The organism is Wenzhouxiangella sp. XN201 (genome assembly GCF_011008905.1).
Taxonomy (GTDB): domain Bacteria; phylum Pseudomonadota; class Gammaproteobacteria; order Xanthomonadales; family Wenzhouxiangellaceae; genus Wenzhouxiangella.
The window spans coordinates 1148576-1205581 of the sequence record NZ_JAAIVI010000017.1 but is presented as its reverse complement, the minus strand read 5'-3'; the positions used below and the strand labels follow the sequence as shown (position 1 = coordinate 1205581).

54 protein-coding genes (2 of these 54 only partly in view) are annotated in these 57006 nt (G+C 62.7%); 26 read left to right on the top strand and 28 right to left on the bottom strand.

Annotated features, from left to right (window positions below; translation table 11 throughout):
• The 7 genes from G4Y73_RS05865 to G4Y73_RS05835 form a co-directional block, all read left to right on the top strand.
• Positions 1-920, top strand: the 3' portion of a protein-coding gene (locus G4Y73_RS05865) for a dihydrolipoamide acetyltransferase family protein (RefSeq protein WP_164230391.1). It extends 412 nt beyond the left edge of the window; the window shows 920 of its 1332 coding nt (coding positions 413-1332); the start codon falls outside the window, past its left edge; it ends in the stop codon at positions 918-920.
• 223 nt (positions 921-1143) lie between these two features.
• Positions 1144-1593: a RimK/LysX family protein gene (locus G4Y73_RS05860; RefSeq protein ID WP_205596490.1), complete on the top strand. Its 450-nt coding sequence runs from the start codon at positions 1144-1146 to the stop codon at positions 1591-1593.
• 45 nt (positions 1594-1638) lie between these two features.
• Positions 1639-2544: a 30S ribosomal protein S6--L-glutamate ligase gene (gene rimK, locus G4Y73_RS05855; protein WP_164230389.1), complete on the top strand. Its 906-nt coding sequence runs from the start codon at positions 1639-1641 to the stop codon at positions 2542-2544.
• A gap of 105 nt (positions 2545-2649) precedes the next feature.
• The gene (locus tag G4Y73_RS05850) at positions 2650-4944 is read left to right on the top strand and encodes a tetratricopeptide repeat protein (RefSeq protein ID WP_164230387.1); all 2295 of its coding nucleotides are present in this window, start codon (positions 2650-2652) and stop codon (positions 4942-4944) included.
• 93 nt (positions 4945-5037) lie between these two features.
• Positions 5038-6429: a hypothetical protein gene (locus tag G4Y73_RS05845; protein WP_164230384.1), complete on the top strand. Its 1392-nt coding sequence runs from the start codon at positions 5038-5040 to the stop codon at positions 6427-6429.
• A gap of 223 nt (positions 6430-6652) precedes the next feature.
• A complete protein-coding gene (locus G4Y73_RS05840) occupies positions 6653-8179 on the top strand; it encodes a hypothetical protein (RefSeq protein ID WP_164230382.1) in 1527 nt (508 codons plus the stop codon).
• A 112-nt stretch (positions 8180-8291) separates the two neighbouring features.
• A complete protein-coding gene (locus G4Y73_RS05835; RefSeq protein WP_164230381.1) occupies positions 8292-8837 on the top strand; it encodes an Hsp20/alpha crystallin family protein in 546 nt (181 codons plus the stop codon).
• Positions 8838-8919: 82 nt separating this feature from the next.
• Here G4Y73_RS05835 and G4Y73_RS05830 read toward each other — a convergent pair whose 3' ends face one another.
• From G4Y73_RS05830 to G4Y73_RS05810, 5 genes are read right to left on the bottom strand one after another with little or no spacing between them, the layout of a single operon-like run.
• Positions 8920-9510: a hypothetical protein gene (locus tag G4Y73_RS05830; RefSeq protein WP_164230379.1), complete on the bottom strand. Its 591-nt coding sequence runs from the start codon at positions 9508-9510 to the stop codon at positions 8920-8922.
• The gene (locus tag G4Y73_RS05825; RefSeq protein ID WP_164230377.1) at positions 9507-10067 is read right to left on the bottom strand and encodes a hypothetical protein; all 561 of its coding nucleotides are present in this window, start codon (positions 10065-10067) and stop codon (positions 9507-9509) included. Before G4Y73_RS05825 ends, G4Y73_RS05830 begins: the two co-directional genes overlap by 4 nt.
• 45 nt (positions 10068-10112) lie before the next feature.
• Positions 10113-10394: a hypothetical protein gene (locus G4Y73_RS05820; protein WP_164230375.1), complete on the bottom strand. Its 282-nt coding sequence runs from the start codon at positions 10392-10394 to the stop codon at positions 10113-10115.
• 49 nt (positions 10395-10443) lie between these two features.
• Positions 10444-11130: a fumarylacetoacetate hydrolase family protein gene (locus G4Y73_RS05815; protein WP_164230373.1), complete on the bottom strand. Its 687-nt coding sequence runs from the start codon at positions 11128-11130 to the stop codon at positions 10444-10446.
• Positions 11127-12137 (bottom strand): tryptophan--tRNA ligase, encoded by a 1011-nt coding sequence (locus G4Y73_RS05810; protein WP_164230370.1) that lies wholly within the window; start codon positions 12135-12137, stop codon positions 11127-11129. Before G4Y73_RS05810 ends, G4Y73_RS05815 begins: the two co-directional genes overlap by 4 nt.
• A 141-nt stretch (positions 12138-12278) precedes the next feature.
• On the opposite strand from G4Y73_RS05810, the gene G4Y73_RS05805 reads away from it, so the two are divergent.
• Positions 12279-13379 (top strand): RuBisCO large subunit C-terminal-like domain-containing protein, encoded by a 1101-nt coding sequence (locus G4Y73_RS05805; protein ID WP_164230368.1) that lies wholly within the window; start codon positions 12279-12281, stop codon positions 13377-13379.
• 20 nt (positions 13380-13399) lie between these two features.
• On the top strand, positions 13400-13795 hold the full coding sequence (locus G4Y73_RS05800) for an acyl-CoA thioesterase (protein ID WP_164230366.1): 396 nt from the start codon (positions 13400-13402) through the stop codon (positions 13793-13795).
• A gap of 92 nt (positions 13796-13887) precedes the next feature.
• Here G4Y73_RS05800 and G4Y73_RS05795 read toward each other — a convergent pair whose 3' ends face one another.
• Both G4Y73_RS05795 and G4Y73_RS05790 read right to left on the bottom strand, forming a co-directional pair.
• Positions 13888-14445 carry a carboxymuconolactone decarboxylase family protein gene (locus G4Y73_RS05795; RefSeq protein WP_164230364.1) on the bottom strand — a complete coding sequence of 186 codons (558 nt, stop codon included), beginning with the start codon at positions 14443-14445 and terminating at the stop codon, positions 13888-13890.
• 103 nt (positions 14446-14548) lie between these two features.
• Entirely contained in the window at positions 14549-15088 is a 540-nt protein-coding gene (locus G4Y73_RS05790; RefSeq protein ID WP_164230362.1) for a peroxiredoxin, read from the bottom strand.
• 149 nt (positions 15089-15237) lie between these two features.
• On the opposite strand from G4Y73_RS05790, the gene G4Y73_RS05785 reads away from it, so the two are divergent.
• A complete protein-coding gene (locus G4Y73_RS05785; protein ID WP_164230360.1) occupies positions 15238-16173 on the top strand; it encodes a LysR substrate-binding domain-containing protein in 936 nt (311 codons plus the stop codon).
• On the opposite strand, the gene G4Y73_RS05780 is transcribed toward G4Y73_RS05785, so the two are convergent.
• From G4Y73_RS05780 to G4Y73_RS05765, 4 genes are read right to left on the bottom strand one after another with little or no spacing between them, the layout of a single operon-like run.
• Positions 16174-17244, bottom strand: coding sequence for a DUF4340 domain-containing protein (locus G4Y73_RS05780; RefSeq protein ID WP_164230358.1), 1071 nt, complete (start codon positions 17242-17244; stop codon positions 16174-16176).
• On the bottom strand, positions 17241-19091 hold the full coding sequence (locus G4Y73_RS05775; protein ID WP_164230356.1) for a Gldg family protein: 1851 nt from the start codon (positions 19089-19091) through the stop codon (positions 17241-17243). Before G4Y73_RS05775 ends, G4Y73_RS05780 begins: the two co-directional genes overlap by 4 nt.
• 3 nt (positions 19092-19094) lie before the next feature.
• Entirely contained in the window at positions 19095-19835 is a 741-nt protein-coding gene (locus G4Y73_RS05770) for an ABC transporter permease subunit (RefSeq protein ID WP_164230354.1), read from the bottom strand.
• Positions 19832-20752, bottom strand: a complete 921-nt coding sequence (locus tag G4Y73_RS05765) for an ABC transporter ATP-binding protein (protein ID WP_164230352.1) — start codon at positions 20750-20752, stop codon at positions 19832-19834. Before G4Y73_RS05765 ends, G4Y73_RS05770 begins: the two co-directional genes overlap by 4 nt.
• A gap of 169 nt (positions 20753-20921) precedes the next feature.
• Between G4Y73_RS05765 and G4Y73_RS05760 the strand changes: the two genes are divergently transcribed.
• The 3 genes from G4Y73_RS05760 to G4Y73_RS05750 are packed head-to-tail and all read left to right on the top strand — an operon-like array spanning position 20922 to position 22821.
• Positions 20922-21986 (top strand): M14 family metallopeptidase, encoded by a 1065-nt coding sequence (locus G4Y73_RS05760; protein ID WP_240451134.1) that lies wholly within the window; start codon positions 20922-20924, stop codon positions 21984-21986.
• An 18-nt stretch (positions 21987-22004) separates the two neighbouring features.
• Positions 22005-22214 (top strand): hypothetical protein, encoded by a 210-nt coding sequence (locus G4Y73_RS05755; RefSeq protein WP_164228390.1) that lies wholly within the window; start codon positions 22005-22007, stop codon positions 22212-22214.
• Positions 22204-22821 carry a DUF502 domain-containing protein gene (locus tag G4Y73_RS05750; protein WP_164230350.1) on the top strand — a complete coding sequence of 206 codons (618 nt, stop codon included), beginning with the start codon at positions 22204-22206 and terminating at the stop codon, positions 22819-22821. Before G4Y73_RS05755 ends, G4Y73_RS05750 begins: the two co-directional genes overlap by 11 nt.
• A 215-nt stretch (positions 22822-23036) precedes the next feature.
• Here G4Y73_RS05750 and prpC read toward each other — a convergent pair whose 3' ends face one another.
• The 7 genes from prpC to typA all read right to left on the bottom strand — a co-directional run bounded on the left by prpC (position 23037) and on the right by typA (position 31470).
• On the bottom strand, positions 23037-24158 hold the full coding sequence (gene prpC, locus G4Y73_RS05745; protein WP_164230348.1) for a 2-methylcitrate synthase: 1122 nt from the start codon (positions 24156-24158) through the stop codon (positions 23037-23039).
• Positions 24155-25039 (bottom strand): methylisocitrate lyase, encoded by an 885-nt coding sequence (prpB, locus tag G4Y73_RS05740; RefSeq protein WP_164230346.1) that lies wholly within the window; start codon positions 25037-25039, stop codon positions 24155-24157. The genes prpC and prpB overlap by 4 nt, the downstream gene beginning before the upstream one ends.
• Positions 25040-25132: 93 nt before the next feature.
• Positions 25133-26644, bottom strand: coding sequence for a PH domain-containing protein (locus G4Y73_RS05735; protein ID WP_164230344.1), 1512 nt, complete (start codon positions 26642-26644; stop codon positions 25133-25135).
• Positions 26631-27230, bottom strand: coding sequence for a PH domain-containing protein (locus tag G4Y73_RS05730; protein ID WP_164230341.1), 600 nt, complete (start codon positions 27228-27230; stop codon positions 26631-26633). Before G4Y73_RS05730 ends, G4Y73_RS05735 begins: the two co-directional genes overlap by 14 nt.
• Positions 27231-27312: 82 nt before the next feature.
• On the bottom strand, positions 27313-28389 hold the full coding sequence (locus tag G4Y73_RS05725) for a phosphotransferase family protein (protein WP_164230339.1): 1077 nt from the start codon (positions 28387-28389) through the stop codon (positions 27313-27315).
• A complete protein-coding gene (locus G4Y73_RS05720; RefSeq protein WP_164230337.1) occupies positions 28382-29599 on the bottom strand; it encodes an acyl-CoA dehydrogenase family protein in 1218 nt (405 codons plus the stop codon). The genes G4Y73_RS05725 and G4Y73_RS05720 overlap by 8 nt, the downstream gene beginning before the upstream one ends.
• A 62-nt stretch (positions 29600-29661) precedes the next feature.
• A complete protein-coding gene (gene typA, locus G4Y73_RS05715; protein WP_240451216.1) occupies positions 29662-31470 on the bottom strand; it encodes a translational GTPase TypA in 1809 nt (602 codons plus the stop codon).
• A gap of 105 nt (positions 31471-31575) precedes the next feature.
• Here typA and G4Y73_RS05710 point away from each other — a divergent pair, with 105 nt between their 5' ends.
• The 3 genes from G4Y73_RS05710 (at position 31576) to G4Y73_RS05700 (ending at position 34258) form a co-directional block, all read left to right on the top strand.
• The gene (locus G4Y73_RS05710; protein WP_164230335.1) at positions 31576-32844 is read left to right on the top strand and encodes an MgtC/SapB family protein; all 1269 of its coding nucleotides are present in this window, start codon (positions 31576-31578) and stop codon (positions 32842-32844) included.
• Between the two features lie 12 nt (positions 32845-32856).
• Positions 32857-33900 (top strand): succinylglutamate desuccinylase/aspartoacylase family protein, encoded by a 1044-nt coding sequence (locus tag G4Y73_RS05705; RefSeq protein ID WP_164230333.1) that lies wholly within the window; start codon positions 32857-32859, stop codon positions 33898-33900.
• Positions 33901-33979: 79 nt separating this feature from the next.
• Complete coding sequence (locus tag G4Y73_RS05700; protein ID WP_164230331.1) at positions 33980-34258, top strand: hypothetical protein; 279 nt, start codon at positions 33980-33982, stop codon at positions 34256-34258.
• A gap of 41 nt (positions 34259-34299) precedes the next feature.
• Here G4Y73_RS05700 and G4Y73_RS05695 read toward each other — a convergent pair whose 3' ends face one another.
• Positions 34300-35181, bottom strand: a complete 882-nt coding sequence (locus G4Y73_RS05695; RefSeq protein WP_164230329.1) for an acyl-CoA thioesterase II — start codon at positions 35179-35181, stop codon at positions 34300-34302.
• Between the two features lie 7 nt (positions 35182-35188).
• Positions 35189-35752: a hypothetical protein gene (locus G4Y73_RS05690; RefSeq protein ID WP_164230326.1), complete on the bottom strand. Its 564-nt coding sequence runs from the start codon at positions 35750-35752 to the stop codon at positions 35189-35191.
• A gap of 105 nt (positions 35753-35857) precedes the next feature.
• Between G4Y73_RS05690 and G4Y73_RS05685 the strand changes: the two genes are divergently transcribed.
• The 5 genes from G4Y73_RS05685 (at position 35858) to G4Y73_RS05665 (ending at position 41856) form a co-directional block, all read left to right on the top strand.
• Entirely contained in the window at positions 35858-38266 is a 2409-nt protein-coding gene (locus tag G4Y73_RS05685; protein WP_164230324.1) for an SUMF1/EgtB/PvdO family nonheme iron enzyme, read from the top strand.
• Between the two features lie 75 nt (positions 38267-38341).
• A complete protein-coding gene (locus tag G4Y73_RS05680) occupies positions 38342-39265 on the top strand; it encodes a hypothetical protein (protein ID WP_164230322.1) in 924 nt (307 codons plus the stop codon).
• 176 nt (positions 39266-39441) lie between these two features.
• Positions 39442-40251, top strand: coding sequence for a plastocyanin/azurin family copper-binding protein (locus G4Y73_RS05675; RefSeq protein ID WP_164230320.1), 810 nt, complete (start codon positions 39442-39444; stop codon positions 40249-40251).
• Positions 40252-40423: 172 nt separating this feature from the next.
• Positions 40424-41401, top strand: a complete 978-nt coding sequence (locus G4Y73_RS05670; RefSeq protein WP_164230318.1) for a malate dehydrogenase — start codon at positions 40424-40426, stop codon at positions 41399-41401.
• A 20-nt stretch (positions 41402-41421) separates the two neighbouring features.
• Positions 41422-41856 (top strand): DUF4399 domain-containing protein, encoded by a 435-nt coding sequence (locus G4Y73_RS05665; RefSeq protein WP_164230316.1) that lies wholly within the window; start codon positions 41422-41424, stop codon positions 41854-41856.
• A 10-nt stretch (positions 41857-41866) separates the two neighbouring features.
• Here the strand turns inward: G4Y73_RS05665 and G4Y73_RS05660 are convergent, their stop codons facing one another.
• The 3 genes from G4Y73_RS05660 to G4Y73_RS05650 form a co-directional block, all read right to left on the bottom strand.
• A complete protein-coding gene (locus tag G4Y73_RS05660) occupies positions 41867-43237 on the bottom strand; it encodes a 3-deoxy-7-phosphoheptulonate synthase class II (protein WP_164230315.1) in 1371 nt (456 codons plus the stop codon).
• Positions 43234-43746: a disulfide bond formation protein B gene (locus G4Y73_RS05655; protein ID WP_205596556.1), complete on the bottom strand. Its 513-nt coding sequence runs from the start codon at positions 43744-43746 to the stop codon at positions 43234-43236. The genes G4Y73_RS05660 and G4Y73_RS05655 overlap by 4 nt, the downstream gene beginning before the upstream one ends.
• Before the next feature lie 102 nt (positions 43747-43848).
• Positions 43849-45198, bottom strand: coding sequence for an alpha/beta hydrolase (locus G4Y73_RS05650; RefSeq protein ID WP_164230310.1), 1350 nt, complete (start codon positions 45196-45198; stop codon positions 43849-43851).
• A 140-nt stretch (positions 45199-45338) separates the two neighbouring features.
• Here G4Y73_RS05650 and hutU point away from each other — a divergent pair, with 140 nt between their 5' ends.
• The 3 genes from hutU (at position 45339) to hutI (ending at position 49933) form a co-directional block, all read left to right on the top strand.
• The gene (gene hutU / locus G4Y73_RS05645; RefSeq protein WP_164230308.1) at positions 45339-47018 is read left to right on the top strand and encodes a urocanate hydratase; all 1680 of its coding nucleotides are present in this window, start codon (positions 45339-45341) and stop codon (positions 47016-47018) included.
• Positions 47018-48523: a histidine ammonia-lyase gene (gene hutH / locus G4Y73_RS05640; RefSeq protein ID WP_164230306.1), complete on the top strand. Its 1506-nt coding sequence runs from the start codon at positions 47018-47020 to the stop codon at positions 48521-48523. Before hutU ends, hutH begins: the two co-directional genes overlap by 1 nt.
• Before the next feature lie 186 nt (positions 48524-48709).
• A complete protein-coding gene (hutI, locus tag G4Y73_RS05635) occupies positions 48710-49933 on the top strand; it encodes an imidazolonepropionase (protein WP_164230305.1) in 1224 nt (407 codons plus the stop codon).
• A 172-nt stretch (positions 49934-50105) separates the two neighbouring features.
• Here hutI and G4Y73_RS14250 read toward each other — a convergent pair whose 3' ends face one another.
• Positions 50106-50957: a hypothetical protein gene (locus G4Y73_RS14250; protein WP_164230303.1), complete on the bottom strand. Its 852-nt coding sequence runs from the start codon at positions 50955-50957 to the stop codon at positions 50106-50108.
• Between G4Y73_RS14250 and G4Y73_RS05625 the strand changes: the two genes are divergently transcribed.
• Positions 50841-52457, top strand: a complete 1617-nt coding sequence (locus G4Y73_RS05625) for an EAL domain-containing protein (RefSeq protein ID WP_346426843.1) — start codon at positions 50841-50843, stop codon at positions 52455-52457. The two genes, G4Y73_RS14250 and G4Y73_RS05625, sit on opposite strands and share 117 nt — an antisense overlap.
• Before the next feature lie 39 nt (positions 52458-52496).
• On the opposite strand, the gene G4Y73_RS05620 is transcribed toward G4Y73_RS05625, so the two are convergent.
• Entirely contained in the window at positions 52497-53057 is a 561-nt protein-coding gene (locus tag G4Y73_RS05620) for a hypothetical protein (protein WP_164230299.1), read from the bottom strand.
• Between the two features lie 135 nt (positions 53058-53192).
• On the opposite strand from G4Y73_RS05620, the gene G4Y73_RS05615 reads away from it, so the two are divergent.
• The gene (locus G4Y73_RS05615; RefSeq protein WP_164230297.1) at positions 53193-53765 is read left to right on the top strand and encodes an ECF-type sigma factor; all 573 of its coding nucleotides are present in this window, start codon (positions 53193-53195) and stop codon (positions 53763-53765) included.
• A gap of 1 nt (position 53766) precedes the next feature.
• On the opposite strand, the gene G4Y73_RS05610 is transcribed toward G4Y73_RS05615, so the two are convergent.
• The 3 genes from G4Y73_RS05610 to secF form a co-directional block, all read right to left on the bottom strand.
• Entirely contained in the window at positions 53767-56211 is a 2445-nt protein-coding gene (locus tag G4Y73_RS05610) for a serine/threonine-protein kinase (RefSeq protein ID WP_164230295.1), read from the bottom strand.
• Between the two features lie 76 nt (positions 56212-56287).
• Positions 56288-56746, bottom strand: a complete 459-nt coding sequence (locus G4Y73_RS05605; RefSeq protein ID WP_164230293.1) for a hypothetical protein — start codon at positions 56744-56746, stop codon at positions 56288-56290.
• On the bottom strand, positions 56736-57006 hold the 3' end of the coding sequence (gene secF, locus G4Y73_RS05600; protein ID WP_164230292.1) for a protein translocase subunit SecF. It continues 701 nt past the right edge of the window; the window shows 271 of its 972 coding nt (coding positions 702-972); its start codon lies off the right edge, out of view; the stop codon is at positions 56736-56738. Before secF ends, G4Y73_RS05605 begins: the two co-directional genes overlap by 11 nt.

The window sequence follows — 57006 nt, the reverse complement described above, 5'->3', positions numbered from 1 at the left end:
AAGTCCTGAAGGAACGTACTTCGACCGTCGGCGGCGTCAAGGTCACTCCGGCGGTACGCGCCCTGGCACGCAAGCACAAGGTTGACCTCTCGCAGGTCGAGCCGACCGGCGCCGATGGCGTCGTGACCGCCGGCGACGTGCGCAAGGCCGCCGAAGAAGGCACCGCCCAGGCCAGGCCGCGCAGCGAGCGCGCCGAACCACGCCGCGAAGAGCGCGAAGAAAGCCGGCCGCAACGTCCGGCCGAAAGCGGGCCGCGACCACAGCCCTCGCCCGAACAGGCCAGCGGAGAATGGGAACCCTTGCGCGGCACGCGACGAACCATGGCGCGCGCCATGAGCGAGTCGCACAAGCGCGTGGTGCCGACCACTCTGATGGACGATGCCGACATCCATGCCTGGCGCCACGGCGAAGACGTTACCTTCCGTTTGCTGCGTGCCCTGGCCGCCGGCGCGAAGGCCGTGCCGGGCCTCAACGCCTGGTACGACGACGAGCAGAACATGCGCATGGTCCACAAGGGCATGGATGTGGGCATGGCAGTCGACACCGAAGACGGCCTGTTCGTCGCCCGCCTCAAGGACGTACACAAGGGCTCACGCGAGGATATCCGCGGCGAGATCAACCGCCTGAAGGAAAACGTCAAGAATCGCAGCATTCCGCCCGAAGACCTCAAGGACTACACCATCATGCTGTCCAATTTCGGGGTTTTCGCCGGGCGCTACGCCACGCCGATCATCAACCCGCCCTGCGTGTCGATCGTAGCCGCCGGCGTACTGCGTCACGAGGTCGTGCCGGTACTCGGCGGAATCGAAGTGCATCGCATGATCCCGCTGTCACTGACCTTCGACCACCGCGCCTGCACCGGCGGCGAGGCAGCACGCTTCCTCAAGGCCATGATCGCCGACTTGTCGAAAGCGGAATAGTCGATCGATGGGTGCCGCTCTTTGACGCCCGACGGTCTCACGCCAAGGCGCAAAGGCGCAAAGGACGCCAAGTGAAGAAAGGAACAAAGTCCACTGCCGCAAGTGCCAGTACAGTGATATCAAGCTGCACTGTCCAAGTTGCTTTAGAATTTGCTTTTCTTGGCGAACTTGGCGCCTTTGCGCCTTGGCGTGAAACTTTTCTGGTATGCCGGGAAGCAGGCTCGTGAAAGGTCAGAGCCCTCCCAACATGATCATCGGCGCCTGCGAGTGGGTCGCGCTGCCGGATCTGGGGATCAGTCAGTTGCGGGCGCGGGTCGATACCGGCGCAAAATCGTGCGCAATGCATGCCAGCGATATCGAGCAAGTCGAACGCGATGGCGTTTCTTTTGCCATCTTCCACGTTCCCATCGGCCGCCACGAGGCCACTCGCTGGCAGCGCTGTGAAGCCGAAGTCAGACGGATTCGACGGGTCCGGAACACTTCCGGTGAACTGGAAGAACGCCTGACCATCCGCACGCCGGTGGTCATCGGGCATTCGCGCTGGGACGTGGACATCACCCTGACCAATCGTGAGAAAATGCGCTATCGTATGTTGTTGGGACGAACAGCCATGGAAAATCATGCGCTGGTTTACCCGGCACGCACGTTTCTGCAGGGCAAGCCGCGCCTGTAAGCTTCATTCGAATAATTCATTCGCATATTCAGGGGTTCGTCGACCATGCGTATCGCCATCCTCTCCCGCAGCCGCCGCATCTACTCCACTCGCCGTCTGGTCGAGGCCGCCAAGGAGCGCGGTCACGATGTCCAGGTGGTCGACACCCTGCGCTGCTACATGAACATCGCCTCACACCGGCCGACAATCCACTTCCGGGGCGATCCGATCGATCCCTTCGACGCCGTCATCCCGCGAATCGGTGCATCAGTCACCTTTTACGGCACGGCGGTGCTGCGCCAGTTCGAGATGATGGGCACCTTTCCACTCAACGAGTCGGTGGCGGTCACCCGCTCACGTGACAAGCTGCGCTCGCTCCAATTGCTCGCCCGCAAGGGCATCGGCCTTCCGGTAACGGGATTCGCCTACGCCACCAAGGACATCGGGGACCTGATCCAGATGGTCGGCGGCGCGCCCCTGGTGGTCAAGCTGCTCGAAGGCACCCAGGGCATAGGCGTCGTGCTGTGCGAGACGAAAAAGGCGGCCGAGTCGGTGCTTGAAGCCTTCATGGGCCTCAACGTCTCGATCATGGTGCAGGAATACATCAAGGAAGCCGGCGGTGCCGACATCCGCTGCTTCGTGGTCGGCGGCAAGGTTGTGGCTGCCATCAAACGCCAGGCCCAGCCCGGCGAATTCCGTTCCAACCTGCACCGGGGCGGCTCGGCCAGCTTGATAAAGATTACCCCCGAGGAACGCTCCACGGCCGTGCGTGCGGCCAAGATCATGGGCCTGAACGTGGCCGGCGTGGACCTGCTGAGGTCCAATCACGGCCCGCTGGTGATGGAGGTCAACTCCTCGCCCGGCCTGGAAGGCATCGAGACGGCAACCGGCAAGGACGTCGCCGGCCTGATCATCAGCTTCATGGAAAAAAACGCCGAGAAGAACAAGACGCGTACTCGCGGCAAGGGCTGAATCCTGCCCGACCATTCGCCGAATTCGCGTGAATCAACCGCCATGCAGCGATGGGCTGTCTTCAGTATGATTTGAAGCTGTCCGCTAAATGGTGGGGTCAGAAACGTGATCGGCTGCAGCCAATTCTCGATCGGCCGCCTGGAGGTCGATGCCGCTGCCCGGCGCATTCGTGCCGGCGATACCGATTTGCGGGTCGAGCCCAAGGTATTCGACCTGCTCCTCTACATGGTCCGTTACCAGGGACGCGCCATTGCTCAGGACGAATTGCTCGAACAGGTCTGGGGCCGGACGGTGGCCAGCGATGCCGTCGTATCCCAGGCCATTCACAAGCTCAGATCACTGCTGCGTGATCCGGGTGACCTGCCCGATGCGTTGACCACACTTCGCGGTGTCGGCTATCGACTGGATGCCCCGGTTACACCGACGCATGATCCGGGCCATCCGCTCGCACGGTTCCCGATTGCCAATTGGCGCATCGCCCTCCCAATGCTGCTCCTGGTCGCCGGACTGGTCGTCTGGTGGCAGGTCTGGCAGACCGCCTCGAGTCTCCCGCCCCGCATTGCCCTGTTGCCGTTTGAAAATGCCACCGGAAGGGCCGAGCTGGACTGGATTGGCGCCGGTGGGGCCGCTGTCATGAGCGAACAGCTGAGGCGGCGGGGAATCGACGTGGTTTCACCCGGACAACTGGACCAGGTCGAGCAGGCAGCGGGCGAAGCAGTCGATACCGTCACGGCAGCTGCCAGAAGGGCTGGAATCGAGCAGGTCTACGCACCTCGCCTGGTGTCCGACCCGGACGGCCTGCGCCTGGTGCTGGTCAACCTGACCGACCAGTCAACGCCGCCGCTCGAACTGGCCGGGACCGGCCCGGCCTCCATGTCGCTGGCGATGGCCGGCATGCTGGCCGAACGGCTGGACGCCCCACTGCGGTCCCCCGCCGGGGCCCTGGGACTTGGCAACCCGTTTCTCGACGAGGCCTATGCCCGTGCCTATTACCATCGCCAGAAGGGCGAACTGGACGAGGCACAGGAGCTGTACGAATACATCCTGCGCGAAGCACCCGATGCACACTGGGCTCGCTATCACCTAAGCATTACCCTGCGCTATGCCGGCGACATGGAGGCTTCCCGGGAACAGCTGCAGACGCTGTTCGAGGTTGCGCTGGACGATCCCTGGCTGGCCGCCGCCATCCGCTCGACCCTGGGCAATATGGAGTGGTACGCAGGGAATCTGAACCGCGCCGAAAGCCTCTACAACGAAGCCCGGGAACGATTCGAATCACACGGCATGATTGGCGGTGTCGCTTCAGCACTGGGCAATCTCGGGATGGTGGCCTTCTCTCGGGCCGATTTCGACCGCGGCCGGGATTACGCCCTGCAGGCACTGGCCATCTATCGCCGCCAGGGCAATCGCATTCAGGAAGCGCGCGTGATGCACAACATCGGCAATTCGCATTTCGACCAGGGCAATCACGAAGTAGCGCTGGACTATCTCGAAGGCGCCCATGGCATTCGTCTGGAACTGGGCCTGCCCGACCAGGCTGCCAATACGCGCACCATCATGGCCCAGATCGCTCTGGACCAGGGGCGCCTCGGAGAGGGCGAGCGGATGCTGGAGCAGATCCTGGCGGCATTCCGGGAAACCGGCAACGAACGCGGAATCGGGCGCACGCTGGCCCATCTGGCTCAGGTCGCCAGCTACCGCGGCCGCTACGACCGTTCCCGCGAGCTGGCGCTGGAGGCGCTGACGCTGGCGCGTTCACGCAATGAGGCGGCCAGCACGGCCCGGGCGGCTCTGCTTCTCGGCCGCGCCCTGCATGCCCGCGGTGACTTTCAGGGTGCTGCAAATCATTACGAACAGGCAGAGAAGACCTGGGCCCGGCTGGAGAACGCACCCGGCCGGATTACCTGCCTGGTCGAGCGCATTCGTCTGGCGCTGGACCGTGGCGAGCCGGAACACGCCCGGGCCCTGCTGCGCCAACTCGAACCGCTGGCCGCCGACCATGGTGACCGTGGCTACCTCGAAAGCCTGCAGGCCCTTCACTTGCGGGTGCGGATCTCCAGCAACGAACTTGACGACATCACGCCGGTCATTGGCGAACTGACGGATGCGCTCGATCCCGGCCTGCTCGAACATGCCGAACTGATCATCGAGGTCGCCGAGGCATTGCATCTTGCCGACGGCGCCCACCCCGCCCTCGCCCGCCTTGCCCCGGCCGCCGAACGATGGGCCATGCGGTATTTCCCCGCCGCCCGGCATCTTTACCGAACCGCCACCGACCCCGAGGATTGTCGCCGGGCCACCCGCGCCCTACAGCAGCTGCGTGGGCCAAACTGGCGTCAGTCCCTGCCCCCTTCACCCGCCTGCGAAACCACCCAAACGCCGCCGACTCGGCAATCTTGAAGAAAAAATAAGGTTGCCGAAAAGCAAGCGGCTCCGCCCCTCGTCAGTCTGAAGCCACCCTCGTCTGAAGCGAGTGATATGGGAGGCTCAGACATGAAGCTGAATCCTTGCAGAACGATCCAGTGGTTGCTGAGGCTACTGCTGGCACTGACGGCGCTCGGATCCATTCCGTTGTTGGCCGAACCCGTGGTCTGGAACGGCAGTACCGACGGCGACTGGAACAACGGCGATAACTGGGACGGCGGTACGCCGCCCGGCGACGCCGATCTGGCAATCTTTTACGCCACCGGGGCTGGAAACCTTTCGCCATCACTCTCGGCAGACAGCACGGTAGACGGACTGGAATTCAACGCCAATGCCACCGACCCGGTCACCATCACACTCGACGCCACCCATCCGCTGCGGCTCGACGGCGGCGCGCCCGTCGACATTCTGGTCGCGACCGGTTCCCAAGTGATCGACGGCGCCGGCGGCGTAAGCGGCGACCCACCCGAGATGATCATCTTCGGCGGCGATCAGGTGTGGCAGATCGCCGAGAATGCAACGCTGACGATCAACGCCCGGCTCAACCCCGCCCCCTGGCCGAACAACAATACGGTCCATCGCAAACAAGGCCAGGGCAAACTCGTGCTCGGCGGCTACAACGGTGGCACCGGGGGCTGGAACTTTACCGGGTACGGCGGTCTGTTCAGAATCGAGCAGGGCGTTCTCGAACTTACCGACTCGGCCGCCTGCGGCAACAGCAACAATCCCTATACGGTGCTTGCCGGCGCGACGATGAAGTGGACGGAGTCGCACGCATCTTATGTTTGCCGTGCCGGACTGCTGCGCCTCAACGGCGACGGTGTCAACGGCGGGGGTGCATTGCTGATCGACCGCCCCGGCGAAGCAACGAACTTCCACGACGGCTCGTCATCGCTGTCCCTGGACACGGACGCTGCCATCGGCGTGACGGCAGGCAGCACCCTGGTAATCAGCCAGAACATCACCGGCACGGGCCTGGGTTCTTCGCTGGACAAGGTCGGAGCCGGCGAGCTGATCCTGGCCAGTGCCGACAACACCTACGGCGGCTACGGCAGCAACGAGCGCACCCGGGTCAGCGAGGGCACGCTCACACTGGAAGCCGGCGCCGAACTTCGACTGCGGCTGCTCGATAGCGGCTCCGGACACTGCATCACCGGAGCCGGCACATTGAACCTCGATGGCCTGCTGCGCCTGAGTGACTCCAGCGTTACCGATTCCGAGGGCCTGTGGCACCTGGTCAACGTCGACACGCTTGATGTCACCTGGGGCGGGAGCTTCGGTTTGGCCTTTCTGAATGACACCGAGCCGTTTATCGATGAAGGCGGCGGCATCTACACTCGCAACGAGTGGCGCTTCAACCAGGCCACCGGCAACTTAACCCGAGGTGACCAGACGCTCGACGGAGCGATCTTCTCCGATCGGTTCGAACCTGACGACAGCCCGCCTTCAGGCTGTCTGTGATCGGTGCCAGGACAGCGGCATAGAAGATCTCGACCTGATTGCCGAGTGAGTCGCCGAGATCGACGCACGACTAGTGACTGTCGATTGTGAAACCAATCGGTGAATGGCCGTGATTGAAACTCTGATCTATCTCTCTTCGCTGGCCGGAACTGCGGTGGTGGCAGCCCTTGGTCTGGCCGTAGTGCTGCGAGATCCCGAACATCGTGACCGATAGGAGAACACCATGAATCCCAAGTGCAAAGTCGTACCGTTGCCTCTTCTCGCTCTAGCGGGCTTGCTGTGCATCACTCTCGACGCAGTTAGTCAGGCTTCCGGCAATTGTGACTGGGTCGGCGGTACCGACAACAGCTGGCACACCGCTGCCAATTGGAATTGCGACCAGCACAACAACACTCCCGGTGCTACGGATGCAGTCGTCATCGCGCCTGGCGGCACGGTCGAAGTGCAAGTCGCCGCCGCTGCCGATGCCTGGTCGCTGGAACTGGGCATCGACGATGGCAGCTCACCACACCCCGAGGATCATCAGCTGGTCACCACCGTCGATGACGTGACGCTGACGATCGGCGAAGGTGGAGTGACTGTCCGACAGACCGGCTACATGCTACTGGGACAGGGCGAAGTGTCCGGTGGCATCGGCAGTCAACCAGCACTGCGCGCCAATCTGGCATCGGCCGGCACCGTCCTGGTGCACGGCCGTCTGTTTCCACGCAATGCCACTATCACGGCCAACGTCGTGCTGGATGAGCCGGCCATCGGCGGTGCTCGGGGCGCCCTCCAAGCGCGCGGCTGGAATGTGATTCATGGCCAACTGCACGTCGTCTCCGGCTTTCTGCAGCCGGTCGTTCCCGCTGGCTTCTACGGCTCCGGCGCACCCCATTTGCTGGTGGTAGACAACGATCTGATTGTCGAGAACGGATCAAGTGTCCAGCTTTTTGCCGACCCCGGCCCCATCACCGAGGCCGCAATCGCCGTGGACGGCGGCGTCTTCGATCTTCGCGGCGGTCTGACCACTTCCTCGTTCTCCAGCGCTTACGCTATGCCCTTCGAAATCGATGCCGTTCTCGTCAATACCGGCGTCATGCGATCACGCCTGTCCCGGCCACCGGGATTGCGCTTCAGCGGACCAGAAGGTGCCGTCCACCAGAATAGCGGGACCATCGAAGTGGGCGCACTACTGAGCTCGGATACCGAGAACGATGCCGTCGATGGCTTCGGACTTGTGGTGGAGCCCGGCCGCAGTCTGCACAACACCGGACAGATCACCATTCACCGCCTGCGTTCGGCCGAGGGTGCGGTTGCCAATACCGATGGCGGCGTGATCGTGGACGCCTCCGAGGTCGCCGGCCCGGATACGTTTACACTCGGCTTCGCCGGCCCACAGGCCGTCGAGATCGAAGTCACCAATGCCGGCACCATCGAGCGCCTTCACATGACCTGGCACGGCGAAGACCATGCCGACGCGGCCCTCGAGACCAGTATCGCCGGCACCAACTACTGGTGGGAACTGGCTGCCACAACCGCGGACGATAATCCGGCCTCGGGGGAATTGGCACTGAGTCTGCCACGGCTCAACCCCAACGTGCCGCGCGTATGCCGTCACCAGGAATCCCCTCCGGCCTGGGACTGCCTGCCCACGACCTTCGATGCCGGACACGCCACGGTCACCGGTCTGACCACGCTGTCGGCCTGGGCCGTGGCCGATCTGCTCGACGCCGTCTTTCACGATCGATTCGAAGCAACAACCCCTTGAAATCGATCGTGGCGTCCCTATTTTGGCCAATGCAGGCACGGGTGTGCCCGCCGACGAAAGTCGTTGTTGTTCGTTTTACTTTCTTTATCAATAGTTTGAGGAGGTGATTCGTATGGCAATGACCCATCTAACCACGCCAACCCGCTGGTTCCGCCGTTCCGGTTCGGAACCGGTCAGCCGCATGCCGACCCGCTCGATGGCGCGGGAGAACGATCCAATCACCCGCATGCACGAGCAGATGAATCAGCTGTTCGACAGCTTCTTCGGTGACGTCGGCTGGTCGATGGACCGTCCGCTGGTTGACGGTTCCAGTGCGCTGATGCAGCCCCAGCTCGATATTTTCGAATCCGACAAGGAATATCGACTGTCGGTCGAGCTGCCGGGCGTAGAGCGCGATGATATCGACCTGAGCGTCGACGACGATGCCCTGGTCATTCGCGCGCGCAAGGAGCGTCGCAGCGAGGACGCCGACAACGACCGGTTCCATCGCGTCGAGCGCAGCTACGGCCGCTACGAGCGCATGCTCACCCTGCCCGTCGACGCGGACACCGACAAGATCGGTGCTGAGCTGAAGAATGGCGTGCTCGAGGTGACGATCCCGCGCCGCGACGACATCGAGACAACCAGCGGCAAGCGGATCGAAATCAAGGGCGGTTGATTCGTCTGCCTACAACCAGAACGAGACTTCGGGGTGGCTGCTTGCCACCCCGTATTGTTCTCTGATCAGACCGGCCCACGGATCAGAATTCCAGGCGGTCGAACTCCCGGATATTGACCAGCATCTCGTGGATGGCCTTTTCCATCGCGCGTCGATCGGTTGCCTCCGCCAGGCGTCGGATACTGTCGACAATGGCGATCCACCAGTTCATGTGCGTGGCCGACAGTTGGGCGGCCACCGCCACCAGATCGCGTGTCATCGACAGCGACTCGTCTCCCTCGCGCTTGAGCGCCACCAGGCTGTCCAGATCGGGATGCTTTCGTTCCAGTTCCGCCAGAAGGTGATCGATGACCCGCGGGTCGCGCTCGAGCTCGCGCGAGGATGTCGGTTCGGCATTGGGAGCGAGAAAGGCAATGTCGAGTTGCGACAGCAGGTCACGAAACGAGCCGCGCAGACTCAGCCACATCTGTTTCCGCCGCCGATGCTCGAGGTGTCGCTGAATCAGGCCGAGCAGCCCGACCAGGAAGAAGGCCTCGATGCAGAAAACGACCAGCTCGGGGACCAGTTCCTCACGAAACTGCCCCCCGCCGGTGCCAAAGACGAAATACAACCACAAGCCGATACCCAGCGCCCCGAACACCACCATCAGGGCGATGATGAACAGGCGACTCATGCGTCGCCTTCCGGCTCGTCGGAACCGTTATCCTGAGCAAAAGCACGCACCACCCGGGCGATACGATCTGCCTCGTCCGCACTGAGATCCAACGGCAGGTTGGCGACGTAAACCGTCTCGTCGGAACGCAGCTGGATGGGAATGATATTCGATGGATTCTCCGTCGACTCCAGCGTGATCCGTTCGGCGACTTCCTGCTCAGGCGTGAGCGATCCGCGCGGCGTAGCCCGCCGCTGCTCGCCGCCGACACTGTGGAATCCGGCAGGATCTTCGCTCCAGGCCAGGAAGTCGACCAGGGCCATACGAAAGCGCTCGGCATAAAGCGACAAGGCTTCCATACGAATACTCGAGCCTTCCAGCTTGTGAAAGCGCGAGGCCAGCTCATCGACATCGATGCGCATGACATCCTCGCGTTCTTCCTCGCTCAGTTCAGCGGCCAGCTGCTCCACGGCGTTACGCCGCGCCCGCGCCACGGCCGGATTGATCAGCCCTTCCATGCCGGCGAATTTCAGAAACTTGAGCAGCGTTTCGACCGAACGGGAACCATCGGGCATCATCTCGGCGTTCTCCCTGTGCTGCAATAGCCAATCTGGCGGAGTATATCAGCGCCGATCGCGACGCCAGCGCATCAACCAGGCCAGGCCCAGGCCGGCCAGCAGCACCAGGTAGGCGCTGACCACCGCCACGATGTTGCGATAAAGACCGTCGACATCGAGCGTTATGTGCAACCAGGCCAATACACCCAGCGACACGACCAGCGCCAGCAGGGCTGGCAGGCGATCGACCCACCAGGCACGTCCGCGCAGTTCACTCGGGCCCGAATAGGCATATAGCCAGAGCAAGAACAGGGTGACGGGCAGCAAGATCAGGGCATCAATAAACATCAGGCGCGCCCGTCGGTCATTCTCGTCAATACGCGGAAGAAACCCGACATCAATCGGAAACGATTTCTAGAGCGAGTGGCGGCAACCCTGCCACGTGAGCACGGACTCGCTGACCGGGACGCAGTGCCGCCACGCCGGCCGGTGTGCCGGTGAATACGGCATCGCCCGGATTGAGCGTTACCGTTTTGGAAAGCTCGGCCAGCAGTTCCGGGACGGTCCAGATCATCTCGCCCAGCCGGGCCGACTGCCGCATCTGATCGTCGACAGCCAGGGAGATCGCAGCATCGGTATCCGGCCGCCAGTCACGGGCGGGCACGACCAGACCGACCGGTGCGGACTGGTCAAAACCCTTGCTCATTTCCCAGGGCTGGCCGGCCTTTTTGGCGCGGGCCTGGACGTCGCGACGCGTCAGGTCGATGCCAACCGCATAGCCAAAGATCACGGCCTCCGCCGCTTCCGCCGAAAGGTTGCGGCCACCACCGTCGAGGAAAACCACCAATTCGACCTCGTGGTGCAACTCCTCCGTATCCGGCGGATAGACCACACGATCGGCGTGAATCATGGCCTGGGCCGGCTTGGAGAAGAACACCGGCGGCGAACGATCGGGATCAATGCCCATCTCGCGCGCATGGTCGGCGTAGTTGCGGCCCACGCACCAGACATGGCGCAGCGGGAAGCTTCGTCCGTCCCTGACCGGCAGCGTCGGCGGATCCCAGATCACAGCCGGCGTACTCATCCCAGCGCGCGAATGCCGACTGCTTCGCGCAGTTCGGCAATAAAGGGCCTGCTGATCTCGCGTGCCCGCTCGGCACCCTGCCGGAGCTCCCGCTCGACCTGAAGCGGGTCGTTGATCAGCGCTTCGTAACGCTCACGCGGACCTTCGAGCTCGGCATTGATCAATTCGAACAGCTGCTGTTTGACCTCGCCCCAGGCAATACCTTCGGCAAAGGCCCGGCGCATTTCAGAACGCTGCTGTTCACTGGCAAATGCGGCATAGACCGCGTACACGGATGCGCCATCAGGATCCTTGGGCTCACCCGGCTCCTGTGAGTTGGTCTTGATCTTCATTATGGCCTTGCGAAGCTTTTTCTCGGGCAGCCACAGCGGGATGGTGTTGTCGTAGCTCTTCGACATCTTGCGGCCATCGGTGCCCGGCAGGGTGGCAACATGCTCGTCAACCTGGGCATTGGGCAGTACGAAATGCTCGCCGTAGCGGTGATTGAAGCGCTGTGCGATATCGCGCGCCATCTCCAGGTGCTGGACCTGGTCCTTGCCCACCGGCACGGTGTGGGCATTGAACATCAGAATATCGGCAGCCATCAGCACCGGGTAGGAAAACAGTCCCATGGTGATGCCCCAGTCCGGGTCCTCGCCGGCTTCGACGTTGTCGTCTACGGCCGCCTTGTAGGCGTGCGCCCGGTTCATCAGGCCCTTGGCGGTCACGCAGGTCAGAAGCCAGGTCAGTTCCGGAATCTCGTCGATGTCCGATTGCCGGTAGAAGATCGAGCGCGAAGTATCCAGCCCCAGCGCCAGCCAGGTCGCGGCGATCTCCAGCGTGGACTGCTGCACACGCTCCGGATCCTCGCACTTGACCAGGGCGTGGTAGTCGGCGAGAAAGTAGAAGGAATCGGTCTTCGGGTCGCGGCTGGCGGCAATCGCCGGCTTGATCGCACCGACGTAATTGCCCAGGTGCGGCGTCCCCGTGGTCGTGATTCCTGTTAGCACCCGTTGCTGCTTGCTCATGTCATCCGCTTTCAGCGTGCAATCCAAGCCGCCAATTGTAGCCGGTCGGCATGCTCCCGACGGCACCGGATAGGGTCCGGCAATGTCTCGACAAGGAAATCTGCGTTAATCTGCGTTCATCTGCGGTTTCACGAACTCGTCATGTCCGACCCCCTGATCGAAGCAACGTACATAGCCACCCGCCCGGATCGCGATCCGGAAATTCTGGCCGAACAAATCGCCCGCGAACAGAGCCTCGAGATCGTCCCGGAGCTGATTCCCGACCAAATTCGCTGGCGCTATCTCGGCCGAGTGCTCGAGGTCAGCCGGCAAGGCGAAGAGCGCTGGGCGTTTCGGATCGGCTACCCGGCCGAGCTGGCCAGTGCCCAGGCCGGACAGCTGCTCCACCTGCTCTACGGCAACGTCAGCTTCTACCCCCGCATCCGCCTGCTCGATCTGCATCTGCCCGATGCACTGCTCGATACCCTGCCCGGTCCGCTCGGCGGCATCGAGCGTATTCGAACACAGATCGGCGTTCGGGACCGACCATTGCTGATGACCGTACTGAAACCGCGCGGCAGTAGTCCGGAACATCTGGCCGGGATCGCCGGGCGCTTCGCCCGCGGCGGCGGCGATCTGATCAAGGATGACCAGAACCTGGTTGAAAGCGAGATTCAGAGCTTTAGAAATCGAATTAATATCTGCACTCAAGAACTTGAATTAGCGGAAGAAGATACCGGTAAAAGATGTCTTTACCTGCCCCATGTTGCGGGTAGCGGTGACCACCTCCGGCGCCAACTCGAGGCCGTGAAGGAAGCGGGTCTTGCAGGCGTGGTGATGTGCCCCTGGGTCATGGGGCTGGAGACCGCAGCGTCGGCGGCGCGTGAATTCGAACTGATGTGGCTGGCACATCCCGCGATGGCCGGCGCCTTCACGGAGGCCGTCGATCAGGGGATCGCTTCGCCGATCCTTCTGGGTAAGCTGCTACGCGTCGCCGGAGCCGACATCAGCATCTTCCCGGGCAGCGGTGGGCGCATCAGTTCGGCCCATGATGATGATCGGGCTGTCTGTCGGGCACTGACCGAACCGCTCGGCCAACTCCGGCCCACCCTCCCCTGTCTCGGTGGCGGCAAGACGCTGGAGGCAGCACCCGAATCACGGCAGCGGCTCGGCATCGACCATGCCGTGCTGGTCGGCGGCGACCTGCTCAAACGCGGCGAGGCGATCGAGGCAGCCGTGCGCGAAACCCTGGAAAGGTTCTAGTCGCCGGCTATACTGGGCGCATGAACGATCGACAGAGCCGCATAGAGCATGCGCGCACGCGCATTACCAAACTGGTGTTCCCACAGGACACCAACCCGATTGCCACGCTCTACGGTGGCACGGCACTGAAATGGATGGACGAAGTTGCCTTCCTGACGGCCACCCGCTTCGCCCGCTGCCAGGTCGTGACCGTTTCCATGGACCGGGTCGACTTCAAAGTACCCATTCCCCAGGGAGCAATCGTTGAGCTGGTCGGCGAAATCTCGGACATCGGCCGCACGTCCATGAACGTAGCAGTCCAGATCCTGCTGGAGAACCCGCTCGAGGGATCACAGAAGCTGGCGATCGAGGGTCATCTGGTTATGGTGGCCGTGGATGAGCGCATGCAGCCACAGGCAATCGAGGCGATGGACTGATCAGAAAGCAGGCCCTGCAAGGCAGCAGGGCCTGAAGGAGAGCCGGGGCTCTGGCCCCGGGCACAATACATAGTCGTCCGGGTGTCCCCGCCTCAGGCGGCTGACTGCATTCCGGCCGTCGCCTGTTCGGCATCAAATACCGTAGCCACCGCGTGGATCACCGAGGCGATGCGAACGGCATGCTGGATGACCTCGTTGCCCACGCCGGCCTGCTTGAGCACCTTCTCGTGGCTGTCGATGCACTGGCCGCAGCCGTTGACGGCCGAAACCGCCAATGACATCAGCTCGAAGTCGGCCTTGTCGATACCCGGCCGACCGATGACGCTCATGCGCAGGCCTGCCGGCATACTGCCGTAGTCCTTGTTCGAGGCCAGATGAACAAAGCGGTAGTAGATGTTGTTCATCCCCATGATGGCGGCCGCAGCCTTGGTGGCCGTGAGCCACGCATCACTGAGATGCGAAGCGGCTTCTTCTTCCACGGCCGCGATCAGTTGCGGGTTGCGGCTGGAGATGGCGGTCGCCAGGGCGATGCCGTAAATCTGTTCGGCGGACATGCCCTCGGCCCGTTCCGGGTCCAGCACGTTGCCGATGTTAATGCGCAGATCCTTTGCGTAGTCGGGAATCTGCTGCTTGATGTTGTCAATGCTCATGAAAATACTCGATTCGGATCAATCAGTGTGGTGGGGAGATCCCGGATAAGCCGCGCGGGAGGCGCGGCTTTCCGGGATGACTTGATTGGCCGGATGCAGCCGATCAAGCGGCCTGAAGAACGTCTTCGCCCGGCTGCCAGTTGCACGGGCAGAGTTCATCGGTCTGCAGTGCGTCGAGGATGCGAAGAACTTCCTTCGGGTTGCGACCAACGCTCATGTCGGTAACCGAGACATGGCGAATGATGCCCTGCGGATCGACCAGGAAGGTCGCCCGGGTGGCGACACCCTCTTCCGGATGCAGGATTCCGAGAGCCGAGCTCAGCTCGCGCTTGACGTCGGCCAGCATCGGAATGGCGAGTTCCTTCAGGTCGTCATGATGCTGGCGCCAGGCCAGGTGGACGAACTCCGTGTCGGTGCTGGCGGCGAGTACCTGGCAGTCCCGATCTGCAAATTCATCGGCCAGGTCACTGAAGGCCTTGATCTCGGTCGGGCAGACAAAGGTGAAATCCTTCGGATAGAAGAACACCAGCTGCCACTTGCCTTCATAGCTGTTGTTGTCGATCTCGGTGAAGGCCGACTCCATGTCGGTACTTACAGTCGCTTTCAGGCTGTAGTTCGGGAACTTGTCGCCAATCGTGAGCATGTTATTGGAACTCCTTTGCATTCAGACTTCATCAATTAATTTATTTAGTATGCATGTTTTGCATACAGTGGATGAAATCGGGTCGGAGAAGCTGGTTTTCAAATTGAATGATTCAATCGCTGCCATAGTTAATTGATATGATTCCGCGCATGAACCTGCGCGCCCTGCAATACCTGCTCGCCCTGGCCGAAGTCCGACATTTTTCGCGTGCTGCCGAACTCTGTCACGTCAGCCAGCCGACCCTGAGCACGCAGATCCGCAAGCTCGAGGACGAACTGGACGTGCAATTGGTCGAGCGCCACCCGCGCCAGGTCATGCTCACGCCGGTGGGTGAGGAAATCGTGGCCCGGGCGCGCACATTGCTCGGCGAGGTCGAAGCGATCCGGGCGATCGCCCGGCGATCGCGTGACCCGCATAGCGGTACGGTTCGCATTGGTATTTTTCCAACCCTGGCCCCCTACCTGCTGCCACACGTCGTGCCGGCCATCCGCAAGGCCTTTCCGCGCCTGACGCTTCGCCTTTACGAGGAAAAGACCGAGGACGTGATCGAGATGCTCGGCCAGGGGCGGCTCGATGCCGGCCTGCTCGCCCTGCCTGTATCCGAGGAGTGGCTACACAGCCGGATCCTGTTCGAAGAGCCTTTCGTGCTGGCGGTTCCGGACCATCACCCACTCGCCCGCCGCGAGTTCATCGACATGACCGATCTCCAGGACCAGGAACTGCTGCTGCTTGAGGATGGCCATTGCCTGCGCGATCAGGCCCTGGAAGTCTGTCAGCTGGCCGGCGCACAGGAGAAGCTGGACTTTCACGCCACGAGCATGGAAACCTTGCGGCAGATGGTGGCAGCCAATACCGGCATCACGCTGATGCCGACGCTGGCCGTCAAGCCGCCGGTGGCCCACACCGATAATCTGGTCACCCGCCCCTTTCGGCAGCCGGGGCCGAAACGGACCATTGCCATGGCCTGGCGCAAGACTTCGGCGCTGGGAGAGTTTCTCGAGGAACTGGCCGGCCTTTTTGCCGCAATCGACTCCGAACTGCTCGATCCGGGCCAGACGCAGGAGCCGACGCGACCGAGCGCCTGATCAGTCTCCTTCACCCGGTTCCAGCAGGTCCTCGAGCCGATGGGTCATGCGTTCGAAACGCGATTCCGAAATCGCGTATTGCCAGGGCGAGAGCCTTCCGTCCACGGCGACAGCATCGATAACCGATTCATCATCATCTGCGCCCACTTCGCCCTCATCCCGAGCCGATCGCTCGTCTTCTTCGTCAGCCTCCTTGGGCGCGGGTGCGACCGTGAAACGCACCCAGTGGGCGTCATCTTCGGCGAACAACGAGGCATTGAAGTCCAGGCCGTCGCGGGTCCGATAGCGCACCTCCACGGCATCGTCGGGCACGCGCTTGTGCGGGCGGACATCCTCCATGCCCAGTGCCGCCAGCGCAGAAGCCGCCTGCCGCAACTGCCAGGCCGGCTTGACCTCGCGCTCGGCCGGCGCGTCAAGCAAAACCCAGGTCTCACCCGCTTCATCCGCCGGCCGGAGTTCAACCGTCTGTCCGTCGGGATGGCGGATGCTGACCGCAGCGATATCGGCCGCTGGAATGTCCATGATGGCCGTCTCCAGCCAGCCGATCGCTTCGGTCGGCAGTTCGGGGTCCAGGTCGGTGAGCCAGCTGCGCGACTCACCCTCGATGCGAGCGTAGCGCCCGATGTCAGCCGGGTCGGACTTGCCGATGATGACGCCGTCGAACGCCGCTCCCGGAAAACGAACGGCCACGCCGCTGCCTTCGCCCGAACCGGGATCGGCCAGGCCCAGGCGGGCATGCCATTCGGGATTCTCGGTGCGGGCTTCCAGCCGCTGCGCCTCGACCAGGTCGCGCAGCAGATCGTGGATGAGCCGGAAGCTGGCCTCATGATCGTGCATTTCGCGCAAGCGCCAGCGCTCGCGGTCGCGCCGCAACTGCGCCACTGTTTCACCGTCGGCACCAATGATGTCGAGCGCGGCGATGTCGTTGACGCGATCCTTCAGCTCGGGCAACAGCAAGCGATCGGCTGCGGTCTCCGGATCATCGCCGGAACGGTTGACCAGGACAATCGACAGCGCCAGGACGATGACGGTTGCCAGGGCCAGAACGATGAGCATGCGAGCGTTCATCATTCGCTGTCCCCTCCCCTGTGGCGGGCCTTCTGCCGGCGGCTCCGACGCCAAGCCACGGCCAGCGCGAAAGCGGTGACCAGGACCGGCACCAGAGCGATGTTGATGATCTTGATGCGTGTACCCAGCGCCTCGATGTCCTGGTCGAGTTCGCGCCGCACCTGGCGCAGCTGGCGCCGAATTTCCAGGCGCTGTTCCATGAAGCGGTCGAGCTCGGCTTCCTGCTCCGGGGTCAGAATGGCAAGATCCGAATCACCGCGCGCCTGCTGCAATTCACCCAGGCGGCGCTCGGTCTCGGCCAATTCCGACTCCAGGCGTTGCTCGGTGGTACGTAGGTTGCGCTCGGCTTCGCGCCGCAGCGAATCGACCAGGGTAAACGGCCGGCTCGAGGTGGCGCGCGAGCGCACGCTGATCAGGTCGGCATTGCCGATCAGGTTGTCGATGGCGTTGACGACGAAATCGCCGTTGCCGGCAAAGGGATCGAGCACGCTGGTGCCGAAGAACCGCTGGCGCTGCACCCAGTAGCGATCGGCCAGGAAATCGACATCGGACACGACGATGGCGTTGAGCGAATAGCCATCTCCCTCGTCATCGCCGAAGGCCCGCGGCACCTCGCCGTCGAGTCGTGCCGCCAGGGTGTAGCGCTCGCCAGTGGCGCCCATTTCCGACATCAACTCGGACGGATCGGACAACATTTCCAGACGACCGACATCCATCAGGCCGGCCTGTTCACTCGAGGTCAACAACGGCTCCAGCGACAGCGGGCTTTCCTCGCTCAGGTCGAGACGGCCGGCACTGGCAAGATTGACCGCATCGAGTTCGCCGGTAACGACATCGTCACGATTCATGAACTCGCGCGTCACGCCCAGAATGGCGGCATGGCGGACGGGGCTACCGCCTTGCCCGGTGTTGACCTGCAGCGCCAGGCCGGCGTCGGCAACGAACTGATCGCTGCTGAACTCCAATCCCCAGGCCTCGAACAGCGTTTCGAGATTGGACGTGCGGTCCATGCTCATCACCGCCATCGGATCCTGGGGGTTATCGGGCATTGCGGTTTCGGCGAAAGGATCCACGAAAGCGAGCAGCCGCCCGCCGCCGGCCAGAAAGCCCTCGATGTCGGAGAGCAGCGCTTCGGGCAGACCCTGCGGATGCACCAGCACCAGTACGTCGGTGGCTTCCGGCAGGGAATCGGCGTCGACCTCGACGGTCTCGACGTCGAACATCTGCTCGATCTGCTCGAGCACCGCCCAGGGCTCGCGCTGCTGGCCGGTCTGCATGTCGACGCCGCCATCCATGTCCAGGCCGCTGAGCAAGGCCACCCGCGGCTTGTCGGGCCGTCCGAGCAGGTAGATCATCCGCGCCAGTTCGTATTCGAGAAAGGATTCCCGCCCCGGAGAGAGGAATGGCAGCACTTCCAGGCCGTCGATCATGTTGGTGCCGACAATGCCCAGGTAGAGTTCCTCGCCGCCGCTGCCGACGGGCACGGCCTCCAGCCCGTAGCGGGCGGCCTGGTCCTCGGCCTCGGTAAACGGTTCGGGATCGATGCGCTCCACCTCGAGATTGCCACCGGCCTGATCGGCCATTTCGTCGAGCAGTTCCTGCACGCGGCGGGCAAAGTTGCGCACCATCGGCAAGTCGGAGCTGGCCTCCTCGCTGAAGTAGAACTCGAGCGTGACCGGTTCTTGCAGATCCTCGAGCAGGTTGATGGTGCCCGGACTCAGTGTGTAGAGACCCTGCTCGGTCAAATCCACCCGCACACCGCGCAAACTCGCGCCGATGAGAATCGTCAGGGCCAGGAAGAGGACGGCCAGCAAGGCCAGACCGGTTGCGCTGTAGATGTTCTTCGACATGCTTCAGTCCGCCTTCTTCATTTCCAGAATGATGCGATTGGCCAGCAACCAGAAGCCGATGACCAGGGCGAAGTAGATCAGATCGCGCAAATCGATCACCCCGCGCGAGATCGACGTGAAATGCGCCAGGAAGCTCAGGTTGGCGATCCCGTCGAGCAGGGTCTGGGGCAGCCAGCCCCGGAACAGGTCGAGCACCATCGGCAGCCCGGACAGCAGGAAACCGAAGCAGATCACGACCGAAAGGATGAAGGCCACGACCTGGTTACGGGTCACCGCCGACAGCGCCGCGCTGATGGCCAGCATGCCGCCGGCCATCAGCCAGCTGCCCAGGTAAGCGGCCACGATCACACCGTTGTCGGGATCGCCGAGTACATTGACCGTGATCCAGATCGGAAAGGTCAGCGCCAGCGCCAGGCCGACGAACAGCCAGGCGGCAAGGAACTTGCCGACCACCGCCTCGCTGACCGTCAGCGGCAGGGTCAGCAGCAGTTCGATCGTGCCGTACTTGCGTTCCTCGGCCCACAGCCGCATGCCCACTGCCGGCACCAGGAACAGGTAGAGCCAGGGATGGAAACGGAAGAACGGCTCCAGGTCGGCAATCTCGCGCTCATAGAAACCGCCCAGGTAAAACGTAAAAGCCGCCGACATGATCAGGAAGATAACGATGAACACGTAAGCCACCGGCGTCGCGAAATACCCCGCCAGTTCGCGCCGCATGATGGTCGTGATGTTGCGTGCTGTCATGCCGCCTCCTCGCGCGTGATGCCGCGAAACACCTCGTCGAGCCGACCGGGCTCCAGTTGCAGTTGGTGCACCGTCCAGTTGCGCGCCTCGATCATGCGGCTCACGGCCTGGAACAGATCACCCTGTCCGGAGGGAAACACCGTCACTCGGGCATTGCGCACCTCGACCTCGCGAGCTTCGGGCAGTTCGCCCAGGCGCGAAGCCGCGCGCTCCGGCTCATCGAGTGTGAGCGTCACAGCATTGTGATAACGCGAGCGCGCCAACAAGCCTGGCGGCGTGTCATCGGCCAGCAGGCGACCGCGCGCGATGATCATCGCCCGGCTGCACAGGGAATCCACCTCCTCGAGGATGTGCGTGGAGATGACGATGATCTTGTCCGGTGCCATTTCGCGGATGAGCTGGCGCACCTGCTGTTTCTGATTGGGGTCGAGACCGTCGGTCGGCTCGTCGAGGATGAGAACCGGCGGATCGTGGAGAATCGCCTGGGCCAGGCCGACGCGCCGCTTGAAACCCTTCGACAAGGTCTCGATGGTCTGACTCAAGACCGGCTCGAGTTCCAGCCGCGCCGCCGCATCGGCCATTCGACGACGCGCCTGGTCGCCCGAAAACCCGCGCGCGGCAGCGACGAAATCCAGCATCTGCGCCACCGTCAGTTCGCCATACAGCGGCGCTCCCTCGGGCAGGTAGCCAATCTGGCGGCGGGCAGCGAGCGAGTCATCGCGAATATCGTGACCGAATACTTCGGCCGTGCCCGAACTGGGTGTGAGGAAACCCGTGAGCATCTTCATGGTGGTGGACTTTCCGGCTCCGTTGGGCCCGAGAAACCCGAGCACGGTACCCGGTTCCACCTCGAAACTGAGGTCGTCGACGGCCAGCAGTGCACCGAAGCGACGGGTCAGGTTTCTGGCTGCAAGCATCGGCAAGTTCTCATTGTTGATTGTGGGGTCGAGCGTTGGCTGCGTTGCCCTGCGCACCATAGGGGCTGCTCGCCCGGGTTTCAAGACTGCCCGGGGCGCGGGAGAATCCGGCCGGTTCACGTTAGCAGGTCTTCCCACCCGGCCGTTAACCGGTTAGCTTAGTCCGGGTATGGAACCCCTGATTCTTGACCATCTTCCCGACGGCCTGCTCGACCTGCCCTCTGGCCGGCTACACGAGCGGCTCGAGGGACCGACCCTGATTCATCTGCCGGGCCGGCGGCCGCAGCCGCTGTTCGTTTGTGTCCTGCAGCACGGCAACGAGATTTCCGGCTGGGAGGCCGTCCGGCGACTTCTGAAGGGTCGCTACGCCCGCGACCCCCTGCCGCGCAGCCTGGTTCTGCTGATCGCCAACGTCCGCGCCGCCGGTCGCAACCGACGCTATCTTTCCGATCAGCCCGACTACAACCGCTGCTGGCCGGGCTCGACCACGCCGCGCGGGCCCATCCACGACCTTTTCGATCGCATCACGGCGCATGCTCGGGCGCTCAAGCCCTTCGCCAGTATCGATATCCACAACAACACCGGCGAGAACCCGCACTATGCCGCCATCAACCGCATCGAGCCGCAACATCTGAGACTGGGGGCGCTGTTCTCGCGCACCATGGTCTACTTCACCCAGCCGCATGGCGTCCAATCCATGGCTTTCGGCGAGTTCTGCCCCGCCGTGACGCTCGAGTGCGGACCGCCGGGCCGACTCGACGGCACAGATCACGCCATGACCTATCTGGCCTCGGTACTGAACGCCGAATCAATTGATAGCGAACCGCCGGCACCGGAAGATATCGAGTTGTTCCAGATGGTCGCCACCGTCAACGTCGCGCCGGAGCTGTCGTTCAGCTTTACACCGGACGGCTCGGATATCGTTTTCAGGGCCGCTCTGGATCGGCTCAATTTCCGCGAACTGCCACCCGGCACCCGCTTTGGCCGGGTCAGTACCGACGCATCCCATCCGTTGCGTGTGCACGACCACGGAGGTCACGATCTATCGGATACCTGGTTCAGCATCGACGATGGCGATATCCTGACCCGCAGCCCCATGATGCCGGCCATGCTGACCACCGACGAACGCGTCATCAGGCAGGACTGCTTGTGTCACTTGATGGAGCGCATCCCGGTGGGTCGACGGCGTGAAGGCGCCGAGGAACAGCACGAACTACCCGAAAACCGTCCATGAGTAACGAGGTCTGAAGCGATGAACATCTTCTCCGCCATGGTCGCGATCGCGGCGATTATCGGCATCGTCGCGGTCGCACGCTATTGGTTCGAGGCACGCCGGAAGACCGGCGTCGACCGTGAGCACCTGGAGCGCGTGGAAATCGAACTGCGGGAACGCATCGAAACGCTCGAGCGCATCGTCACCGATCAGCGTGAAAAACTGAGGAAGCAGATCGATGAACTCTGAATCCGATCAACCCGAATCCCTCGTCACGCGACTGGTCGGCCTGTTCCTCAAGGGTCTGGCCGCGATCATCCCGATCGCGCTGACGCTGGCGATCGTCATCTGGCTTGCCGGCATCGCCGAGAAAGGAATCGGCACTCTGATCAAGCTGGTCCTGCCGGAGGACCTGTACATCACGGGCATGGGACTGATCGGCGGCATCGTACTGGTCATTGCCATCGGCGTGCTGAGCCAGATGTGGCTATTCCGCAAGTTCATTGACCTGGGCGAAGCCATTCTCGACCGCATGCCGGTGATCAAATCGGTGTTCCGGGCCACCAAGGATTTCGTGGAGTACTTTTCCAGCGACGACACCCGGCGTTTCAGCAAGGTCGTCATGGTCCGCCACCCGGAGCTCAAGGCCGGCCTGCTGGGATTCATTACCCGTGAGGAGTTCTCCGAGCTGCCGTTCGGCGAAGAGGGGGAGGTCGCAGTTTACCTGCCGATGAGCTACCAGATTGGCGGCTACACGCTTTTCGTGCCGAAGGCATGGTGCGAGCCGGTAGATATCCCCTTCGAGGATGCCCTGCGCTTGATCCTTACCGCGGGCATGTCCAGAAGAGGCGGCTAACTGCGAGACGCGGTTGGGTGCACGCATCGGGTTCATACGAAACCTTCGGTTTCGAAATCACCCGATACATACACCCAACCGCTCAAGTACCAACCTTTTAGTAAGCCATCACTCGAGCGCTTCGGATTACTGTTGGCGCGATTTCGAAACCGCAGGTTTTCGTATGAGTGCCAGCAGTGATCCGAAGCGCGTACCTGACTGTGTTACCCCTTCGATTAACGCTCGTCGATCGAAGGCACCGGACGATCTTCGGGGCCGATGTAGTCGGCACCCGGGCGGATGATGCGATTGTCGGCGCGCTGTTCCATGATGTGGGCACACCAGCCGGTCACGCGCGACATCACGAAGATCGGTGTAAACAGACCCGTGGGAATGCCCATGAAGTGATAGGCCGAGGCGTGGTAGAAGTCGGCGTTGGCAAACAACTTCTTCTCATCCCACATGGTCTTCTCGACGATCTCCGAGACCGGGAACAAGGTGTCGTCGCCGACATCTTCGGAAAGCTTGCGCGACCACTCGCGAATGATGGCGTTGCGTGGATCCTTTTCGCGATAGACCGCATGGCCGAAGCCCATGATCTTCTCTTTTTCCTCAAGCTTGCGCAGCACATCCTCGCGCGCCTGCTCCGGCGTGTGATACTGCTCGAGCATGGCCATGGCCATCTCGTTGGCACCGCCGTGCAATGGGCCCCGCAGCGATCCGATGGCGCCGGTTACACAGGAATGCATGTCCGACAGGGTCGACGCGCAAACACGGGCGGTGAAAGTCGAAGCGTTGAACTCGTGCTCGGCATAGAGAATCAGTGAGACATCCATCACCCGCGCATGCAGATCGCTCGGCGCCTTGTCGTGCAGCAGGTTCAGGAAGTGACCGCCGATGCTGTCGTCGTCGGTCTCGACGTCGATGCGCTTGCCGTCGTGGCTGTAGCGGTACCAGTAGGTGATCATCGACGGAAAGGTCGCCAGTAGGCGGTCGGCCACGTCCTGCTGCTGATCGAAACTCTCTTCGGTCTCGACATTGCCCAGGAATGAACAGCCCGTGCGCAACACGTCCATCGGATGCGCGGAAGCGGGAATGCGCTCAAGCACCTCCTTGACGGAATCGGGCAGGCTCCTGAGCGACTTCAGGCGCTTCGTGTAGGCATCCAGTTCGTCGCGATTGGGCAGATGGCCCTTGAGAATCAGGTGGGCCACCTCGTTGAACGAGGTCTTTTCGGCCAGCTCATCGACGGCATAGCCACGATAGCGAAGGCTGTTGCCGGCGGCCCCGACGGTACAAATCTCGGTCTGGCCAGCGGATTGGCCACGCAGGCCGGCTGTGGGTTTCTTCTCGCTCATGACGACTCCTTGCTGAACAGTTCGTCGAGTTTGGCTTCGTATTGATAGTAATCAAGATAGTCGTACATCTCGTCGCGCGTCTGCATGATATCGATGACATCACGCTGATGACCCTGCTCGAGCAGCGCACGATAGACCGTCTCGGCCCCCTTGTTCATGGCCCGGTATGCACCGCAGCAGTACAGAACGATATCCACGCCGACTTCGCCGAGCTCGGGTGTGGAAAACAGCGGGGTCTTGCCGAATTCGGTGATGTTGGCCAGGATTGGCACGCCGACCGCCTCACGGAATCTGCGGTACTGCTCCAGTTCCTGCATGGCCTCGGGAAAGATCATGTCGGCGCCGGCTTCGGCACAGGCAACAGCACGCTCGATGGTGGCCTCTTCCCCTTCCACTGCCAGCGCATCCGTGCGCGCCATGATGACAAACGAATCGTCGCGGCGCGAATCGACGGCCATCTTGACCCGGTCGACCATTTCGGACCGGGAGACAATCTCCTTGCCCGGCCGGTGGCCGCAACGCTTGGTCTGAACCTGATCTTCGATATGTACTGCGGCCGCCCCGGCCTTTTCCAGCGAACGGATGGTCCGAGCGATGTTGAAGGCGCCGCCAAAGCCGGTGTCGCCATCAACCAGCAGGGGCAGATCGCACGCGTCGGTGATTCGGCGCACGTCGATCAGGACGTCTTCAAGCGTACTGATGCCCAGATCGGGCAGACCCAGCGAGTTGGCCGCAAGCCCGCCGCCGGAGAGGTAAATGGCCTTGTGGCCGATCTTCTCGGCCATGCGTGCGCTGAGCGCGTTGATGGTTCCGACCACCTGCAAGGGCGGCTGTTCGGCGACCAGCTTGCGAAAGCGAGCGCCTGGGCTTGAATCGGGCATCGTGAACCAGTCTCCGGATCGAGAAAACAGCCGCGCATTTTATCACGGGGCGGTGCCGGAACCGTACGGGCAAACCCGGACCTGCCCGGACGATCAGACCCGGTGCGCGGCCGCTGTTTCCGCGGCAAAGATGGCCCGATTGGCCAGTGCGACGGCATCGTCCAGGGCAATGAACGGAATCGTGACCTGTCCGTGGGGCAGGATCAAGCGAACCGAGGCCAGCCCGTGACGCCTGAAATACGGCGTGCGCACGACGATGGCCTGCTGCACCAGGGTCAGCTCGAAGGCATCGCGCCTGAGGCCGAACAGCCCCTGCTGTACCCAGCACACACCATTGTCCAGGTGCCAGCCCCAGCAGCGCCAACTGCGGTGAACCAACCACAGGACCAGCAACAGCACGCCCAGGCCGGCGGCCACCCACAGTTTCTGCTGTGGCTGTTGCCACGCAACCAGCCCGGTCAGGACCAGAGCACCGGCACTCAGGCGCGTCCAGAAGAAGGTTCGAAAGCGCCGACTGATCGGCCGGAAGTGCTCGGGCAGATCGAACCCCGGCAGCAATCGCTGAACCAGGCCCAGGTCACCGCGACGCAGGCCCGGTATCAGGAACTGCGGAGCGGAAGGATCGACTTCGATCTCCTTGCTGCTGGCCTGCTTGCCGACCAGGTACCACTGACCGAGCAGGCGTCCGAGCGCCGTCTGATACAGCGTCAGGCCGGTCAGCTTCTCGCGCCTGAGCGTCTGCTCGCGCCGGTTCAGCGCTCCGCCCACGGCCCGGAAGCGGTCGCCATGATCGCGCAGGGAAAAACCGTGAAAGCGAATCAGCGAAATCACGCCGGAGAGAACGAAAACCAGAATCACCAGGCCGAGCAGCAGGCCGAAGGCGCCGGCCCAGCCCAGTTCAAGCACGCGCTGCACGATCAGGCTGACACCGATCGAATCGATCCACTGCTCGATCCGGTCCCACATCGATCCGGACAGCCAGGCGGCCACGCCGGCGATCAACCAGACCTGGTTACTGACCAGGCCGTGCGTGAACAGGCGCAGACCGCCCGGTTCGTGCAGCAGAGAACCATTGCCGGGTGCCGATTCGGCGTCCGCCGATTCGCCCGCTTCCTGAACCGCCACATCAACCCCGCCACTTGCCCGGGCGATATGGTCGCGCAGTGCCTGAGCCAGCTCCCGGCTAATGCCCGGTAGCGCAACCTCGGTCGTTTCGGCACCGGGCGTCTCCAGCGTGAACCGGACCAGTCCGAAGGGTCGGAAATAGACCGGCTGGCTCAGCCCGACGTTCTGGACACGGGCAAAGCGGATCCGCAGATCCTTGTTCTCGATCAGGCCGCGACGAACGCGAATGGCATCGCCCTCAATGCGAAAACGAAAGCGCCGATGATAGACCGCCGCGATCAGCACGGCCGCAAGTAGCGCAACCAGCCCGCCGAGCACGAACTCGCGCAGACCAAGGCGATCAAGAAAGGCGAAGCCGACGCCGGCGCCGGCAAAGACATAGAGGTTTTCGCGAATGAAATTCGCGCCGCCATTGATGATCAGAAACAACAGCGCCATCGGGGCCAGACGCTGCCAGCGGTTGAGGTCAATCGACGTCACGCCCCGACTCCTCTCCGCCCGCAAGGCTGACCGGTGAATCATCATCGTCGGCGGTGGCGGCAATCTGCTCAAGCAAGTACTGTCGCACCCGTCGTGCCGATGCTCGATCCAGACCCTTGACCGTCAGGTCGGCGCTCATGCCGCCGGCCGTGAAGCACTTGAGTCGCATCAGGCCGAGATAACGCTCCAAAGGGCCGTGTACCGCCTCGACATGTTGAATGCGGGCAAACGGCATGATCACGGTCTTGCGCCAGAGCACACCGTAGCGACAGATCAGATCGTGCTCGCGCAGCGCCCAGGCTCGGGTTCGGAAGTCGAGCCGGGCGTAGACTGCACCCGCAACTGCCATTGCCAGCGCAGGTAACGGTAGTAGCCAGCGCTGTGACCAATCCGATACGCCGCCCAGATCAAAGGGCAACAGGCCCGCGACTGCTGCCGCGGCAGCGAGAATCAACCAGATGGCGGTTTGCGTAACCAGCGCCCAGGGCAGATAGGCCGGCGCCACCGAGGTCAGTTCGACGCGCCGAAAATCGGGTAAATCGGTCGCGGCAACCTGCCGGTTGCTGAAAATCTCTGTTTGCTCCATCCCCGATCCAGTACCTGTCGAATAGCGGCGCTCAGTGTCGCGCAGCCACGAACGGCCTTCCAGTGACATTCGTCATGAACACTCAATTCGCCCGGCGAATAACCCGCCGACAGCGCCACAAGAGATAGTTCACTGCCAGCCAGAAGTGCCTGAACGCCTTGTTTCGGGTCTGCTTATGGTGATAGCGATAGTAGATCTGCTGGGCAATGACGGCCAGGCGAAACAGGCCGTAGACCTCGTAGAAGGCCCAGTTTTCCGGCTCGAATCCGGTCTTATTGCAGTAGTAGTCGAGCACCTCGCGGCGCGTCATCATGCCCGGCAGGTGCGTGGGCTGTCGACGAAAACCGCGAAAGTAAAAATCATCGTCGGCCTGCACCCAGTAGGCCATCGAATTACCCAGATCCATTAACGGATCGCCAAGAGTCGCCAACTCCCAGTCGAGTACACCAATGATGCGCATCGGGTCATCAGCGTCGAGCACCAGGTTATCGAAGCGGAAATCACCGTGAATTACGCGGATGGCGACCTCGTCGGGAATGTGATCGGCCAGCCAGTCCGTGACGTAGCGCCCGGACCCGACGTTCCAGGTCTGGGCCTTGCTGAAGCGGCTCGACCAGCCCTCGATCTGGCGGCGGTTGTATCCCGCGCCCTTGGCCAGGGTGTCCAGCCCGGCCGCCTTGACGTCGACCGAGTGCAGTTCTATCAGGCGATCGATCGCATTGCGGCATAGCGTTCGGACCTGTGCTTCATTCAGCGCCATTCCCGCGGGCAGGTTGCGCCGCAGGATGATCCCTTCGATACGCTGCATGACATAGAAATCGCAGCCCATCACGTCGTGATCGGTACACAGCGCCAGCATTTCCGGCACATAGGGAAATACCGGCTTGAGCGCATACTGGATATCATGCTCGCGCACCATATTGTGCGCCGACTTCGCCTTGGTACCCGGCGGCGGTCGACGGAGGATCAGGTCGCGATCGGGATAGCGCAACAGGTAGGTGAGGTTGGAGGCGCCCCTTGAAAACTGGCTGATCTCCGGGCGCCCCGCCAGGCCATCAAGCTGTTCCTTCAGCCAGGCGTCGACCGCCTCGACATCAAAGCGGTCTTCGGCTCGCAGGGCGCGCGGCCGGTCGATCAGATCGTTCGACGCCTCAGTCATTGCGCTCACGGTACCGGGCCAGTTCGAATCGCGCCACCAGCGCCTTGTGAACCTCGTCGGGCCCGTCGGCAATGCGCAGCGCCCGGGCACCGGTCCAGGCGGCAGCCAGCGGGAAATCGTCGCTCATCCCGGCCCCGCCATGGAGCTGCATCGCCATGTCGATGACCCCCTGCGCCATCGAGGGTACCGCCACCTTGATTTGACTGACTTCGTTCATGGAGCGGGTAATGCCGCGATGGTCGAGGCTCCAGGCCGCCTTGAGCACGAGTAGCCGGGCCTGTTCGATCGCGATACGCGCCGCGGCGATGCGCTCGGCGTTGCCTCCCAGCTTGGCCAGCGGCCGGCCGAAGGCCTCGCGTTCCAGCGAACGCTTGCAGGCCATCTCCAGGGCCCGTTCGGAAAGCCCGATCAGGCGCATGCAGTGATGAATTCGCCCTGGCCCGAGCCGTCCCTGGGCAATCTCGAAACCCTTGCCGGGCCCGGCGATGATCGCCGATTTCGGCAAGCGTACGTCGGTAAAACTGACTTCGCCATGACCGTAGGGCGCGTCGTGGAAGCCCATGGCGTTGAGCATGCGCTCGACTTTCACACCGGGCGTATCGAGCGGCACCAGCACCATCGAGTGGCGGTAGTGACGATCAGCGTCCGGATCGGTCAGCCCCATGAAAATTGCGACCTTGCAGTCGGGGTGGCCAATGCCGGTCGACCACCACTTGCGACCATTGAGTACGACCTCATCACCATCGACAATGGCCGTGGCTTCCATGTTGGTCGCATCCGAGGAAGCCACGTCAGGTTCGGTCATGCAGAACGCCGAGCGGATCTCGCCGGCCAGAAGCGGCTTCAGCCACTGATCCTTCTGCTCATCGGAGCCGTAGTGGTAGAGGACCTCCATGTTGCCGGTATCGGGGGCGTTGCAGTTGAAAATCTCCGGGGCGATCAGCGAAGCCCCCATCAACTCGGCCATGGGTGCGTAATCGAGATTGCTCAGTCCTTGCCCAAGCTCGTCGTCGGGCAAGAACAGGTTCCATAGCTTCTGCTCTCGGGCCTGGCCTTTGAGCTTCTCGATGACCGGCAGCACTTGCCAGGGATTGTCGAGCGCAGCCAGTTCACGGTGGTAGTCGACCTCGACCGGCTCGATCTCCTTGCGGATGAATCGCGCCAGTTCGCGGGCGATGGCCTGCGCTTTTTTGGAAGGCGTGAAATCCATAGGGGTCGCTCGCTTGATGGAGCACCCATGTTAGCCCAGGTCGGCCGGAAGGATTACTGTCGCTAGGCGCTTCGCTCCGCCCGCTTGCGCTCGTGTTCCTTCAGATAACGCTTGCGCAGACGGATATGCTCGGGCGTGACTTCGACGAGCTCGTCGTCGTTGATGAACTCCATGGCCTGCTCCAGGGTCATGCGCACATGTGGGGTGAGCTGTACTGCGTCGTCCTTGCCCGCGGCACGGATGTTGGTGAGCTTCTTGCCCTTCATGGGATTGACGACCAGGTCGTTTTCGCGCGCGTGCAGGCCGATGATCTGGCCCTCGTAGACGTCCTCGCCCGGGCCGACGAACAGCTTGCCGCGATCCTGCAGATTGAACAGGGCGAAAGCGACGGTGGTGCCGTTTTCCATGCTGATCATGGTGCCATTGGCGCGTTCGGCAACGCGCTCGGTGGCCGGACCCCAGTGATCGAAGACACGGAAGAACAGGCCGGTACCGGAAGTCATCGTGCGGTAGGCGCTCTGAAAGCCGATCAGGCCCCTGGCCGGCGCCATGTAGTCGAGTCGAACCCGGCCCCTGCCATCCGGCTGCATATTCTCGAGCTGGCCCTTGCGCTCGCCCATGGCCTGCATGACCGCGCCCTGATAGGCCTCCTCCATGTCGAGAACGACCTGCTCCCAGGGTTCCAGAATGTCACCGTTTTCATCCTCGCGCTTGCGCACCCGCGGGCGCGAAACGGCCAGTTCGTAGCCTTCGCGGCGCATGGTCTCGATCAGTACCGCCAGGTGGAGTTCACCGCGACCGGCAACGTCGAACTGCTCGGGATCGGAGGTATCGGCCACCTGCAGGGCGACATTGTGAGTCGCTTCCTGATGCAAACGCGCGCGCAGCTGGCGGCTGGTCAGGTACTTGCCCTCCCGGCCGGCGAACGGTGAACTATTGACCTGGAAGGTCATGTGGATGGTCGGCTCGTCGACGGTCAGGGCCGGCATCGGCTCGACATTGGCCGGATCGCAGAGCGTGTCGGAAATGCTGATGCCGTCGATACCGGAGACGGCGATGATATCGCCGGCAGAGGCCTGGTCGACCTCCTCGCGCTTGAGACCCTTGAAGCCCAGCACCTGCAGGACACGGCCCGAGCGCTTGTTGCCTTCGCGATCGACCACGGCCACTGCCTGGTTGGGCCGGACACGGCCGCGCTTGATCCGGCCAACGCCGATCAGCCCGACATAGGACGAATACGACAGGCTCGAAATCTGCATCTGGAAAGGACCGTCCGGATCGACAGCCGGCGCCGGGACGTGCTCGACCAGCGTTTCGTACAAAGGCGTGAGATCCCCTTCGGTGACGTCAGCTTCCAGAGAGGCGTATCCGTTCAGGGCGGAGGCATAGACGACCGGGAAATCGAGCTGCTCGTCGGTGGCGCCGAGCTTGTCGAACAGATCGAAGGTCTGGTTGAGCACCCAGTCCGGCCGCGCACCGGGCCGGTCGACCTTGTTGATCACCACGATCGGCCTGAAACCCATGGCAAAGGCCTTCTGAGTCACGAAGCGCGTCTGCGGCATCGGGCCGTCAACGGCGTCGACCAGCAGCAGGACGGAATCGACCATGGACAACACCCGCTCGACTTCGCCGCCAAAATCGGCGTGACCGGGGGTGTCTACAATGTTGATGCGCCAGCCCTGCCAGTCGATGGCGGTGTTCTTCGACAGGATCGTGATGCCGCGCTCGCGCTCCTGATCCTCGGAATCCATCATCCGCTCTTCCAGGCGCTCGTGTGCGGCGAACTCGCCGGACTGGCGCAACAGCTGATCGACCAGCGTGGTCTTGCCGTGGTCGACGTGGGCGATAATGGCGATGTTTCGGAGCTTCATGACGGGCCGCGCTTCATTGAGATAACCGCCCATTATACCCTGCATCGCCTCCTCTGCGCCTGGGGCGGCTGTTTGAAAGTGACGCCGCCGCGGTAAACTGATGGCATGAGCCTTGAGCTGGGAGCATTCTTTCGCTTGGCGGTCGCCTTGGCCATTGGCCTGCTGATCGGTATCGAGCGCGGCTGGCAGCGGCGTGACACCGAGGAAGGCCAGCGCGTCGCCGGCCTGCGCACCTACAGTCTGATCGGGCTGCTCGGTGGCGTGGTCGGCATCATGAGCCAGGACGGTGGCTATCTTTTGATCGGACTGGTCTTTGTCGGGCTGGCCATCGCCAGCGCGACGGCCTACATGGCCACGACGCGGGCCGGGCACGATTTTGGTATCACCAGTGAGACTGCCGCGCTGGCGACCTACCTATTAGCCGTGCTGGCCGGCGTGGGAGAGATTGCCCTGGCCGCGGCGGCGGCGATCGTCATGGCGCTGCTTCTCGGTTACAAGGAAAGCCTGCATGGCCTTCTCAACACGCTTCGGCGCGAGGAACTGACGGCCGGGCTCAAGCTGCTGCTGATTTCGGTGGTGCTGCTACCGATCCTGCCCAATCGCGGGTTCGGCCCCTGGGAGGCGCTCAACCCCTTCGTGATCTGGTGGATGGTCGTTCTGATCGCCGCCATTTCCTTCTTCGGCTATATTGCGATCCGGGTGGCTGGCCCGAGACGCGGGATTGTCTTCGGCGGCCTGTTCGGCGGCATGGCCTCATCCACTGCCACGACGCTGGCATTTGCCCGGATCGGGGCACGCGAGGGCAGCCTGTCTTCCGTGCTGGCCGCCGGCATCCTGTTGGCCTGCGGTTCCATGATCGCCCGCATGATGATCGTTGCCACGGTCATTCATGCACCCCTGTTGGAAATCATCTGGTTGCCCGCAGTTGTGCTGCTGGTCACCACGCTTTTGCCGGTGGCCGCCTACCTGGCCCACCGCCCGCATGGCGAGAAAGGCGACGGGGACGCCACATTGCTGCGCAACCCGATGGAACTGAAATCAGCCCTACTGTTCGGCGCCTTGCTCGCGGTGGTCATGCTGCTGGGCAAGGCGCTGTCGGCCTGGGCCGGCGATCTCGGACTGTGGGCTTTGGCCGCTGCCTCGGGTATTGCCGACGTTGACGCCATTACCCTGTCGCTGTCGCGCATGAGTCAATCCGAAATCTCCCTGCAGGTCGCTGTCATCGGGATCATGATCGCCGCCAGTGCCAATTCCCTGACCAAGGGCGGCATGGCCCTGGCCATCGGCGGCCGGGCGCTGGGCTGGCGCGTGCTGCTACCGCTCGGTACTGGCGCCCTTCTATCTCTGCTGGTCGCCTTCTGGCAATACCAGTAACGGATGTATTAGATGAATTCACATGACCGTACCCTGACCATCGGCGGCGTAGCCATTCAGCCCGGCGAGCGACGCAGCATCGATCTGGAAGTCGGGCGGCTCTACACCCACTCGCCCACGACCATGCCCGTGCAGGTGCTGCGCGGCAAGCGTCCCGGCCCGGTACTGTTCGTCTCCGCCGCCATTCACGGCGATGAGCTCAATGGCGTGGAGATCATCCGCCGGCTGATGAAGGTGCCGGCACTGAAGCGCCTGAAGGGCACATTGATTACTGTGCCGATCGTCAACCTGCACGGCTTCATCAACCTGTCACGCTACTTCCCGGACCGCCGCGACCTCAACCGCAGTTTTCCCGGTTCCGAAAAAGGCTCCCTGGCGGCGCGGGTAGCCAACCTGTTCATGACCGAAATCGTCAGCCAGGCCACGCATGGCATCGACCTGCACACCGGCGCCATGCACCGCGCCAATCTGCCCCAGATCCGCGCCAACCTGGACAACGAGGAAACCCTCGAGTTGGCCCGCGCCTTCGGCACGCCGGCCATTCTCAACTCGGCCCTGCGCGACGGCTCGCTGCGCATGGCCGCCATGGACCACGACATTCCCATACTGCTCTACGAGGCCGGTGAAGCGCTGCGCTTCGACGAATTCGCCATTCGCGGCGGTGTCGAGGGCGTTGTGCGGGTCATGCGCCAGCTTGGCATGCTCCCGAAAACACGCAAGAAGCCGCCGCCGGAGCCGGTCATCGCCCGCTCCAGCAGCTGGGTGCGCGCCCCGCAGAGCGGTCTTTTTCGTGCCTATGTCGCGCTGGGCGACCGCGTGACGCGCAATGAAACGGTGCTCGGTGTGGTTTCCGACCCCTTCGGCGAGGCGGAAATCGAGGTGTATTCGCCGTGGTCCGGAATCGTCATCGGGCGCCTTAACCTGCCGCTGGTCAACGAAGGCGACGCCCTGTGCCATATTGCCCGCTTCTATCGCACCGACATCGCCCACGAGCGGGTCGGCGACTACACCGAAACACTCGAAGCCGAGGATTTTCCCTACGGCGAACAGAGTTGAATACCGGGAGATGACGCCATCCGGGCATCAATTTCGTATTATGGTTTAGAGACGAGCGAATTTTTCTGGAGCCTCAACGATGAAACAGCTTGCGATGATCCTGCTTCTGGCCGTCCTGGCCGCACCCGCAGTGGCGCAGGACTATGAAATCACTCGCTGGACCATCGCCTCCGGCGGCACCATGGAAAGCAGCGGCGGCGACTGGTCATTGAAGGGCACCATTGGCCAGTGGGAGGCCACCGAACCGCGCGAACTCAGCGGTGACCAGTGGCGACTGACCGGCGGCTTCTGGTCCGGCCTCCTGCAGGAACTCGAAGACCTGCTCTTCCACGATCGATTCGAGGACGAATCATCCTGATGACGGTATGTCGGGGGACATGAACTCATTCGACGTCCGAATTACCCACCTCTCCGACGCTTGGCCGGATCCCAGGGCCGGATCACACCTTCCTGGGCGGTCGAAGCGACCAGCTCACCCGACTGCGTAAAGAACTGTCCGCGCGTGAAGCCACGCCCACCGTGGCTGGTCGGACTGTCGCAGGCATAAAGCAGCCACTCGTCGACCCGGAACGGGCGGTGGAACCATAGCGCGTGGTCGATACTGGCCATCTGCACCGGCCGGGTGCTGAAATCCAGGTCGTGCGGCAAGGTGGCCGTGCCCAGCAGTTCGTAATCCGACACATAGGTGAGCAGGTTGCGGTGCAGTTCCGGCTCGTCCGGCAGCGCTTCCCAGGCACGCATCCATACATGCTTGCGCGGTGGCCGTGGCTGTGGATCGATGAACTTGGGCGCTTCGACCGGGCGAAACTCCAGCGGCGGCCGGTGCGCCAGCAACCGGCGCATTTTCTCGGGCACCTTGTCGATGATCGAGTCGTGGATATCGATGCTTTTCGACAGGCCATCCGGCCCGGGCACATCCGGCATTTCGACCTGATGATCGTAGCCGGCCTCGGCCGCGTGAAAGGAGGCCGCCAGGTTGAGGATCGGTCGACCGTGCTGGACGGCCACAACGCGGCGATTGGAATAGCTGCCGCCGTCGCGCGAGCGCTCGACCTGGTAGACGACCGGCTGATTGAAATCCCCGGGCCTGAGAAAGTAGGCGTGCAGCGAATGCGGCGAGCGTTCCTCAACCGTGCAGTGCGCCGCCGACAGCGCCTGACCCAGAATCTGCCCGCCGAAAACCTGTGGCGCACCGATGTCGCGGCTCTCGCCGCGGAACAGGTTGTCTTCCAGCCGCTCGAGATCGAGCAGGCCAATGACCTCCGAAAGCGCTTCATTCATGGCCCTTTCAGTCCTCCCAGCCCCAGGGCGCCGGCGGCGGCTCGACCGGCTCGCTCAGGTCGAAGTCAATGCGGAATACCCGCGGCGTTCCCAGTCGCCACAGTCCGTAGGTAAAGGTCTCGCCGGGATGAACCCGCATCACCCAGACATTGGAGAAGGCCGCCTCGATGATCTCGCGCGTGTGTTCGTCGGCCGGAAAGTACTGCTCGGTAGCGCGGCCGGCGTTGCTGGACGTGCCGCCATACATCGTTACCTCGTCTTCCGAGCCGTCCTCATGGCGATGATCGTGCTTGAGCTCGATGCGATCGTCCTTGCGGGTCAGCACCCAGGTACGTGACCGATCATCACCGACCATGAAGGGAATCCGGATCACCTCGTCACCACACTGGCGCACATGCATGATCAGGCGCTGTCCGGCGAAGTCATCCTCGCCCTCGGGTGATTCGATCAGGCGGCCTTCGTAAGCCTGACCGCACAAATCCTTGAGGCTGGACCAGTATTCATCGACGGGACCGGCCTGGACGACAAGCGGGAATGCGGTGACGGCGGCGATCAGCAAGTGCTTCTGCATGATTGATTCCAGTGAGCAAGGCCAGAGGGCACTATAGCGAATGCCGAACCGCGATGGGCGGCGCATCGATTGACCGCTTGCCCCATCCCGAGCAGTCCGCTATATATGACAGCCATGCGCTATCGCTTTGGCGGCTTCATCCTCGACTCGCGCACCGGATCGGTCGACGGGCCGGACGGACCCTTGCCCCTGCGTCGCCAGACCTTCCGTCTGCTTGAGGTACTGCTCGAGCATGCGCCCGAACTGCTCGATCGTGACACCCTCCTTGACCGGGCCTGGGGCCGTACCGCGCTTTCACCCAATGTTCTGCCGCAGGCGATCAGCGAACTGCGGCAGGCACTGGGCGACAGTGCGAAGGAACCGCGCTACATCGAAACCCTGCATCGCCGGGGCTATCGCATGGCCTGTTCCGTCGAGCTTGTTCCCTGTGATGCGCCGACAGGGGCAAAAACTTCGCCCGACGAGCAAGCAGCGATACCGGTTGACCGGGAACCGGCCACGGCGGCGCCTTCCCGGCATGTGGGATCGATCGCCGTCCTGGCCGCGCTGGCTGGCGTCGCCGTACTGATCATTGCGTGGTGGCACTCTTCCGGCGAGCGCAATCGCCTGTATACGCAGCACCTTCCCGAAATTCGCGGATTGCTCGATGCCAACGTCGCCGCCGGCTGGGCAAAAGCCCGCGAGATACGACAAAGGCACGGAACCGAACCCACCCTCGAACAGCTCTGGCGCGACATCAGCCTGCCGGTGACCCTGACCAGCAAACCCGAGGGAGCCGACGTTTACGTCCGCGGCTATAGCCAAAGCGACGACGGCTGGGTCCATCTCGGCCGCACGCCGCTAGTTGATGTCGCGGTGCCGCTCGCCAATATGCGCTACCGCGTCGAACGCACTGGTTTTCGCGCGATCGAAGCCGCACCCAGCGTGCTGCCGGTCGCCGAACCCTTCCACCTGCACCCGGATGATTCAGCGCCCGGAAACATGGTCTACGTCCCACCAGGCCCGGTCGATTACAACGGCGAGCGCGAAGCCCTTCCAGGCTTCTGGATCGACCAATACGAAATCAGCAACCAGGAGTTTCGCGAGTTCATCGATGCCGGCGGCTACGAGAACCCGGAGTTCTGGCCGGCCACGATCAGCATCGATGGCAATGCAGTTGAGTTCGATACCTACATCGAGCGTTTCGTCGACACCACCGGACAGCCCGGTCCGTCCACCTGGTCGATGGGTACCTGGCCGGAGGGCCGGGAAGACCACCCGGTCGAGGGTGTGAGTTGGTTCGAAGCCGGTGCCTTCGCCCGCTGGGCCGACAAGCAACTGCCGACCGTCTTCCACTGGCGCCGCGCCGCCGGACTGGGCACTCGGCAGGCGCAGAACTTTTCCGACATCGTGCTCGCCAGCAACTTCAACAGCCGCGGAACGAGCGAGGTCGGCAACAGCAACGGCCTGGGCGCCTACGGTACTTACGACATGGCCGGCAACGTGGCCGAATGGTGCCTGAACCCGGCCGGCAACCTGCGCCACATCGCCGGCGGCTCGTGGCTGGAGGACAGCTACCGCTTCCGCGACCCGGACGCGCGCGACCCACTGAGCCGGGACCCCGGAACCGGTTTCCGCCTGGTCCGGACCGAAGCGCCGATCGAACGTGAACTGGCGCGATCCCTGGGAACCGGGAACTTCGAAGTCCCCGAACCAGTCGACGACGCCACCTTCGAGATATACGCACGCCAGTTCGAGTACGATCCACTGCCGCTCGAAACTCGGGTGGAAGAAGGTGATAACAATCATCGCGACTGGTATCGCGAGCGGGTCAGTTTCACCGCCGCATATCCCGGCGAGCGTGTCTCCGCCTGGATCTACCTGCCGCGCAACGTCGACACGCCGGCTGCGACCGTCGTCAATTTTCCGGGTGGCGATGCCCTCATGCTCGACGACAGCCGCAAGGCGGGCCTGCGCCACGTCGAACCTTTCCTGCGCAGCGGTCAGATCGTCGTCTACCCGGTCTATCGCGGCACCTTCGAGCGCCGCCTCGATCCGCCCGCGGGCCCGAACTCCTGGCGTCAGCTGCTCGTCGATCAGATTCTCGACCTGCGCCGCACGCTCGACTATCTTGAAACCCGCGACGATATCGACACCAAGCGTCTCACGCTTCACGCGGTCAGCTATGGCGGTTATCGCGCACCGTACGCGCTTGCGGTCGACGACCGCTTTCAGAGCGCCATCGTGCTATCGGCGGGCGTGATCCCGGCCGACCGTGCCCCGCGCGAAGTCCAACTGCAGGACTACCTGCCCCGAGTAACCGTACCGTTCCTGCTGATCAATGGCAGGGAGGACTTCACCTTCCCCCATCGCCAATCGCAACTGCCTTTTTTCGAGCTGCTCGGGACGCCCGAGGAGCACAAACGCCATGTCGTCCTCGACTTCGGCCACCTGCCGCCGAACTACACCGAGGTGATCCGCGCCTATCTTCAATGGTCCGACCGATGGCTGGGTGAAGTCGACGGTACCGGTTGAGAGCGAACGCCTGCTTTTTCGCCGGCCAGTGTGGACGGCGTTACACTCTGGAGCAGGTTGCCGGGAGATTTCGAAATGACTCCAGCAATACTGAAGTCCGGCGGGAAAGTGATAATCGGCGGCTTGCTGTTGTTCCTGGCCGGGACCGTGCCGGCACAGCCGGTGGTCGATCAGGGAGAGCACCTCGCCTCTGACCGACCCGAGGCGTGGGCGATGGCCTACTTGAGCGGCACGACGCTGTTTTCCGGCTTCGGGCCGGCCGCCAGCACCGAATTCGGCGCGATCCACCTCGGCGCCGGCGCCGCGCATATTCCCCATATTTCCACCGAACGCCGGCGCGTCGGCTTCAACGGCACCAAACTGGAAGACCTCAACAAGTTGCCGATCTTCGGGCGCCTTCGCCTGGCCGTGGGACTGCCGGCCGATTTCACCCTCGAGCTGGGCTGGACTCCGCCGGTGGAAATCAACGGCGTCAAGGCAAGACGTTCCCTGGATCTGGCGCTGGAGCGGCCGTTGTTGGAAAGCGGCCGCTGGCAGGCAGGCGCCCGGGCGTTCTACCAGTACGCACGCATCAGTGGCGACTTCACCTGCAGCCGGGAAACCGCCGCCAACCCACCCGGCTCGCCCGGCAACCCCTTCGGCTGCCGCGCACCGTCCGACGATCGTTCCGTCATCGAGCAGTACGGGCTTGAAATGGCCGTTTCGCACCGGCTCATGAACGATCGACTCGAGCCGTACCTGGCGTATGCCGCCACCCGCATGAATCCCCGCACGCACGTTCGCGCCAGGGTATTCGAAGTGCTCGACCGCTCCCTGCTGACCACGGACCTGACTACACACACCATCACCCTGGGAACGATCCTGCGCCCGGCCAGACGCTGGGAAGTCCTGGCCGCACTGTCCTGGACGCCGTTGCATGTCCGTCGTCCCCCGCACCGCGCCCGGCAAAGCGACGATCTCTACAGTGCTCGCCTGATGCTGCGCCGCCGATTTCGCTAGCGCGGCTCATTTGCACCTGTAAACCATTGGTGGTAATTTCAGTTGACGGGTGGATGTGCATTCGTGTGACAACGTCAACCGCCTGAATGCCTCGGTACCCTCTCCGCCCGTGGCCGTGCGCCCGCTTCAGGCGCGACCGTCGGCAGCATGCAGGCGGAACATGGAGGTAGGTGGTCATGAGACGATTCATACTTGCCACGATCCTGCTTAGCCTCCCGATCGCGACAACTGCCCAGGAAGTCCACGACGTCGCGGTCAGGGACAACTTCTTCAGTCCCAAGCACCTCACCATCACCGCCGGCGACAGCGTGCGCTGGACCAATCAGGGCGCCAATCCCCACAACGTGGTTGAGGACGACGGCGCATTTCGTTGCTCCAACAACTGTGCCCCCGGCGACCCTTCCTCCAGCGACTGGTCGACGGAACTGACCTTCGACGAAGCCGGTGAAATCGGATATTACTGTGAAGTCCACGGTTCACCCGGCCTCGGAATGTTCGGGACCATTACCGTGGAGGCGGCTGGAAACGGCGAGCCGGAAGGCCAGCCCATCAACTTCGGCATGACCGGCTCCTGGTTCAATCCCGAAACCAACGGCCAGGGCATCATTCTCGACGTTGTCTCCAGCGGCGATCCACCCTCGCTCCACGGCTTCTGGTTCACCTTCGACCTGGATGGCAACGGCGGCCCGCCCGGGCTCCGCTGGCTAACAACCGGCGGGAAATACGAAGAAGGCGACAGTACGGTCGTCATGGAAGTCTATCTGGTCGTCGACGGGGCCTTCGATCTGGCCGAGCCACCGGCAACCGATCCGCAGACCATCGGTATGGCCGAACTCAGCTTCGAGAGTTGTACCGATGCAACCCTGACCTACGATCTCGATTTCGACGGCGATCCGGATCTGCAAACTTCAGGCTCCATCCCGTTGCAGCGCCTGACGCCCGATGAGATGTGTGAAACGCTGGCAGACGACGGTTCTACGAACTGAGGCTGGCCGGTAACCGGCGCCCGAACTGTCGGCACTCCGGGAGCGATCGAATCGCCGGATCGGCGATCATCGGGCTGGCTTGTACGCCCATCAACGCAGCGCCCAACCCGAGCCATCGGGTAGAATGTGGGGCTACCCTGAACTCAATCACGACCGTGAGGAGATTCCCCTTATGAACGAACCCGTTCGCGTCGCGATCACCGGCGCCGCCGGCCAGATCGGTTACCAGCTCTGCTTCCGGATCGCCGCCGGCGACATGCTGGGCCCGAACCAGCCCGTCATTCTCCAGCTGATCGAGATTCCGCCGGCCATCGATGCACTCAAGGGCGTGGCCATGGAGCTCGAGGACGCCGCCCTGCCCCTGCTGCACGGCATCGTTACCACCACAGAGCTTGATGAAGGGTTCAAGGACGCCGACTATGCCCTGCTCGTCGGTGCCAAGCCGCGCGGCAAGGGCATGGAACGCGCCGATCTGCTGTCCGAGAATGGCAAGATCTTCGGCCCGCAGGGCAAGAGCCTCAATGCCGTGGCCAGCCGCGACGTCAAGGTACTGGTCGTCGGCAACCCGGCCAATACCAACGCCCTGATCGCGAGCGCCAATGCGCCGGACCTGCCGCCGGAGAACTTCACCGCCATGACTCGTCTGGACCACAACCGCGCCCTGGCCCAGCTGGCGGCCAAGACCGGCACGCATCACACCCGGATCAAGCAGATGACGATCTGGGGCAACCACTCTTCGACCCAGTATCCCGACCTGCACCACGTCAATGTCGACGGCCGGACCGCCATCGACCTGGTCGACCACGACTGGTACGAGCAGGACTTCATTCCGACCGTGCAGCAACGCGGCGCGGCCATCATCAAGGCGCGCGGTGCCTCGAGTGCGGCTTCGGCGGCTTCCAGTGCCATCGACCACATCCGCGACTGGGCGCTCGGCACCGACGGTGATGACTGGGTGTCCATGGCCGTGCCGTCCGACGGCAGCTACGGAATCGAACCGGGCGTGATCTTTTCTTTCCCCTGCACGTGCGAAAATGGACAGTGGAAGATCGTCCAGGGCCTGGAAATCAACGAATTCTCGCAGGCGCGTCTCGATGCGACCGAGCAGGAACTGCGCGAGGAACGCCAGGCCGTGGCGTCGCTACTCTGAAAGATTCCAAGGAGATTGCCATGAGCGCACTCAAGCTACTGATTCTGCCGCTGCTCCTGTTGTCCGCACTGGTGCAGGCCGGGGGACTTGAACGCACCCCGGCGCCCGAACAAGCCAAGGTGTACTTCATCGCCCCGCACGACGGTGACACAGTGACCAGCCCGGTGACAGTCCGCTTCGGCCTGGAAGGCATGGGCGTGGCACCGGCCGGCGTCGATCACGATCAGACCGGACACCATCACCTGCTGATCGACACCGGCCCGGACACCATGCCGGCCATGGACCAGCCGCTGCCCACGACCGACCAGGTGGTGCACTTCGGCGGCGGTCAGACCGAGGTGGAGATCGAGCTCGAGCCGGGGGAACATACCCTGCAACTGCTGCTCGGCGACCACCGCCACGTGCCGCACGATCCGGCGGTGAAGTCGGAGAGGATCACCATTACGGTCGAATGACCCCAGGCCTTCAGGAAAGGCTGCGGTGCTTGCCGACGATGCGCATGGAAAGTTCCAGGGCCTGCTCGTAATTGAGCCGCGGATCGACGGTGGTCTTGTAGGCCCGCCCCAGATCCTGCTCGTCGAGATCGCGCGCGCCGCCGATGCACTCGGTCACGTTCTCGCCGGTCAGCTCGAGATGCACGCCGCCCAGGCGCGAACCGCAAGTGGCATGGATATCGAAGGCCTGCTCCACTTCCGAAACGATGTTGGCAAAGCGCCGCGTCTTGTAACCGCTTTCGGTCTTTTCGGTATTGCCGTGCATGGGATCGCAGATCCACAGTACGGGTGAGCCGGTTGCACTGACCGCCTCGATCAGCGGCGGCAGCTTGTCGGCCACCTGGCTTGCGCCCATGCGGTGAATCAGCACCAGCCGCCCCGCTTCGTTGTCCGGGTTGAGGGTGCGGATCAGGTTCTTGAGCCAGCTCGCCGACATGCCCGGACCGATCTTGATCCCCATCGGATTGCGGATGCCGCGGAACATTTCGACGTGCGCGCCGTCGAGATCGGCGGTGCGCATACCGATCCAGGGGAAATGCGTGGAGAGATTGAACCAGCCCCACTGGCGCGGCACGCGTCGGGTCAGAGCCTGTTCGTAGTGCAGGTGCAGGGCCTCGTGCGAGGTAAAGAAATCGACCCGCCGCAGGCTGCCGGGCTTCATGCCGGTGACGGTCTCCATGAAGCGCACCGAATGGCCGATCGAATCGGCAATGCGCTCGAATTCCTTTTCGAGCGGGGAATGCTCCAACCAGCCGAGATTCCAGTATTCGGGATGATGGAGATCGGCAAAACCGCCATCGACCAGCGCACGGACGAAGTTCATCGTCATCGCCGAACTGGCGTGGCCACGCAGCATGCGATCGGGATCGGGGGTGCGGGCGGCTTCGGTGAATTCCGGGGCATTGACCAGATCACCGCGATAGCTCGGCAGGGTCGCGCCGTCGCGCGTTTCCATATCGGCCGAGCGCGGCTTGGCATACTGACCGGCGAAGCGGCCAATGCGCACCACCGGCCTTTCCATGCCGTGCAGCAGCACCAGCGACATCTGCAGCAGGACCTTGAGACGATTGGCGATGATGGTCGGCTCGCATTCGTCGAACAGTTCGGCACAGTCGCCGCCCTGCAGCACGAAGCGCTTTCCGGCCTGGGCCTCGGCAATCTGGTTCTTGAGCGACAGGATCTCCCAGGAAGTGACCAGTGGCGGCATTGCAGACAGGCGCTGCAGCGCCTTGCGGAAAGCCAGCTCGTCGGGATAGCTGGCCTGCTGGCTGGCTTCCTTCTGCTGCCAGGAATCCGGGCGCCAGCCCTTGGCCGGGGTGATCGTTTTCAACTTTTCGCTCATGGTCTTGCTTCTCTGTCAGCGGGTCGTGCCAGCAGCGCCCACAACAGGAACACTGCCAGGCCAACATACCAGATCAGCGTCCAGGCAGGCATCGACAGGCCCACAAACTGCCAGTCGACCTCCGCGCACTCACCCGCGCCGGTAAAGGCCTCGCGCAGGATTTCCATCATGGGAAAATCGTACTCGAGCATGAAATACATGCCGGGTCCGCAATCCGGAACCTGGTCGGCCGGCAGGCTCTGAAGCCAGACATGCCGGCCGGCCGTGCTGATGCCCCAGCCAGCCCCAAGCAGAATCGGCACCCCGTAGACCCAGCGACCCCAGGCTTGCGGACCGTGGATGGCGCCAGCCAGTGCAAAAACACCCATCAGCATGAAACCAAGTCGCTGCAGGATGCACAGGGGGCAAGGCTCCAGCTCGAGTACGAACTGAACGAAGTAGGCATAGGCCAGCAAGCCTGCACAGGCCAGGAAAATCAAGGCGAACGGCGCGCGGCCGCGAGTCAGCATATTCATGGTCTGCATTGTAGCCAATGTCGTCTCTGTGGAATCGGGTATGACCCGTTTTCCGCGCCGGCGTTCTGCTTTTCTGGTCCGCGCGCTGGTCCGGAATCAGTCCGCCGGCGAGTGGCGGGCCTCGAGCGCATCGAGCAGTTTTGCGAAACGGGCCTGGGCGGCCTCCGACTCCAGGATGTCGACATGGCCGGCATTGACGCCGAAGATACTTTCGGCCTGGCGCTGCACCGCCACCGGCAGCATACTCTCGAGCGTTGCCACGCCGTCTCCCGATGTCCCCGTCATCCAGCCATCGAGCCGGTAACTGAACAGCAGGTGATGGCCCGGCAATTCGGCGTCCTCGATATCACTCGTAGTCGGGCTGTCGAACAGACCAGCGAGGAAATCGCTGCCGGTGGCCAGGTCACGCCAGACCGGCGCGATCACCGGGGAGTACTTGACCCCCTGCCGGGCCGAGTCGTAGCCTCCCCAGGGCGCGGACAGGGTGATCAGCCCACCGATCGAAGCAGACTCGCCGCGCCGCGCGCGCTCCAGCAGCCACGACCGCGCGACCAGACCACCCATGCTGTGCGCCACGACGTGGTAATGATCGATCCCGCTGCGCACCTCCAGTTCCTGCATGATCCGGTACAAGTGGGACGCGACCTGGCCGATCGCCAGTCCCGAAGCGTAGTAGTAATACATCGGCTGGAAGGTCGAGGTATCGAGTCGCTCGATCAGGGGCGAGAGCACCCGCGGCGATCCGTTGATGCCGTGGATGAACAGCACCGGCACACGATCCGGATCCAGCGCTTCGTCGAGGTAGACGCCGCTGTAACCGGCACGCACGAAATCCATCGGGCGCCACAGACTGTCGCGTGCGATGACCAGGTCAAAGCGCTCATCGTCGAGCGGAACGACCTCGCCGAAGGCGGTCAACTGCCCGATGCTGACGGCGGTTTCCAGGGCGGCTTCGACGACACTCCGATCACGCACGACCGACAGGTTCCGGTCCGAGCTCAGGCGATCCGACGCCACCAGTTCGACATTTTCGGCAGTCTGCCGCCCCCCCGGTTTGCAGTGAATCGGATCGCCCCCCTGAACCTGAGCCGCCGGCTCGGAATCGTCGAGCGTCATGTTGCCGTTGTCGTCGAGGAAAGCGAGCAGAAGATAGTCGCCGGGGGCGAGTGCGAAACTATAGTTACCTGAGTCATCGGCGAATGTGAAATCGACGGGGATCGGCGGCTCGGCCGTCGACTCCGGCCGCGCCTGCAGCGCTGCCACCACCCGTTCGCCCCTTGCGTCGGGCGCCTGCACACTGCCCAGGACGATACAGGTCTGTTCCATCATCTGGACCTGATCGTGCAGGTCGCGCAGTGCGCATCCGGGAACCAGCACAACCGCAGCCAGCGCCAGCCAGCACCAGCCAGTCGCTGTTCCTCCTCGCAGCATTGCGAATCGCCTCATGATCGACTCCCGAATTCAGACAGCCGACACGCATCGCGCGGCTTCAGAAGCGCCCAGTATACAAAGGGGAACAGCGCCCGGTCGGCGCGCCGGGCCATTGCTATACTCTGCCCGAGCTGTACACCACAACAGGATGGATGATGACCGAGCAGACACGCTCGGGGTCAGGACGGTCGACCCCGATCCGGGCCCCGCATGGTGCCGCACTGAGCTGCCGTGGCTGGCACCAGGAAGCGGCCATGCGCATGCTGATGAACAATCTCGATCCGGCCGTAGCCGAGCACCCCGACAAGCTGATCGTCTACGGCGGCACGGGCCGTGCCGCTCGCAACTGGGACTGCTATCACGCGATTATTGCCACGCTCAAACGCCTGGCCGATGACGAGACCCTGCTGGTCCAGTCCGGCAAGCCGGTCGGTGTCATCCGCACCCACGATCAGGCACCGCGGGTGCTGATCGCCAATTCGAATCTGGTCGGACGCTGGGCCAACTGGGATGTGTTTCGCGACCTTGAAGACCGCGGCCTGACCATGTACGGCCAGATGACGGCCGGATCCTGGATCTACATCGGCTCACAGGGGATCGTCCAGGGCACTTACGAAACTTTTGCTGAACTGGCCCGCCAGCATTTCGGCGGCTCGCTAAAAGGAAAGCTCACCGTCACCGCCGGACTGGGCGGCATGGGCGGCGCGCAACCGCTGGCAGTCACCATGAACGAAGGTCACTGCCTCGCAGTGGAAGTCGACGAGACGCGCATCGACCGGCGCGTGGAGACCGGCTACTGCGATCGTAAGGCGAAATCCCTCGACGAGGCCCTGGGTATCATCGAAGCCGCGAGCGAACCGGTGTCGGTCGGCCTGCTGGGCAACATCGCCGAGGTCCTGCCCGAAATGCGCTCGCGCGACATCGTTCCAGACGTGCTGACCGATCAGACCTCGGCCCACGATCTCCGCCACGGGTACATCCCCGCCGGCCTGTCGCTGGATGAAGCCGAAGCCCTGCGGGAGAAAGACCCAAAGGGCTATGACGAGAAAGTGCTCGACTCGATGGAGCTCCACGTCGAGACCATGCTGAAGATGCAGGACGGAGGTGCGATCACCTTCGATTACGGCAATAATCTCAGAGGCCAGGTGGCCGACCTGCGCGGCATGAGCAAGGCCTTCGATTTTCCCGGCTTCGTGCCGGCCTTTATCCGACCGCTGTTCTGTCGTGGCGCCGGCCCCTTCCGCTGGGCGGCCCTGTCGGGCAACCCGGACGATATCGCCGCAACCGACCAGGCGATACTCGAGCTCTTTCCCGAAAAAGAACCGCTCAGGCGCTGGATTCACAAGGCGCAGGAGAAAATCCAGTTCCAGGGCCTGCCGGCGCGCATCTGCTGGCTGGAGTACGGCGAGCGTGCCGAAGCCGGCGAAAAATTCAACTGGCTGGTCGAAAAAGGCAAGGTCGACGCGCCGATCGTGATCGGCCGCGACCACCTCGACTGCGGCTCGGTGGCCTCACCCAACCGCGAGACCGAGGCCATGGCCGACGGCTCGGATGCCATCGCCGACTGGCCCATTCTCAACGCCCTGGCCAATACCGCCTGCGGCGCCTCCTGGGTCTCGTTCCATCACGGCGGTGGCGTCGGAATCGGCTATTCGCTGCATGCCGGCATGGTCAGTCTCGCCGACGGCACACGGTCGGGATACGAGCGACTCGAGCGCGTATTGACCGCCGACCCCGGCCTGGGCGTCATGCGACACGCCGATGCCGGCTACGAAGACGCCATCGAAACCGCCCGTGAGCGCGGTGTCGACATTCCCATGCTCAACCAGCACTGATGAACCAGACAATTAGCATAGAAAACCTTTACGCCGACCTGGATCGGAGCCTGGATGCCATGCGCTCTGACGACGGCACCGTGCAACGCTCGCGCCAGGTGGTCGAGCGTGCACTCGAGGGCAGTGACGCCATCTACGGCGTCAACACCGGCTTCGGTGCCCTCGCAAGCAAACGAATCGATGACGATCAGTTGGGTAAACTGCAGCGCAACCTGCTGCTGTCACATGCCTGTGGCACGGGCGATCCAGTGCCGCCCCGGATTACCCGCTTGATGATGGCGCTAAAGATCCATGCCCTGGGGCTCGGTAATTCAGGCGTTTCACTGCCGATCTTCCGGCAACTCCTGAAGTTCTGCGATCTCGACATCCTGCCCTTCATTCCCAGCCGCGGCAGCGTCGGGGCATCGGGCGACCTGGCCCCCCTGGCCCACATGAGCCTGCCCCTGATCGGCCTGGGCCGTTGCTGGAACGCCGACCGGAGCGGCTCCGAACCGGCTACCGAAACCCTGGCCCGGCACGGCATCGAACCGGTAGAACCCGGCGCCAAGGACGGCATCGGCCTGATCAACGGCACGCAGTTGATGTCGGCCTACGGCGCTTTCGTACTCAACCGGGCGATCCACCTGATGAGCGCTGCCGACATTCTCGGCAGCATGAGCCTGGAGGCCCTGCAGGGTTCAGCCCGCCCCTTTGACGAACGTGTGCATCGGATACGGCCGCATCCCGGCCAGATCACGGTGGCGGCCAATGTTCGCGACCTCCTGCTCGAGTCCGAGATTCTTGAATCGCACCGCCACTGCGGCAAGGTTCAGGATCCCTACTGCCTGCGCTGCATTCCGCAGGTGCACGGTGCCAGCCGCGATGCACTCGGCCACGCCATCGAAGTGGTCGAGCGCGAGCTCAACTCGGTTACCGACAACCCCCTGGTTTTCAGTGACGGTGACATCATTTCGGCCGGCAACTTCCACGGCCAGCCGCTGGCGCTCTCGCTTGACTACGCCGCCATGGCCCTGGCCGAACTGGCCAGCATTTCGGAACGGCGCACTTATCTGCTGCTCGAGGGCCACGACGGCCTGCCCAAGCTGCTGATGAGCGACACGGGCATAAACTCCGGCTTCATGATCCCGCAATACACCGCCGCGGCCCTGGTGAGCGAGAACAAGGTGCTTTGTCATCCGGCCAGCGTCGATTCCATTCCGACCAGCCTGGGCCAGGAAGACCACGTCTCAATGGGCTCGATCAGCGCGCTGAAACTCCTGAGCGTGCTGCACAACGTCGAACGTGTACTGGCAGTGGAGGCCCTGACGGCGGCCCAGGCGCTCGACTTCCGGGCACCGTTGAAACCCGGCAAGGGTGTCCTCGCCGCCCACGAGTACATTCGCCGGCACGTCAACCATGCCGAGGAAGACTACGAAGTGGGCCACGACATCGATACCTGCACCCGCTTGCTGCAATCGGGTGAACTGGTCGAGACCGTTCAGTCCGCTGTCAGTGGGCTTCGATAAGCGCAGCTTTTTGATTGTCCACAGATGAACACAGATAAACACAGATGAAAAAGAAGATCAAAGCTTACGCTTGGGTGTGTGGGGTCAGTCGACGATGGCGTTGCTACTAGACCTGTTTCAGGAATTAATGTTTCTTGCTGTTTTTATCTGTGCTCATCTGTGTTCATCTGTGGACAATAGATTTTCATGAAGCTACTCACCAACATCTCGACGCTGTACCGCGTACCACCCGATGCTGCGCACGACGAGGTCGACGCTGTCAGCGACGCTACAGTCGCCTGGGAGGACGACACCATTCGCTACGCCGGGCCGACCGCCGAGTTGCCGGCTGAATTTTCACAGGCAGAAACATTCGACGCTGACGGACGTTGCGTCGTCCCCGGACTGATCGACTGTCACACCCATCTGTGTTTCGGCGGCTGGCGCGGCGATGAATTTGCCGCGCGTCTTGAAGGTAAGACCTACCAGGAGATCCAGGCTGCCGGCGGTGGAATCAATTCGACCGTGCGCGCCACTCGCCAGGCCGACCGTGAGGCGCTCCGATTGAAAGCCAGCGAAGCCCTGGCCGATATGGCCCGGCTCGGCGTGACGACGGTCGAGGCCAAATCAGGTTACGGGCTCGACCGGGATAACGAAATCAAGCAGCTGGAAGTCTATCTGCAGCTGCAATCCGAACAGCCACTGGAGATCGTTCCGACCTTTCTCGGTGCGCACCTGGTGCCAACCGAGTACCGGGATCGCCGGGATGATTACCTCCAGCTGCTTTGCGACAAGCTGATCCCAGAAATCGCCGAGCGCAAGTTGGCTCGCTTCTGCGATGTCTTCATCGAGAGCAATGCCTTCACACTGGCCGAAGGGCGTCGCATCCTCGAAACCGCAAGGGATCACGGACTCGGCCTGAAAATCCACGCCGACCAGCTGTCATCCGGCGGCGGCGCCGGCCTGGCGGCCGACCTGGGGGCAGTATCAGCCGAACACCTGGAATATGCCTCGGACGAGGATATTCGGGCCATGGCCAGGGCTGGAACGGTGGCCGTCAGTCTTCCGATCGCCTCGCTTTATCTGCGTGAGCCTTACTTGCCGGCGCGCCAGTGGATCGAAGCCGGCGTCCGGGTCGCCGTGGCAACCGACTTCAACCCGGGATCAGCACCCAGCTACCACCTGCACCTGGCCATGACCCTGGCGGCCGTGCATCAGCGCATGAGCCCGGCCGAGGTACTGCGCGGCGTGACCACACATGCCGCCCGAGCCATTGGCCTGGAGACCTCACACGGTAGCCTCATGCCCGGCTACCGCGCCGACCTGGCCATCATCGATGCCCCCGACATCAATCACTGGCTCTACCACTTTCGCCCCAACGCGTGCCTGCGCACGCTCAAGTCCGGCCGTTGGCTACAAGTCCTCCGATAAGTTAAGCTCGAGCGAAAGGCCGGGAGAACGTCAACATTGACGAACGCCACTACTAGCTCGGACAAATGGCGGGGACTATCCAGCCTTGAGTGAGGAAACACGTCAGGCAACACCGCCCGAGACCGGGGCAGCTCACTGGGCCGGTCACCTCCGGCGTCGCTTTATCCTGTTGTCAGCGACATTCTCCCTCGCGATCGTGCTGCTTGTGACTTTCAGCCTCTTTGCCTTCCAGGGGCTTTCCGGCGCGCGCGCCTACGTGAATGGTGAAAGCCAGTGGACCAAGGCGCAGAAGCAATCCGTTATTGCTCTGTTCGACTACGCAACCACGGGCGACGAGGAACAGTATCTCGCGTTCAATCGAGCGCTTGCCGTCAACGAAGGCGACCGCCGCGCACGCCTGGCCCTGTCGCAAGACGATCCGGACCTCGAGGAAGCTCGCCAGGGATTTCTCGACGGGCGCAATCAACCGGAAGACATCGAGCTGCTCGTGCGTTTGTTCTTGCTGGGGCAATCCCTGCCACCTTTTCAAGAGGCCGTCGATGCATGGCGCAAGGCCGATGCATTGATCGCACAACTGCGCAGTGAAGCCGGGACACTTCGTGACCGGGTCCGCCGTTACGGCCCGGCAAGCCGGCCTGTGTTCGACCAGCTCGAAGCCATCCGGGCGCTGGATGGGCAATTGACTCGACAGGAAGATGAATTTTCCAATGCTATGGGGCGCGTCAGCCGCGTGATGATCCAGTGGTTCGCACTGGCCATTGCGGCAACGGCATTTGTGCTGATCGCGGGTGGGTTCATTCTTGCCTGGCGATTGATCCGGATCAGTGAAGGCCGGGAAGTAGCGCTGAAGGAAAGTGAACAGCGCTACCGGGCGCTCGTGGACCAACCCGAGGTCGGCATGTGGCAAATCGATCCGGACGGCTTCATCCTCTACTTCAACCCCGCCATGCGCGAATTGCTCGGCATCGAAGATTGGGAACCGATCGAAGGTGGCGAAATCGAACAGTTCATTGCCCGAGACCATCGTGAAAAAGTCATCAGGAACCGGCAGGCCCGCCTCGAGGGCCATAATTCCGCCATCGAGGTGGAGCTCAAGCCACGTAGGGGATCATCTCGCATTGCACTGGTTCACGGGGCACCCATTCACGTGGGAAACACAGTCGTCGGCCACGTCGGCACCTGTGTCGATATCACGGCTCGCAAGCAGGCGGAACACGAACTCCAGTTTCAGGCGCTGCACGACCCACTGACGGGCCTGCCCAACCGCCGTCTTTTCATGGATCGGCTGGACATGGCGCTCAAACGTAGCCGCCGCGACGGCACCTGCATTGGCGTTCTCTTTGTCGATCTCGACCGATTCAAGATCGTCAACGACGGCCTCGGCCACGCAGCCGGCGACACATTACTGAAGGAGGCGGCGACCCGCCTGAAGACCGTCGTCCGTGACCGCGACTCGATCGCAAGATTCGGCGGGGACGAATTCGGAATCATTCTCGAACCCTTGAAGTCGGTGGACGAAGCAATCGTACCGGCCAATAGAATCATCCATGAACTGACCAAAGAATTCAGCATCGATGGGGTCAGCGCACGCGTCGGTGCCAGCATCGGCATTGCGCTTTCAGGCCAGGGCGAGGAAGACCCGTCCGAATTGCTCAGACATGCTGACATCGCAATGTATATCGCCAAGGGCAAGGGCAGTTCACACTTGCATGTATACGATTCTGAAGAGGATTCGTTTCAGCAGGAGCACCTGCATTTCGAAAACGACCTTTGGTATGCAGCCGAGCGCGACCAGTTGCAACTCCACTACCAGCCCATTGTCGATCTCGAAAGTCGGAAGATCGTGTCGCTCGAAGCGCTTGTCAGGTGGTTGCATCCTATCGAGGGCCTGCTCTCTCCCGACCAGTTCATCGCTCTGGGCGAGGAAACGGGTGCCATCGCCCGGATCGGAGAATGGGTCGCGCAACGCGCCTGCCGGGACTTTGCCCACCTGCAGTTAGCGCTGGGTGATCGCTGCCCCGGCACAATTGCCATCAATGTCTCGGATGCCGAGTTCCGCTTCGGGGATCCGATTTCCAGCATTCGTGATGCTTGCGAGCAATCGAATATCCGCGCCGAATCGATCGAGATTGAAGTGACAGAAAGCCTGCTGACGCTGCAACCCGATGCGCTCTACCAGATCAGCAGTCTGGGTCACCCAATCGCAATTGATGACTTCGGCACGGGCTACGCCTCACTTGACCGCCTCCGCATGGTGCCGTTCGACGCCATAAAGATCGACCGCTCATTCATTGCCAGCTTGCGGAAATCCAGGGTCGACCGCAGCATCATCGAAGCCGTTATCCATATCGGCCGCAGTCTCGATGTGCAGGTTGTTGCCGAGGGCATAGAGCTTGAGGATGACGCCGGCGCGTTACTGGAAATGGGATGCCGGCTAGGTCAGGGCTATCTCTTCTCCGCGCCACGGACATTCAATGAGATCCAGACGATGATCGATCGAACCGGAATAGTCCGCCTTCCCTGAACCGCTGTGTTTCTGGCCCCACCCGTCGCTATCGAAGGATTACATCACCTGACTGAATTGCCCGATCACCGGGTCGACATCGAATTGGTCACGAAACAGGGGCGCTTCACCGCGAACAGTCAGCTGCAACGGAATGGACGTCGGCCCCCGATCTTCCCGCGTGGCAGGAACATACAGTTGCAGGTCTCCAGCCAGAACCGTGCCTTCCTCGGCATCACCCGGAGCGCGGAAGCTGATCAACACTCGACCGGCAGTACCGTCGCGACTGGCTTCTACAACAACATTCGCCCAGTCCTCGCTCTCGTCGAGACCGGGCTTGATCTCCACGCCAGAGAGACTTCCCACAAGCAAAACCAGCTCACGGCCGGACCCTGCCGGAAGGACGACGCTGATACGCTCGACCTGCTGGCCCCTGCATTCGATATCGATTGCGCCCGGGACGCGCGCCGTTTCGGGCGCACGATATGCGAGCAATACTCCGTCGGGCAGAGTAACCGTATCCTCCGCCGTGTCCAGCACACAGGCATCAGTAGCAACCACCCGCAAGGGCAGCAGTACCAGGGCTGTCAGCATGGTGGCGTAGGTGAATCCCGCTTTCATTTTGCGTTCAGTTCGCTCGACGGAATTGTCGACTGTTAGCATTGTAATCTACCGTCGGCAATAATGCGAAATCCATCCTTTCGGTGCGAATCGAGTAGCATGTCAAGTCAGGACTTCCCGAATGGATTGCCGAGGATGACCCGGCCGAACCAACAGGCTGCCGAACTCGAGGCCTTGATCAGGCAATGTGCCGATCGCGGCGAGGCATCGCTGGCCAGCCTGCTGCCCCTGGTCTACGACGAATTGCGGGCACTGGCCGCCCGCCAGCTTTCACGGCAACGTCCTGACCATACCCTGCAACCCACCGCCCTGATCAACGAGGCCTACCTGCGCCTGGCCGGCCAGGACTACGAAAACTGGCAATCCCGACGCGAATTCGTCTTGATCGCCGCAACCGTCATGCGGCATGTGCTGGTCGACTACGCGCGCCAGCGCACGGCCCAGAAGCGCCCGCAGGCGAAACAGCAACTCGATATCGACGACATCGACCCGGGCCAGGCATTCGGCAGCGAGCTGATTGCCATCGATGAAGTGCTCGAACAGCTCGGTGCCATCGACGAGCGCCAGGCCAGGATCGTCGAGCTTCGCTACTTTGCCGGCCTGAGCATGGAAGAAACCGCCAACACGCTCGAGGTGTCGCGTTCAACAGTCGCCCGGGAATGGCGGATGGCGCGAGCCTGGCTCAAACGCCGCCTTTCCGAGGAATGAATCAGCGCAGCTCGGGTTCGACGGCCTCGAATTTCGTGGCAATTCGCTCTCGCAGTTCCGACCATTCATCGCCCGCCTGCCCCCCCAGCGACTCCAGCGCCAGACGGTAGCTTTCTGCAGCCTCGGAAAGTTTTCCCTGCACCACCCGCGCCCCGCCCTGCACTTCCAGCGCAGAGGCGAAGTACAGGGTTTCCACGCCGCCAAGGCGCCGATGCCGGCGTTCTAGATCCGGCAAGATCTCGTCGATCAGGCGCTCAGCCTGCTCCGGATCACCGGCACGCAACTGCAACGCGGCGAGGTTGGTCATCGATAAACGAAACAGATAATGATCCGGCCCGGACGTATCCTTGATCATGCGGGCCGCTCGATCGAAAGCATCCATGCTCTCCTCGAGACGACCCAGGCGCGACAGCGCTACGCCGAAATTGCCGATGGTATTGGCCAGTCGCTGACTCGGCCCGACCATCCGCTGATAATCCTCAATCAGTGTGGCGAACTGCTCGACCGCAGTTTCCGGATCGTCGAGCATCACAGCCGTGGCATGCACGTAGCGCCCGCGCAGCCGACGCAGGTCATCCGGCCCGAACTGCGCTTCGGACAAAGCCAGGACCGCCAGGGCGTTGTCCTGCGCGGCCGCGGCGTTTCCCGCAGCCACGTGGGCACCAACCAGGGCGGCCCGCGCCTCGAACAGCAGCTCGCGATCCGATTCCGAACTGTCCTGCAGTGCCTCGATGATTTCCTCGAGTTCGGCAATCACCTGAGGGGGTGAGGCGTCCATCAGATTGGCCTGGTTACGCAACTTGCGAATGCGGACGCGTATGACATCGCGGCCGTGTTCGCCCCCGGCAAGGGCGTAAGCATCCAGCGCCTGTTCGTCGATTGCGATCGACTCGAACGCGCGCCCGGCTGAGTCGTAGGCGGCACCAAGTGCAGCCAGAAGACTTGCCTGTTCCGCAATCTCGAGTTCGCCGAACAAGGCTGTGCGCGCCTGCTCGAGCAGGGGGATGGCACGCTCTCCCAGGCCGAGCGCGTTGTAGGCCTCGCCCAGGGCGATATGAATGGAACCGAGTACGGCCGGACTGGACTCAGCCGATTTCGCCAGATTGAGACGGCCCAGGTCGAGGATCTCGCGAACGGTCACTTCGCCACCGCGCGCGGGCAGGGAGTTGGCCCCGGCCAGGAGATCGTTCATGAAACCGGTAACCGCCTCGGCCCGATCGCGCTCGCTGGCGATGCGTTCGAGTTGCGCTTCGCGGTCAAGCAGATAAACGGCCAGCAGGATGAGCCCGGCGCCCACGGCAGCCACAGCCATCCGATGCCGGCGCAGAAACAGGCCCGCACGATGAACCCGACCGCCATCCCGGGCGGTGACCGGCCGCAACACCTGCCACCGTCGCAGATCGTCGGCCAGGGCCCGGACCGAATCGTAACGCTCGGCGGGCCGTGTGCGCATGGCTTTGTGGACAACCGTGGCAAGATCGGCGGAAACGGCATCGGAAGCCACCTGATTCACCGGCGGGAAGCGACCCGACAGCACGGCCGCCATCAGTGTCGCTCCGTCCTCGATCCCGGCAAAGGGATGATGCCCGCTGATCAGTTCATACAGCAGCACACCGAGCGAGTAGACATCGGTTGCCGCACTCAGATCCTCGCCGCGAATCTGTTCCGGACTGGCCCACGCCAGGGTCATCTCGTGATCGGTTTCGTTATCATCCTCCGCGGGCTCCTGCCTTGCATCGAGCAGGCTCGCCACACCAAAATCCAGCAGCTTGGGCTCACCGTCTTCAGTCACCAGGATATTCGAGGGCTTGAGATCGCGATGGATCACCATGTGCCGGTGGGCGTAGTCGACCGCCTCGCAAACCTTCAGGAACAGCGCGATGCATTCATTTCTCGTCCGACCCGCTCGGGCGCACCAGCGATCGATCGGCTCGCCTTCGACATACTCGGTCGCCAGAAATGGGCGGCCCTCGGCAGTGACACCGCCGTCGATCAGGTGAGCAATCCAGGGGTGATTCAGGCGCGAGAGGATGCTGCGCTCGGTGGCGAAACGATGTGCGACCGCCTCGTTGCGGCTCTCGCTCAGATTGAGCAGCTTGAAGGCCACCGGCTGGCGCAGATCGCCGTCCACGCGCTCTGCCAGGTAAACAATGCCCATGCCGCCGTAGCCGACCCGGCGGATCAAGCGATAGTTGCGCGGCAACGGAACTTCCAGCGACACGCTCCTCAGCGCATCCCGAGCGGCCGATTGAAAACTCTCGGGAACATCGTCGGCGCTATCGTCGGCCCCGGCGGCGATCAGCCAGTCGACCTCACGACGCAAGTCTGCGTCATCACCACATCGCTGGTCGAGCAGTTGCTGACGTTCATCCGGCGCACATTCCAGTGCCGCCAGCGCAATGGCCTTGGCCGTTCGGTAACGATTTGCCTCGGATTGCGTGTTCATCGGGCCCGCCGACATCCCACAACAAGGCTACAGGGTACGTCAGGCCGCAAGGACTCGCCAGCCTGACCTGCCGGGTTCAGCGTGACTTCTCGCCGGAACGCATTCGAGAAGTGCGGACCTCCACGTAGACCCGGCTATTCTCCGGTGTGGACTCCCCTTCGCCGTTGGCAACCGACAGGGTACCGGTACGGCCTTCGTGGACACCGATCATGGAATCAGCCAGATGCTCCCACTGCCCGTTTTCCAGTTGATGGATCGAGAAATCGACCCAGATTGCGCCTTCGGGCGCGCCTTCGCCCGGCCCGGGGGGATCGACCTGAACATCGAGTTTCCAGCCCGATTGTCCATCGGCATCCTCGAATGCGATGCTGGCCGGCTCGCCGGCATCGACGACCAATAGCGGGTCATCGCGGTGCTCTCCCTCGATCCAGACTTTCATCTCGAGCATGTACTTTTCGACATCCGAGGCCGACGCACTACCGGCAAGGGCCAGCAGTGACAGGATCAGCAGCGTCGTGCGCAATTCAAGATTCACGGTTACGGAACCGCTCCGGCAGGATTTCAGTATCGGGCTGATCGGCACCTTCTTTCTGCACCGGCATCAGATCCATCTTGGACACGCCCAGCTTGACCGCCAGGCTCCCGGCGACATAGACCGAGGAATAGGTACCGACGATCACACCGATGATCAGCGTGAACGCGAAGGCGTGGATGATCTCGCCGCCAAAATAGAATAGTGCCGTCAGCACCAGCAGGGTGGTCAACGAAGTCATGATCGTTCGGCCCAACATCTGG

Coding starts and splice junctions, on each gene's coding strand:
- G4Y73_RS05615 (WP_164230297.1), top strand. CDS start 53,193: ATGACCCGGCCGAACCAACAGGCTGCCGAACTCGAGGCCTTGATCAGG.
- G4Y73_RS05795 (WP_164230364.1), bottom strand. CDS start 14,445: ATGAGCATTGACAACATCAAGCAGCAGATTCCCGACTACGCAAAGGAT.
- G4Y73_RS05805 (WP_164230368.1), top strand. CDS start 12,279: ATGTCCGACCCCCTGATCGAAGCAACGTACATAGCCACCCGCCCGGAT.
- G4Y73_RS05765 (WP_164230352.1), bottom strand. CDS start 20,752: ATGCTTGCAGCCAGAAACCTGACCCGTCGCTTCGGTGCACTGCTGGCC.
- G4Y73_RS05665 (WP_164230316.1), top strand. CDS start 41,422: ATGAGCGCACTCAAGCTACTGATTCTGCCGCTGCTCCTGTTGTCCGCA.
- G4Y73_RS05810 (WP_164230370.1), bottom strand. CDS start 12,137: ATGAGCAAGCAGCAACGGGTGCTAACAGGAATCACGACCACGGGGACG.
- G4Y73_RS05770 (WP_164230354.1), bottom strand. CDS start 19,835: ATGACAGCACGCAACATCACGACCATCATGCGGCGCGAACTGGCGGGG.
- G4Y73_RS05840 (WP_164230382.1), top strand. CDS start 6,653: ATGAATCCCAAGTGCAAAGTCGTACCGTTGCCTCTTCTCGCTCTAGCG.
- G4Y73_RS05800 (WP_164230366.1), top strand. CDS start 13,400: ATGAACGATCGACAGAGCCGCATAGAGCATGCGCGCACGCGCATTACC.
- G4Y73_RS05705 (WP_164230333.1), top strand. CDS start 32,857: ATGAATTCACATGACCGTACCCTGACCATCGGCGGCGTAGCCATTCAG.
- G4Y73_RS05815 (WP_164230373.1), bottom strand. CDS start 11,130: ATGAGTACGCCGGCTGTGATCTGGGATCCGCCGACGCTGCCGGTCAGG.
- G4Y73_RS05700 (WP_164230331.1), top strand. CDS start 33,980: ATGAAACAGCTTGCGATGATCCTGCTTCTGGCCGTCCTGGCCGCACCC.
- G4Y73_RS05830 (WP_164230379.1), bottom strand. CDS start 9,510: ATGAGTCGCCTGTTCATCATCGCCCTGATGGTGGTGTTCGGGGCGCTG.
- G4Y73_RS05710 (WP_164230335.1), top strand. CDS start 31,576: ATGAGCCTTGAGCTGGGAGCATTCTTTCGCTTGGCGGTCGCCTTGGCC.
- hutU (WP_164230308.1), top strand. CDS start 45,339: ATGACCGAGCAGACACGCTCGGGGTCAGGACGGTCGACCCCGATCCGG.
- G4Y73_RS05780 (WP_164230358.1), bottom strand. CDS start 17,244: ATGATGAACGCTCGCATGCTCATCGTTCTGGCCCTGGCAACCGTCATC.
- G4Y73_RS05610 (WP_164230295.1), bottom strand. CDS start 56,211: ATGAACACGCAATCCGAGGCAAATCGTTACCGAACGGCCAAGGCCATT.
- G4Y73_RS05655 (WP_205596556.1), bottom strand. CDS start 43,746: ATGCTGACTCGCGGCCGCGCGCCGTTCGCCTTGATTTTCCTGGCCTGT.
- G4Y73_RS05760 (WP_240451134.1), top strand. CDS start 20,922: ATGGAACCCCTGATTCTTGACCATCTTCCCGACGGCCTGCTCGACCTG.
- prpC (WP_164230348.1), bottom strand. CDS start 24,158: ATGAGCGAGAAGAAACCCACAGCCGGCCTGCGTGGCCAATCCGCTGGC.
- G4Y73_RS14250 (WP_164230303.1), bottom strand. CDS start 50,957: ATGGTCTCGGGCAATGAACTGTTCGATTTCGCCACCTTCGATCGGTTC.
- G4Y73_RS05620 (WP_164230299.1), bottom strand. CDS start 53,057: ATGAAAGCGGGATTCACCTACGCCACCATGCTGACAGCCCTGGTACTG.
- G4Y73_RS05785 (WP_164230360.1), top strand. CDS start 15,238: ATGAACCTGCGCGCCCTGCAATACCTGCTCGCCCTGGCCGAAGTCCGA.
- G4Y73_RS05690 (WP_164230326.1), bottom strand. CDS start 35,752: ATGCAGAAGCACTTGCTGATCGCCGCCGTCACCGCATTCCCGCTTGTC.
- G4Y73_RS05660 (WP_164230315.1), bottom strand. CDS start 43,237: ATGAGCGAAAAGTTGAAAACGATCACCCCGGCCAAGGGCTGGCGCCCG.
- G4Y73_RS05730 (WP_164230341.1), bottom strand. CDS start 27,230: ATGGAGCAAACAGAGATTTTCAGCAACCGGCAGGTTGCCGCGACCGAT.
- typA (WP_240451216.1), bottom strand. CDS start 31,470: ATGAAGCTCCGAAACATCGCCATTATCGCCCACGTCGACCACGGCAAG.
- prpB (WP_164230346.1), bottom strand. CDS start 25,039: ATGCCCGATTCAAGCCCAGGCGCTCGCTTTCGCAAGCTGGTCGCCGAA.
- G4Y73_RS05775 (WP_164230356.1), bottom strand. CDS start 19,091: ATGTCGAAGAACATCTACAGCGCAACCGGTCTGGCCTTGCTGGCCGTC.
- G4Y73_RS05675 (WP_164230320.1), top strand. CDS start 39,442: ATGAGACGATTCATACTTGCCACGATCCTGCTTAGCCTCCCGATCGCG.
- G4Y73_RS05825 (WP_164230377.1), bottom strand. CDS start 10,067: ATGATGCCCGATGGTTCCCGTTCGGTCGAAACGCTGCTCAAGTTTCTG.
- G4Y73_RS05845 (WP_164230384.1), top strand. CDS start 5,038: ATGAAGCTGAATCCTTGCAGAACGATCCAGTGGTTGCTGAGGCTACTG.
- G4Y73_RS05790 (WP_164230362.1), bottom strand. CDS start 15,088: ATGCTCACGATTGGCGACAAGTTCCCGAACTACAGCCTGAAAGCGACT.
- hutI (WP_164230305.1), top strand. CDS start 48,710: ATGAAGCTACTCACCAACATCTCGACGCTGTACCGCGTACCACCCGAT.
- G4Y73_RS05680 (WP_164230322.1), top strand. CDS start 38,342: ATGACTCCAGCAATACTGAAGTCCGGCGGGAAAGTGATAATCGGCGGC.
- G4Y73_RS05755 (WP_164228390.1), top strand. CDS start 22,005: ATGAACATCTTCTCCGCCATGGTCGCGATCGCGGCGATTATCGGCATC.
- G4Y73_RS05695 (WP_164230329.1), bottom strand. CDS start 35,181: ATGAATGAAGCGCTTTCGGAGGTCATTGGCCTGCTCGATCTCGAGCGG.
- hutH (WP_164230306.1), top strand. CDS start 47,018: ATGAACCAGACAATTAGCATAGAAAACCTTTACGCCGACCTGGATCGG.
- G4Y73_RS05685 (WP_164230324.1), top strand. CDS start 35,858: ATGACAGCCATGCGCTATCGCTTTGGCGGCTTCATCCTCGACTCGCGC.
- G4Y73_RS05750 (WP_164230350.1), top strand. CDS start 22,204: ATGAACTCTGAATCCGATCAACCCGAATCCCTCGTCACGCGACTGGTC.
- G4Y73_RS05650 (WP_164230310.1), bottom strand. CDS start 45,198: ATGAGGCGATTCGCAATGCTGCGAGGAGGAACAGCGACTGGCTGGTGC.
- G4Y73_RS05670 (WP_164230318.1), top strand. CDS start 40,424: ATGAACGAACCCGTTCGCGTCGCGATCACCGGCGCCGCCGGCCAGATC.
- G4Y73_RS05835 (WP_164230381.1), top strand. CDS start 8,292: ATGGCAATGACCCATCTAACCACGCCAACCCGCTGGTTCCGCCGTTCC.
- rimK (WP_164230389.1), top strand. CDS start 1,639: ATGCGTATCGCCATCCTCTCCCGCAGCCGCCGCATCTACTCCACTCGC.
- G4Y73_RS05820 (WP_164230375.1), bottom strand. CDS start 10,394: ATGTTTATTGATGCCCTGATCTTGCTGCCCGTCACCCTGTTCTTGCTC.
- G4Y73_RS05720 (WP_164230337.1), bottom strand. CDS start 29,599: ATGGATTTCACGCCTTCCAAAAAAGCGCAGGCCATCGCCCGCGAACTG.
- G4Y73_RS05725 (WP_164230339.1), bottom strand. CDS start 28,389: ATGACTGAGGCGTCGAACGATCTGATCGACCGGCCGCGCGCCCTGCGA.